The 41,213-nt window shown below is 35.3% G+C and carries 31 protein-coding genes, 1 rRNA gene and 1 pseudogene; 13 read left to right on the top strand and 20 right to left on the bottom strand.

The annotated features are described in order from the left end of the window. From L3049_RS21365 to L3049_RS21355, 3 genes and pseudogenes are all read right to left on the bottom strand, one after another. A pseudogene (locus L3049_RS21365) lies at positions 1-912 on the bottom strand (hypothetical protein); the annotation flags it as partial. Positions 913-1,234: 322 nt separating this feature from the next. Then, positions 1,235-5,215 carry a choice-of-anchor L domain-containing protein gene (locus L3049_RS21360; RefSeq protein ID WP_275111875.1) on the bottom strand — a complete coding sequence of 1,327 codons (3,981 nt, stop codon included), beginning with the start codon at positions 5,213-5,215 and terminating at the stop codon, positions 1,235-1,237. 567 nt (positions 5,216-5,782) lie between these two features. Beyond that, a complete protein-coding gene (locus tag L3049_RS21355) occupies positions 5,783-8,860 on the bottom strand; it encodes a choice-of-anchor L domain-containing protein (RefSeq protein WP_275111874.1) in 3,078 nt (1,025 codons plus the stop codon). A gap of 245 nt (positions 8,861-9,105) precedes the next feature. Here L3049_RS21355 and L3049_RS21350 point away from each other — a divergent pair, with 245 nt between their 5' ends. Then, entirely contained in the window at positions 9,106-9,801 is a 696-nt protein-coding gene (locus L3049_RS21350; protein WP_275111873.1) for a YjjG family noncanonical pyrimidine nucleotidase, read from the top strand. Between the two features lie 388 nt (positions 9,802-10,189). Here the strand turns inward: L3049_RS21350 and L3049_RS21345 are convergent, their stop codons facing one another. After that, on the bottom strand, positions 10,190-11,479 hold the full coding sequence (locus L3049_RS21345; protein WP_275111872.1) for a hypothetical protein: 1,290 nt from the start codon (positions 11,477-11,479) through the stop codon (positions 10,190-10,192). A gap of 48 nt (positions 11,480-11,527) precedes the next feature. Beyond that, a complete protein-coding gene (gene dnaB, locus L3049_RS21340; RefSeq protein ID WP_275111871.1) occupies positions 11,528-13,069 on the bottom strand; it encodes a replicative DNA helicase in 1,542 nt (513 codons plus the stop codon). A gap of 150 nt (positions 13,070-13,219) precedes the next feature. Between dnaB and ispE the strand changes: the two genes are divergently transcribed. Continuing rightward, the gene (gene ispE, locus L3049_RS21335) at positions 13,220-14,029 is read left to right on the top strand and encodes a 4-(cytidine 5'-diphospho)-2-C-methyl-D-erythritol kinase (RefSeq protein WP_275111870.1); all 810 of its coding nucleotides are present in this window, start codon (positions 13,220-13,222) and stop codon (positions 14,027-14,029) included. 72 nt (positions 14,030-14,101) lie between these two features. Here the strand turns inward: ispE and L3049_RS21330 are convergent, their stop codons facing one another. The 4 genes from L3049_RS21330 to tgt form a co-directional block, all read right to left on the bottom strand. Beyond that, a complete protein-coding gene (locus tag L3049_RS21330; protein WP_275111869.1) occupies positions 14,102-14,410 on the bottom strand; it encodes a biotin/lipoyl-containing protein in 309 nt (102 codons plus the stop codon). Positions 14,411-14,422: 12 nt separating this feature from the next. Further along, complete coding sequence (locus L3049_RS21325; RefSeq protein WP_275111867.1) at positions 14,423-15,967, bottom strand: acyl-CoA carboxylase subunit beta; 1,545 nt, start codon at positions 15,965-15,967, stop codon at positions 14,423-14,425. A 201-nt stretch (positions 15,968-16,168) separates the two neighbouring features. Continuing rightward, on the bottom strand, positions 16,169-17,248 hold the full coding sequence (locus L3049_RS21320; RefSeq protein ID WP_275111866.1) for an LptF/LptG family permease: 1,080 nt from the start codon (positions 17,246-17,248) through the stop codon (positions 16,169-16,171). A gap of 119 nt (positions 17,249-17,367) precedes the next feature. Beyond that, complete coding sequence (gene tgt / locus L3049_RS21315) at positions 17,368-18,498, bottom strand: tRNA guanosine(34) transglycosylase Tgt (protein WP_275111865.1); 1,131 nt, start codon at positions 18,496-18,498, stop codon at positions 17,368-17,370. Positions 18,499-18,742: 244 nt separating this feature from the next. Between tgt and L3049_RS21310 the strand changes: the two genes are divergently transcribed. The 7 genes from L3049_RS21310 to L3049_RS21280 all read left to right on the top strand — a co-directional run bounded on the left by L3049_RS21310 (position 18,743) and on the right by L3049_RS21280 (position 24,634). Then, positions 18,743-19,876, top strand: a complete 1,134-nt coding sequence (locus tag L3049_RS21310) for a glycosyltransferase (protein WP_275111864.1) — start codon at positions 18,743-18,745, stop codon at positions 19,874-19,876. Then, the gene (locus tag L3049_RS21305; RefSeq protein ID WP_275111863.1) at positions 19,867-20,481 is read left to right on the top strand and encodes an RNA polymerase sigma factor; all 615 of its coding nucleotides are present in this window, start codon (positions 19,867-19,869) and stop codon (positions 20,479-20,481) included. The genes L3049_RS21310 and L3049_RS21305 overlap by 10 nt, the downstream gene beginning before the upstream one ends. An 80-nt stretch (positions 20,482-20,561) precedes the next feature. Continuing rightward, positions 20,562-21,182: a 16S rRNA (guanine(527)-N(7))-methyltransferase RsmG gene (gene rsmG / locus L3049_RS21300; protein WP_275111862.1), complete on the top strand. Its 621-nt coding sequence runs from the start codon at positions 20,562-20,564 to the stop codon at positions 21,180-21,182. 103 nt (positions 21,183-21,285) lie between these two features. Beyond that, positions 21,286-21,444 carry a 50S ribosomal protein L34 gene (rpmH, locus tag L3049_RS21295; protein ID WP_125029576.1) on the top strand — a complete coding sequence of 53 codons (159 nt, stop codon included), beginning with the start codon at positions 21,286-21,288 and terminating at the stop codon, positions 21,442-21,444. Between the two features lie 278 nt (positions 21,445-21,722). Continuing rightward, entirely contained in the window at positions 21,723-22,550 is an 828-nt protein-coding gene (locus tag L3049_RS21290) for a PASTA domain-containing protein (RefSeq protein ID WP_275111861.1), read from the top strand. A gap of 13 nt (positions 22,551-22,563) precedes the next feature. Next, the gene (locus L3049_RS21285; protein WP_275111860.1) at positions 22,564-23,646 is read left to right on the top strand and encodes an RluA family pseudouridine synthase; all 1,083 of its coding nucleotides are present in this window, start codon (positions 22,564-22,566) and stop codon (positions 23,644-23,646) included. A gap of 16 nt (positions 23,647-23,662) precedes the next feature. Next, positions 23,663-24,634, top strand: coding sequence for a D-alanine--D-alanine ligase (locus tag L3049_RS21280; RefSeq protein ID WP_275111859.1), 972 nt, complete (start codon positions 23,663-23,665; stop codon positions 24,632-24,634). A 416-nt stretch (positions 24,635-25,050) separates the two neighbouring features. On the opposite strand, the gene gcvP is transcribed toward L3049_RS21280, so the two are convergent. The 3 genes from gcvP to thpR all read right to left on the bottom strand — a co-directional run bounded on the left by gcvP (position 25,051) and on the right by thpR (position 29,543). After that, positions 25,051-27,939 (bottom strand): aminomethyl-transferring glycine dehydrogenase, encoded by a 2,889-nt coding sequence (gene gcvP / locus L3049_RS21275; RefSeq protein WP_275111858.1) that lies wholly within the window; start codon positions 27,937-27,939, stop codon positions 25,051-25,053. Between the two features lie 259 nt (positions 27,940-28,198). Beyond that, the gene (locus tag L3049_RS21270) at positions 28,199-28,849 is read right to left on the bottom strand and encodes an MBL fold metallo-hydrolase (protein ID WP_275111857.1); all 651 of its coding nucleotides are present in this window, start codon (positions 28,847-28,849) and stop codon (positions 28,199-28,201) included. A 127-nt stretch (positions 28,850-28,976) separates the two neighbouring features. Beyond that, positions 28,977-29,543 (bottom strand): RNA 2',3'-cyclic phosphodiesterase, encoded by a 567-nt coding sequence (thpR, locus tag L3049_RS21265; protein ID WP_275111856.1) that lies wholly within the window; start codon positions 29,541-29,543, stop codon positions 28,977-28,979. Between the two features lie 84 nt (positions 29,544-29,627). Between thpR and elbB the strand changes: the two genes are divergently transcribed. Together elbB and L3049_RS21255 are read left to right on the top strand one after the other, a co-directional pair. After that, entirely contained in the window at positions 29,628-30,287 is a 660-nt protein-coding gene (gene elbB / locus L3049_RS21260; protein ID WP_275111855.1) for an isoprenoid biosynthesis glyoxalase ElbB, read from the top strand. Between the two features lie 59 nt (positions 30,288-30,346). Beyond that, positions 30,347-30,910 (top strand): hypothetical protein, encoded by a 564-nt coding sequence (locus L3049_RS21255; RefSeq protein ID WP_275111854.1) that lies wholly within the window; start codon positions 30,347-30,349, stop codon positions 30,908-30,910. Here L3049_RS21255 and L3049_RS21250 read toward each other — a convergent pair. Beyond that, positions 30,903-31,547, bottom strand: coding sequence for a DUF4294 domain-containing protein (locus tag L3049_RS21250; RefSeq protein WP_275111853.1), 645 nt, complete (start codon positions 31,545-31,547; stop codon positions 30,903-30,905). The two genes, L3049_RS21255 and L3049_RS21250, sit on opposite strands and share 8 nt — an antisense overlap. Positions 31,548-32,012: 465 nt before the next feature. On the opposite strand from L3049_RS21250, the gene L3049_RS21245 reads away from it, so the two are divergent. Beyond that, positions 32,013-33,299 (top strand): arginine deiminase, encoded by a 1,287-nt coding sequence (locus L3049_RS21245; protein ID WP_275111852.1) that lies wholly within the window; start codon positions 32,013-32,015, stop codon positions 33,297-33,299. Positions 33,300-33,396: 97 nt separating this feature from the next. Then, entirely contained in the window at positions 33,397-33,936 is a 540-nt protein-coding gene (locus L3049_RS21240) for an RNA methyltransferase (protein ID WP_275111851.1), read from the top strand. A gap of 9 nt (positions 33,937-33,945) precedes the next feature. Here the strand turns inward: L3049_RS21240 and L3049_RS21235 are convergent, their stop codons facing one another. The 7 genes from L3049_RS21235 to rrf all read right to left on the bottom strand — a co-directional run bounded on the left by L3049_RS21235 (position 33,946) and on the right by rrf (position 41,126). Then, a complete protein-coding gene (locus tag L3049_RS21235) occupies positions 33,946-34,752 on the bottom strand; it encodes an ATP-binding protein (RefSeq protein WP_275111850.1) in 807 nt (268 codons plus the stop codon). A gap of 137 nt (positions 34,753-34,889) precedes the next feature. After that, positions 34,890-36,614 (bottom strand): tetratricopeptide repeat protein, encoded by a 1,725-nt coding sequence (locus tag L3049_RS21230; RefSeq protein ID WP_275111849.1) that lies wholly within the window; start codon positions 36,612-36,614, stop codon positions 34,890-34,892. A gap of 115 nt (positions 36,615-36,729) precedes the next feature. Continuing rightward, positions 36,730-37,365, bottom strand: a complete 636-nt coding sequence (locus tag L3049_RS21225; RefSeq protein WP_275111848.1) for a deoxynucleoside kinase — start codon at positions 37,363-37,365, stop codon at positions 36,730-36,732. Positions 37,366-37,545: 180 nt separating this feature from the next. Then, on the bottom strand, positions 37,546-38,034 hold the full coding sequence (locus tag L3049_RS21220; protein ID WP_275111847.1) for a hypothetical protein: 489 nt from the start codon (positions 38,032-38,034) through the stop codon (positions 37,546-37,548). Positions 38,035-38,135: 101 nt separating this feature from the next. After that, entirely contained in the window at positions 38,136-40,268 is a 2,133-nt protein-coding gene (locus tag L3049_RS21215) for a polyribonucleotide nucleotidyltransferase (protein ID WP_275111846.1), read from the bottom strand. A gap of 105 nt (positions 40,269-40,373) precedes the next feature. Continuing rightward, positions 40,374-40,643 (bottom strand): 30S ribosomal protein S15, encoded by a 270-nt coding sequence (gene rpsO / locus L3049_RS21210; protein ID WP_275111845.1) that lies wholly within the window; start codon positions 40,641-40,643, stop codon positions 40,374-40,376. Positions 40,644-41,015: 372 nt separating this feature from the next. Then, a 5S ribosomal RNA gene (gene rrf, locus L3049_RS21205) occupies positions 41,016-41,126 on the bottom strand. Between the last annotated feature and the right edge of the window lie 87 nt (positions 41,127-41,213).

Below are 41,213 nucleotides of genomic sequence, written 5' to 3'. Positions count from 1 at the left end.
AATTAAATCCTCAACAGTTACAGTAGCATTACAAGTACTAACATTAGCTGAAGCATCAGCAACAGTTAACACAACCGTATTTGCACCAAGATCAGCACAAGTAAAATTAGTTTTATCAAGGGATAAAGTAAGAGATGCAGCAGATGTACAATTATCAGAACTACCATTATCAATTTGATTGGCAGCTATACTCACATTTCCTGTTGCATCTAACTGAATCGTGATATTTTGACAAACAGCTATTGGGTCGGTTATATCCTCAACCGTAACATTACTCTTATCTGTTAATTCAATACCACAAGTTGTTGATGAATTTACAGCATAAACATTATAGATTGTATTTACCGCAGGCGTAACATCAAAAGTTATATTTCCGCCAGTACCCGAAACTGCAGAGCCAACTGAACTATCATTACTATCTAAACGCAATTGATAATCTATTCCAGAAACACTATTTTGTAAAGTTATTGTAGCTGTACCACTTGGACAAATTGTAGGATCTGAAACGGCAAGAGAATGATCAGGCAAAGAACTAACCGTTACAGTTAAATTCATATCAGCAGAAAGACAGGCACTTGCCGTTTCTTCGTATGCATTTACCACATAATCTCCCGCTACTACATTCCAAACAATCTCAATTACACTTTCACCACTGACAATAGCCTCACTATATTGTATGCCTGCAGCAATACCGTCTTCGTCTGCTACGGCAGATCCACCATTATAAATTGTACCGCCTTGTACGGACCAAAAAATAGTCGAACCAGCAAATCCTTCAACCTTATATAATCTTGTCTCTCCAGAGCATACGTCCTCGGTAGCGGACAACACTGTTTGAGCATTAAGATCAACTTTAGTCAAAGTAATCAGAATAACCAGTATGAAAATTTTTATGTGTAAAAGTTTCGTCAAGCGATCTGTTTTAATGTAAATTCAATTATAATTTGTAAAAATATACTATTAATTTATAATAACTATAACATCTATACGGCGATTGTTAAAAAGTGTTTAGTTTTTTTATAATTAAATAGATTTTTTATTTGTTTAATATTCATAAAACCGCTACAAACCCGTCCATTTTCCATAAGAAATCATAACGATAAATATCACTAATCTAATATAAAAGTACTTTCATCCAGTAAAGTTGTTATTTCATGGAATATATGCAACAACTCCAAATTATTCGATATACCAACAAACACTTACATGTCAAATCTAATAGAATTCTTTTTATTTATTCATGATAAATACCCTTTGGACTTGGCTCTGCTACAACTGAGAAAGTTTCCGCTTTAGAGCAAGACTTAGCATCCGTTACCGTTACAGTATATCCACCAACTCCTAAACCTGTAGCATCAGGTGAATTCAAACCACCATCATGACTCCAAGAGTAATTATAAAACGGGCTACTTCCAAATGGCGTTCCTGTAGAAACATCCACATTTAACGTCCCATTACTTCCATCTGAACACACATTACTTGAAGAATTCAATGAAACTACCGGATGGGGATTAATAAAAATCCCTGAAATATTTTCGGTATTACTACATCCATTTGATTTAGTTACAGTCAAAGAAAAATCTTTTGCAACCAAAACAGATGTCGAATAAATCACACTTGTATTAGCCGAAATTGAATTTGCAACATCAGCAGCTGGCGTCCATAAATAAGAATCATCCCCATTACTATTTTGAATTGTTGATTTTAAATTGATAACTTCTCCACTACAATACTCTAATTTGTCCGTACTAATTGTAAAATGTGAATTCTCATTCACTGTTAAAACCATATTATCAGTATCAATACAAGATGCAGATGCCGAGGAAGATTCTTTCACAGTTAGTGTATAAGTATATGAACCATATGGAATATCTGCAGCGACAGTAGGATTTGGAGCATTAACATTATTCAAATAACCAAGCCCCGCATTAGGAGAACAAGACCACTCATAATAAATACCTCCACCTCCTTCTAACTGCACTGTTTCACCTTCACAAATCGTTTTTGCCGGTCCAGCTTCTGCTGCAATGGGTGTCACTGCAGGCATTACAATATCAAAACTTGCCGATCGACATGCAAATCGATCTTGCACAGATATGGTGTGCGTTGCTCCAACCGTAGGATCACTTAATGTAAAAACATTATTATCTTGAAAAGCTCCTCCATCTAAACTGTACTGATAATCCGCTGGATCTAAGCCAAACTTTAAATCAACAGTAATCGTAGCAACTGGTGTAGCACCTAAACAAGACACCAAACTTGTTGGAGAGGCCTCAATTTCAGGGACATCTATTATCGTTACAACTTTTTCATAATAATCAGGAGCAGAACAAGGACAATTCTTTAAAAAAGATAATCGCAATTCTTCATCTCCCTCAATATCATCATCTGATAATGCCTTATAATAATAAACCAATTCATCCATTCCGGCAGGCAATGTCACCGTAGTTGGTATTTTACCATCTCCTATCTGGTTTCCAGCTGCATCCACATATAAATAATCAACCCCATTTTCTGCAGAACCTGAAATATTCAAATCAAACGTCATTTCATCTTCAAAATCCTCTTTTCGAACAAATTTGATATAACTACCACCGCAACCTTCGTACATGAAATCAACATCGTCTTCAACACCAATTCCATTTTGAATTTCAACTTCATTTGATTTAAAACTCTCTGCTTCCAGAAAAACAGCTGAATCGTAGGTCCTATCGGATACATCAGCAATTATCAATCGAATATGATAAGTTTGACAAGGCACCACATCTGCACTTGCAGTCAGCACGATTGTTCTACCATCAAATTGAGTCGCAAAACCTCCTGTCCCATCTACGTAAAATGAAGCATTTCCACACCCTTGGTCATTTACATTATTAATTGTAACAAAATTTGTACTAGAAGGCAAAAGAGCTATATTCTCTCCTCCATTTAAAAATGGTCCGGAGATCCCTGGCCCACTTAAAATAAAACCAAATACATCATTATACGCTCCACAAGCATACTCGGGATATTCCTCAGAAGCAAACAAATACCTAAATTCTAATTTATCTCCAGCAGGCACAAAATCAAATTCTAAAATCTGAACATCTCTCGCATTAGTATTTAATCTCGTAACATCAGAATCAGCAGTTGCACCATCAATATTTGAACTTTCATTTGTTTTATCATTTCGCCCCTCTGCATCTCGTACCTTACCCGTCGATATAATCACCCCAGATGATAAAGGAAAATCTGAGGTGCCAGCATTAAAATAGCCAACGCCATCTTTTTCATCTCCTGAATAACTTATATTATCTGCAGTCAAACAACCAGTCACTAAAACATTTCGAACCAAACCTTCAGAATCATATTTGTCCTCAGGGCTTTGGCGATTAACCTCTATTGAATCTTCTGACGGAAAATCATCATCAACAATTGTTACCATAACCATTTGGGTTCCATTTTCAGTGCCACCCACAACACTAGACACACTAACATTCAAGCTTTCGTCTCCTTCAATATCTGTATCATTAACAGCACTAACTGTGATACTTGCACTTAAACTCCCTTGAGGAACAACTATTTGCAATTTGGATATTGCGTAATCTGAAGTCGAAGCCGTCCCAGACATTGCGAGATTAACAAGGACATCGGTTGAAGCAATTCCAGTTAAAGTAGCTGTTAGAAAAGCGTTTCCCCCATTCTCGTCAATTGAACTTGGCGAAACAGACAAGCTAACTTCAGGAATAAAAGCAAGTACAGTAACAACAGCATTACAAGTAGATAAATTTCCACTAGCATCAGAAACAGTAAGAATAACAGTGTTTGTTCCAACGTCGGCATTGGAAAAATTGGACTTATTCACCGACATAGAGCTGATTGCGCAATTATCTGTACTTCCATTATCGACATCAGCACCTGTTATGCTCGCATTCCCAGACGCATTCAACTGAACAGTTATATTTTTGCATTGAGCCGTAGGGTTTAAATCATCAACAACTGTTACCGTTGATGAACAAGTTGATTTATTTCCAGCCTCATCTTCGACAGTAAGAGTTACCGTATTAGCACCTAAATTTGAGCAATCAAAAGAGTTTTTATCCAAGCTCAATAATAAATTGGCATTCACCGTCTCAACATCACTACTTCCATTGTTTATATTTACTGGAGTTATGATTGCATTTCCAGATGCATCAAGATAAACCGTATGATCTTTACATTTAGCTACCGGAGTTGCACCACTAGCAATTACATTTAAAGTATAATCTTCGACTTCCCCATAATAAATATCAGCACATGCATTCCCTCCTCCAAACCAATCAATTCTAACTCTCATTGTAATTTCGCCAATAACTCCTGATGGTGGAGTTATCGTTGCAGTATACTTCCCACTTCCAGCCGAAGTTGAAATAGTTTCATTTGCACCATCAAAATTCCCATCATTATTCCAATCTACCCAAAGTTCACACTCATAACCATTATTATAATAACTTGGCGTGACTGTTAGAGTGTAATTCTGTGCAGGATTCAAATCTGTAGATAAATTTGTATAATCCATAAATCCACTAGAGTTACTATTATTATCTATATCACCAATATTTACATTAGAAATATAAGCATAAGAATAGCTATTGGTATACCTTCCAGTAGGTATACAATACGTCACACTCTCACCAGTAACCTCAACATCATCAATTCTATAATACTCATAATTACCTGTCCCGTTTTTAAATTGCACACGAACTTGTAAAGTTGATCCACTTAAACCTGTGATAGAAGCATTTCGATCCGTGTTATTACTTGAAAAATCATCGTACCACGGACTACTAGAAAAATCCTGCCAACTACCACCATCAATTCTGTATTGGAAAAGAATATAATCCTCATCTATATTATCTTTAGGCTCCAGCCCACCAGCTTCCTGAGCATTAATCGAGACTGACACATTAGAATAACCTGCAATATTTATTGAACTAGTAAGCCATTCTGCAACTTGCCTATTATTATCACGGATCTCCAACTTTTGATTCTCCACTCGAAACCAATTTGCTCCAACATACCCGGAAGTGCTCCAACGACCACTCTCTGAAGAATTACCATTATCACCAGAAAAGTCCTCACTCCAAATTATTGTTTGAGCTTGAATAGCGTCAATGAAACTAAAACTAAATATGAAAAGAAGAATAATCTTAAAAGAGAAAAACGAAAGAAGTTTTTTGTGAGCTGAATCTTGCATAGGGAAATACTTTCAGAGTTTTACAGGGACGAACAAATTAGGGTCAAAAATAATTATTTTTACCTCAATTCGTACACTACGCAGAAAAAGAATATTTGTTTAATTATTTTTTAACAAAAACATTCACAGACCCTTAATAATATTCAGTATAAATTATTAAAGGTAAATAGCAAGGAACGTTGGACTTACCCTAATTACAGTACTTCCAAAATGAGTCATATTTGCTTCACTAGAACTACTCCCTGTATTATAATTGATTGCAGTTTTCCAGAAATATAATATATCCCATACTAAAGCACGTTGACGACAATGAGACTTATTTATGAAGTCAACAAAATTAAACATTAGGATAAAAACTATTAATTCTATGCCAAGTAGAAGAAGAGACAATGCCTTTTTTACATGAAATAAATACAGTATTGGCTAGAAAACATGATAATTTAGATTGGAATAACCCATGACTTTATATCATCCATACAAAAACATGTAAATAACCACCGACTCAAAAGGTCAAATATTTGAAGAAATAATTAGAAGATGAAAAGTTTAATGCAAAAATCTTGATTTCTACTCATGATAAATGCCTTTAGGACTTGGTTCAGCACCTACATCATAAGTCTCAGCTTTAGAACAAGACTTAGCATCCGTTACCGTAAGAGTATATGTTCCAACTCCTAAACCTGTAGCATTAGGTAAATTCAAACCTCCATCATGACTCCAAGAGTAATTATAGAATGGACTTGCACCCAATGGAGTTCCTCCAGACACATCTACATTCAGAGTACCGTTACTCCCATCTGAACAGATAATACTTGATCCATTAAGAGAAATAACTGGATGCGGATTAACCAATACACCAGAAATATACTCAGTATTACTACAACCATTCGATTTTGTCACAGTTAAAGAAAAATCTTTAGCACTCAAAGTAATGACACTATAAGTCGCAGTAGTATTAGCCGAAGTTGAATTCGCAACATCTGCCGCTGGTGTCCATAAATAAGAGTCACCTCCATTACTATTCAAAATTGTAGAATTCAAACTAATTACTTCTCCACTGCAATACTCTGTCTTATCAGAAGCTATCGTGAAATGGGAGTTTTCTTTGACAGTTAAAACCATAAAATCTGTATCAACACATGAGGCCGTTGCAGAATTAGACTCTTTTACCGTTAGGGTATACGTGTAAATACCAAATGGAATATCATCCGCTACTGTAGGACTAGAAGAATTTACATTATTCAAATATGTTAATCCAGATGCAGGAGAACAAGACCATTCGTAATAGATACCTCCACTTCCGTTTAACTGAACTGTTTCACCTTCACAAATCTCTTTTGAAGGCCCAGCTTCCGCTGCAATAGGAGTTACAGCCGGAATCGTAACATCAAAATCTTCTGAGCTACATGCAAATTTATCCTGAACTGTTATTGTATAAACAGATCCAACTGGAGGATTGGTTAAGGTAAACACATTATCATCTTGAAAGGCGCCACCCTCCAAACTATACTGATAATCTGCGGGATCAAGACCCGATTTAAGATCAATAGTTATTGTAGCAACTGGAGTAGCTCCCAAACAAGACACCAAACTTGTTGGAGATGCCTCAATTTCTGGAACATCAATAATCGTAACTACCTTCTCATAATAATCGGGCGCAGAACAAGGACAACTTTTCAAGAAAGACAATCTCATCTCTTCATTACCCTCAATACCTGTATCTGAAAGAGCTTTATAATAATACGACAACTCAGCTACACCAGCTGGAAGTGTAACTGTTTCAGGTAATTTCCCATCTCCTATTTGCGCACCAAACTGATCGACATAAATATAATCAACACCGTTCTCTGCCGACCCAGATATATTTAAATCAAAAGTTAATTCAGTTCCAATATCTTCAGTACGTAAAAATTTAATATAACTACCTGTACATCCTTCATACATATTCTCTATATCATCATTAATACCGATTCCATTCTGTATTAAAACCTCATTAGATTTAAAACTTTCCGCCTCCAAAAATACAGCAGAATTATATGCATCATCCCAAACATCAGCAATTATCAATCTAATATGATAAGTTTGACAAGCAACAACATCCGCATTTGCAGTAAGAACTATCGTTCGTCCGTCAAATTGAGTTGCAAAACCACCTGCTCCATCAACATAATAGGAAGAATTACCACATCCCTGATCATTTACATTATTGATCGTAACAAAATCTGTGCTTGATGGCAACAGAGCTATATTCTCTCCACCATTTAAAAATGGACCAGAAATTCCTGGACCGCTCAAAATAAAACCAAAGACATCATTGTAAGCACCACAAGCATACTCTGGATATTCTTCAGAAGCAAACAAATACCTGAATTCAAGCTTATCTCCGGCAGGAACAAAATCAAACTCTAAAATCTGAACATCCCTTGCGTTTCCATTCAATCTAGTAACATCCGCATCAGCGGTTGCACCACCAATATTATCCGTGGCGTTACCACTATTAGGTCCCTCAGCCTTTCTTACCTGTCCTGTTGACATAATAAGTCCTGAGGATAATGGAAAATCAGAAGATCCAGCATTAAAATAACCCACACCAAGAGTTTGATCACCGCTGTATTGAACACCACTAGCTGTCAAACAACCCGTTACAAGAACATTCTGAACTAATTCATTAGGTGAATAACCATTTTCGGGACTTTGTCGATCTACTTGTATTGGATCAGTTGATGGCATATCATCATCTACTATCGTAACGATAACCATTTGCGTACCATCTTCCGTTCCATTTACTACATTAATAACACTTATATTCAAGTTCTCATCCCCTTCAATATCCGTATCATTTACAGTTGTCAAATTAATACTTGCAGAAAGATTACCTGCAGGTATTACGATACTATTGTTTAAACTATAATCTGCACTTGTTGCAGTTCCTGAAAAACCTAATGTCACAGTTACATCTGAAGTTTGAACACCATTTAAAGAAGCAATGATATTCGTACCGCCGCCTTCTTCAGCAATAGAATTAGCTCCAACTGATAATGAAACTAAATCCGTTCTGTCCCCATACACAACAACATTATCAAAAAAGTAATATTCATTACCGTTATCATTATTCACAACGACTCTAATTTCCAAACTACTTCCACTTAAACCACTTACTGAAGCTGTAACTGACCCAAAATCATTATACCTTTCCTCAAAACTAACCCATGCACCACTTCCATCAAGCCGATATTGACACCTTATAAAATCATCATTTTCCATTGTCCCATTTTCACTTAGATCTAATGAAACTCGAACATTTGCATATCCAACTATTGAAATACTCTCAGAATTCCATCTCGCATCACCATCAACATCGCGAAAATACAATCTCCTTGCTCCACCCAGAATCCTTATGTAATCTTGATTATTCGACAAGGTACAATCGGAATAATCCAAGCTCCACTTGGAAACTCCTCCGGGATAGCTTCCTAAATTTCCTGATCCATTAACACCAGACCCATTGGCATATCCAGAAAAATCTTCACTCCAAATTGTAATTTGGGCAGTAAGTTCAGCAGTAAAACCAAAACATAATATTATTACAAATAATAATTTGGAAAGTATACGAGAAAGATATTTTTTTTGAGTAGAGTTTTGCATAAGCTAACATTTCAGAATTATCTGGAATATAAATGATCAATACCAAAAATTAATTATTCTTAATTCATAGGGCATACGAAGAAAAAGTCAATTTGTTTAAAAATTATTGAATTAATTAACTGTAAAACAAAGCATACGAATATAAATATAGTCAAAACAAAATCATTTTTAACAAACACAAACACTAAACAGAATCTGCTACCTTTGACACAAACAACACAATGACAATCGAAGCTTGAAATATTATGACGGAATACAAATACATCTTTTTCGACCTAGATCGTACCCTTTGGGATTTTAATAAAAACTCAGAAGCGAGCTTAATGCAACTTTTTAGAGACTACCAGTTACAAGCAAGCTTTGGAAGTTTTTTATTCTTTAAATCGCGATACACATACCATAATGGGAAACTTTGGAATGCTTACTACCAAAAAAGAATCTCAAAAGAAGAATTAATGTACAGGAGGTTTTACCTTACATTAAAAGAATCGGGAATTGATGATCTTGTCTTGGCCAAAGAAATTGCTCAAGATTTTATTGACATTAGCCCTTTGCAGACAATCACTTTTCCAAACACTCACAAAACACTCGACTACTTAATCGAGAAGGGATATATTTTATCGATCATCACAAATGGTTTTAACGAAGTTCAATATCGCAAATTAAAAAACGCGAAACTAGATACTTACTTCACGAATATCATAACTTCTGAAGATGCGGAAGCAAATAAGCCTCACCCAAAAATTTTTGAATACGCCTTTGACGTAAGTGGAGCCAAGGCAGATAACTCTATCATGGTTGGTGATGATTTAAAAACAGATATTGCAGGAGCAAAAAAAGTCGAAATGGATCAAATCTATTTCAATCCTAATAAATCAAAGCACTCTGAAAATCCAAGCTTTGAAATTTCAGACTTATTAAGCATTACCCAGATCCTATAATATGCTAAACAACACATTTACCTTTCAATCCGAAACCTGATTTTAATGTTCTTTAACAATTTATAACACAAATCTTAAAAACAGGTGTGATTAATAAGAAAAGAACATTTATATTTGTAGCGGTAATCAACGTAGTTTGATATGCAAACAAACTTACGTTGCCAACATCTGGTTGTACCGTGACTTTCATAAACAATTCTAAAGGATAGTTAAGTAACTAAGGTCGATAAATTTGCAAATGGTTAATAATATATTGAGTCTATTTTGGGAATCACACAGGTGTAAAAAGGCTAGGCTTAGGGGGCTTAGCCTTTTGTTTTGCTCTTTTTTCAAAAAAAAACTCTTCAGATACAATATCGGAAGAGCTACATGTTTCATTATAAAACGATTAGGTTTTTCTTTTTTTCTTTTTAGCCGCAGGAAATAGTACATTATTCAAAATTAGACGGTAGCCCGAAGAATTTTTCTTAAGATTTAAGTCAGTAGGGGGATCACCAACCAAATGTTGATAATCTTCAGGATCGTGCCCTCCAAAAAAGCTCCAGGTACCCTTACCAAAGGTACCATGTATGTACCGAGCTTCTTCAGCCTGTTTATTCTCCCCCATTATAAGAACATTAGGTTTAATTAAATTAATATTGAAAGCTGTTGTTTGTCCCATAAAACCTTTAATTAGGTTATTGTGATTCTGACATAACATGCTTGGAACAGGGTCCCATTTTGCTGAAAAATCGAATAAAGTAAAATAATCTTCATCTTTTCTAACTTTTCTATCCAAGGTTACATCTATATTAGAAAACTCATAAACATGCGGATTCGTTTCCAATTTAAAATCCTGAAAAGCAAAGGTCTTGGAATAATCCAAATGAGTGTGAACATCTGCCTCCATCGGATCTCCATCAAAAGCAGCATCGCAAATATCATGACCATCGGCAGAAAGAGCAATATCGAACGTATCAGTAGCCGAACACATGGCAAACAAAAATCCACCTGCCTCTACAAAAGCTCTAATTCTATTGGAAACGGCTCTTTTTAAATCCGACACTTTCGAGAACCCAAAACGATTTGCACGCTCGGTATTTGTCCGCACTTCATCCTTATACCATTTCATATTACGATACGAAGTGTAGAACTTACCATGTTGTCCCGTAAAATCTTCATGATGCAGGTGCAACCAATCATATTTCGACAATTCTCCTTTCATCACTTCATCGTCATAAATAAGGTCGTAAGGAATTTCGGCATAGCTTAGAGCAAGAGTAACCGCGTCATCCCAGGGCTTTTTGCCTTTGGGAGAGTAAACAGCCATTAAAGGTATCTTTTCTAATTTCATGGCCTCCATATTGCGCTCATCACTTGCAATATCTTCTAAAACTTGTTGTGCCGAAATATCACTTAATACCGAAAAAGAAACTCCGCGTACTTGACATTCATCTTGAATCTCTTTGTGGAAGGGTAGCAGAAAAGATCCTCCTTTATAATTCAACAACCAATGAATTTGATAATCTTTTTCGAGGGTCCAAAAAGCAATGCCATAGGCTTTCAGATGGTTCTTTTGACTATCATCCATTTGTATTAACAAACTAGCAGAATAAGAGGTATAAGAAATCATACCAACAAATAGTAAAAGCACTAATCGGCGACAGTATTTTTTCAAGAACGCATTATCTTCAATCATAAAAGCAAGATAAGAAATTCTATTTGTAAATAAGTTTTTTGAATTGATCTAAAATGGAGGTGCGTCCTCAAAATCATTTGCTCCTCCAAAACCAGCACTCATATCATCAAACCCATTCGATTCTTTAGGTTCCTGATTCATACTAGAACTAAACGTTTTCACATCGTCTAAACCTGGTGTTGCAAATGGATTTGCCGATTCTCCCTCTAAATCCATAAATCGAGCTAATTGATTACGGAAACGCAACTGAATTTCTCCTACGGCACCATTACGATGCTTTGCAATAATAATATCGGCAATACCAATCAATGAATTTCCTTCTGCATCCTCAGTAATTCCATAACGCTCGGGACGGTGAATAAACAATACCATATCGGCATCCTGCTCAATCGCTCCAGATTCACGAAGGTCAGACAACATTGGTTTTTTAGCATCACCTGTACGCTGCTCAACACCACGATTCAGCTGCGACAGCGCAATAACCGGAATATTCAGCTCCTTGGCAATAATTTTAAGCTGACGAGAAATTAAAGATACCTCCTGCTCACGATTACCTCTCATATCAGAACCTGCTGTCATCAGCTGCAAGTAGTCGATAATCACACAACCAATATCGTGCTTCGCTTTCAGTCTTCTGCATTTCGAACGCAATTCGTATATCGACAAACCAGGCGTATCATCTACATAAATAGGAGCATCAATCAAGCCTTTAATCTTTGAGTGCAATTGCTCCCATTCATGATCAGCCAATCGACCATTACGAAGTTTTTCCGATCCCAATTCGGTTTCAGAAGAAATCATACGCTTAACCAACTGGTCACCTCCCATCTCAAGAGAGAAGATTGCAATTGGGGCTTTATGCTCAACGGCCATATTCCTGGTCATAGACAGCACAAAAGCTGTCTTACCCATAGATGGTCGGGCAGCAATAATAACAAGGTCAGATTTTTGCCAACCTGATGTAATACGATCCAATGCTGTAAAACCTGATGGCACACCCGACAATCCATCTTCACGCTTACTAGCTGCAATAATCTGGTCGATTACTTCGTCGGCAAGTGGACGAATATGTGCAGATTCTTTTTTAATATTCCCTTCTGCAATATCAAAAACATCCTGCTGTGCCTGATCAAGCAAATCGGCAACATCGATACTTTCATCGAATGCAGAGCTTTGAATTTCAGATGAAACACGGATTAATTCGCGCTGAATGTATTTTTGTGCAATAATACGAGCATGATGCTCAATATGCGCTGCATTTGCGACTCTGGATGTTAATTGTGAAACGTAAAAAGGACCACCGCAACTCTCCAGATCATCCTGACGCTTCAACTCTTCGGTAACTGTAAGAATATCAATCGGTTCTTCCTTAGAAGAAAGGCTCATAATAGCCTTATATATTTTCTGATGGGCAGGTTTATAAAAACTATCGGCTTTCAACAAATCACCAACAGAAATAATAGCATCTTTCTCCAACATGATAGCACCCAAAACTGCCTCTTCCAGCTCTACTGCCTGAGGTGGTACTTGTCCGTAATCAAGATCAACTTTATTTTTCGATTGATTGTTATAATTATTTGCCCCAGCCATACAATATTAAATTCTTTTTATTCAAGTTTAGCATTCTAAAAAAAATACAGAATGCAAGGACAAAGATAGAAAATAAAAATGCTTCTAATTGATTTTTTTTACGACTATAAATCCAGTATTTTTACCATTCAATCATAAAACTTATTACCTGTGCTTTCTTTCCCAAATGCTAAAATCAACATTGGTCTTAATATCGTAGAAAAACGAGCTGATGGATTCCATAATATTGAAACTATTTTTTATCCTATCCCCCTAACGGATGGACTGGAAATTGCAAATTCCGATGTGGTAAATTATCAGTTCAGCTCTTCGGGTATTCCTATTAACATCGAAGATAAAGACAATATTGTTTGTAAAGCATTTGAATTGATTCGCTCCAAATACAACATTCCATCAACAGCAATTCACTTGCACAAAAACATACCATTTGGAGCAGGCTTAGGAGGAGGGTCAGCAGATGCTGCTTTCATGATAAAAATGCTAAACACACAATACAAGCTAAACATCCCCGTTAAAGAAATGGAAAATTTAGCTGGTCAAATCGGTAGCGATTGCCCATTTTTCATTCAAAATAAGCCTGTTTTTGCAAAAGAAAAAGGAGATGTATTCTCTAAATGCAGCATTAATCTTGCTGGATATCATATTTTACTGATCAAACCTGATATCCATATTGGCACTCCAGAAGCATATGCCAATACAAAACCAGCCATTCCAAAACAAGCTCTGGAATTGTTAATCAAAGAACCAATTGAGACCTGGAAAAATCATATTGTGAATGATTTTGAGGACAGCATATTCCCTAATCATCCTGAGTTAGCGAAAATCAAATCTGATCTCTATGAACAGGGCGCTGTTTATGCATCCATGTCGGGAAGTGGATCGAGTATTTTTGGTTTATTTAAAGAAAAACCAACTTACACTAGCCCAAAACATTTTACATGGATAGGAATACTAGATTAACCAATTCTACAATATAAAAAAGAGCCTGATTATTACAATCAGGCTCTTTTAATTTATCTCTGTTCAGAGGGCTTACTCAATTTCCACCATTAATAATCTGTTGGGAACCTTTATTCCTTCTGTTACATGAATCTTGGCAATTTTACCATCGAAAGGCATCAAAATTTTATTTTTCATCTTCATAGCCTGAAGAATCATAAGGCATTCGCCTTCTTTAATTTCCTGTCCTTCCTTCACAAAAATCTCAACAATCGTTCCTGGAATAAAAGATTTAATGTGGTTCGGATTTGGTCTTTCCCACTTCTTTCTATTCGCAACACTTTCAGGAATCTCAGTCTTGTAGATCGTTCCATCAATGTTGAACTCTTTTAAATTACTCATAGTAAGTTCGATTTAAAATGGAGGAATACCGTGTTTTTTACTTGGTCTTCTATCAACTTTGTTCATAGATACCTCAAGAGAGTGCAATAACATTTTACGAGTCTCTTCCGGCTCAATTACAGTATCGATATAACCTTTAGCTGCAGCTACATATGGATTAGCAAACTTCTCCTTATATTCAGCAACTTTCTCTTTACGCATTGCATCCGGATCTTCAGCACCCATAATCTCCTTACGGAAAATAATGTTAGCGGCTCCTTCTGGCCCCATTACTGCAATTTCAGCAGTAGGCCAAGCAAACATGAAGTCAGCTTTCATATGACGAGAGTTCATAGCAATATAACCTCCACCATACGCCTTACGTACAATTACAGTAATCTTAGGTACAGTAGCTTCACTGTATGCATAAAGAATCTTAGCACCATGACGAATCACACCTGCATGCTCCTGGTCAACACCTGGCAAGTATCCCGGCATATCTTCAAGAGTTACAATAGGAATATTAAATGCATCACAGTAACGAATGAATCGAGCAGCCTTATCTGAAGAATCACAATCAAGTACACCAGCAAGTACTAGTGGCTGATTTGCAACAAAACCGATCGTTTCACCATTCATTCTACCAAAACCAATAACGATGTTACGAGCAAAGCCTTCCATCACTTCAAAGAAGTCAGAATCATCACTAATTGCTCTAATTACGTTACGAATATCATAAGGTTGAGTTGGGTCATGAGGAACAATTTCTTCAATCTTGTATTCAGCCTTAGGTGGTTTTGGAGGGAAAGGACGTGCTTTCTTCTCGTTGTGCCAAGGGATGTAAGTAAGTAGTTTCTTGATTTGCTCGAAGCACTCAAGCTCGTTTTGAGCATAGAAATGAGCATTACCGGTGATCTCGCTGTGTACTTTCGCACCACCAAGTTCTTCCATACTTATTTCTTCACCTAAAACAGTTTTTATTACCTCAGGACCGGTAATAAACATTTTGGAAATGTTTTCTACTACAAACACAAAGTCGGTAAGGGCAGGAGAATAAACGGCTCCACCAGCACAAGGACCTAGAATAACTGACAATTGAGGAATAACTCCCGATGCCAAGGTATTACGGAAAAAGATTTCACCATAACCAGCAAGTGAGTTAACACCTTCCTGAATACGAGCTCCACCCGAATCATTAATACCAATCAAAGGTACACGCATTTTCAAAGCGTGATCCATTATTTTTGTAATCTTACGAGCATGCATAAGACCAAGAGAACCACCTGCTACAGTAAAATCCTGTGCAAAAAGACATACAGGCTGACCATAAATTGTTCCGGTTCCAATGATAACTCCATCACCATGAAGTTGTTTCTTCTCCATGCCAAAGTCGCGGGCTTCGTGTTCTACGAACATATCGTACTCATGAAAAGAATCTTCATCAACGATTGATGTGATTCTCTCACGCGCAGTCAATTTACCCATTGCAACTTGCTTCTGGATAGCTTTTTCACCACCACCTTGAAGCACTTTTTCTTTTCTCTTTCTAAGATCAAGAATGTTTCGTTTCAATGACATATTACGTACATTTAGTTAAAAAATATATATTGTCATATATATATTGAATTTCAATAGCTCATGAAATTCCAAGATACAACATTACTAATTTTTGGGATAGAAAAAAACTCTTTACAACTCCATCCCATATTCATAGACATATAAAATAAGCCCTTTTGCCTGATTATCAAACTTTTTTGCAAAAAACTATTTAGAATCTTTCTACTTAGGAGCGATTCGATAAAGGTAAACTGCAATGATTGAGAATACAATATTAGGCAACCAAACGGCAAGCAGTGGATTCATACTTCCATTTGTGGCAAACACAATTGAAATTTGCATGAATAATATGAAGGAAAAACTTAACAGAAGTCCTATTCCAAGATGTAAGCCCATTCCTCCTCTAATTTTTCTGGAGGCCAAACTCACACCAATAAGTGTAAGAATAAAAGTTGAAAATGGATTTGCCATTCTCTTATATTTCTCAATCTTATACGCTTCAATATTACTATCCCCTCTCATTGCCTGTTGCTCTATATAGGCATTCAATTGAGGCAAGTTCATCGCCTCAACGATATATTTTTTTGATCCAAACTCTTCCGGACCAAAACTAAAGGTTGTATCCTTAGTTCTTCCATGTTCAAAAGATTCCTTTTCTCCATCAATATTACGGATAAAATAATCTTTTATTGTCCATTTCTCCTTCTCCTTATTCCATTTTATAGAACGAGATGTCAGTTTTGAAACCAACTGCTTGCCTTCAAATTTTTCCAGAGAGAACTTATAACCTGTTTTACTCGAAGTTTCGAAGTTTGTCATATAGATAAAAAGACCTGGCTCTATCTGACGATGAATATTTCGTTCCTTGTTTACAAATCGTTTTTTCAGATAAGTATCAGTAAATTCAAGTCGTTTCGCATTGGCTGGCGGTATAACAAAATTGCTGAGAAAGAATGAAAACACCCCAATAATCAAAGCTGATATAAAGTAAGGAAACATCATTCTTCTAAAACTCACTCCGGAACTAAGAATAGCAATTATCTCGGTATCGTAAGCCATTTTTGATGTAAAATAGATAACCGAAATAAAAGTAAATAGTGCACTAAATAGATTAGCAAAGTATGGAATAAAGTTGACGTAGTAATCTAAAATTACAGCCTTGAAAGGTGCCTCCTTATCAATAAAATTATCAATCTTTTCGGAAAAATCGAAAATGATTGTAATACTGATAATCAGGATTATTGCAAAAAAGAAAGTTCCTAAAAACTTTCGAATGATATATAAGTCTAACTTTCCAAACATTTGAATTTTAAATTCTTATTTCCCGAAAATTGCAGCATTACAAATTTCGGGATAAAAGTATAACTTATTCTTCAATTAGCAATGTAGGTAGGCTTATTGTAAGCTTTTTTAACATTATTCTATAAACGTCTACCTAACTTCTCAACCATAATCTTCTTCCATTCATAGAAAGTTCCTTCATTAATTTTTTCTCTAGCTTCACGCACCAACCACAAGTAAAACGCAAGATTGTGAATACTACATATTTGACCACCCAACAATTCGTTCGAACGAATTAGATGTCTAACATAGGCTCTCGAATAAAAACTATCCACATATGATGTTCCGTTTGGATCAAGTGGAGTAAAATCATTAGCCCATTTCTGGTTTCTCATATTTAGAGTTCCCTCACTGGTAAAAATCATACCATTTCGTCCGTTACGAGTTGGCATAACACAATCGAACATATCAACACCACGAGAAATAGCTTCCAATATATTAATAGGAGTTCCAACACCCATCAAGTAACGTGGTTTTTCTTCTGGCAGCACCTGATTTACAACCTCAATCATGTCATACATATCTTGAGTTGGTTCACCAACAGCTAAGCCTCCAATAGCATATCCCTCACGGTTCAATGAAGCTGCATGTTCAGCTGCCTTGATGCGTAAATCCTTATATACACAGCCTTGAACAATTGGGAAAAGTGTTTGTGAATAACCATATTTCCCTTTCGTACTATCAAAACGATCGACACATCGCTCTAACCAACGTTGAGTTAATCCTAAAGATTTTTCTGCATATTCGTAACTTGAAGTTCCCGGAGGACATTCATCAAATGCCATAATAATATCAGCACCAATAGTGCGTTGAGTATCCATCACATTTTCCGGGGTAAACATATGCTTTGACCCATCAATATGTGATCTAAATATGGCACCTTCCTCAGTTAGCTTACGATTCTCAGCTAAAGAAAAAACCTGAAATCCACCACTATCTGTCAAAATCGGACGATCCCAGCCATTAAATTTATGCAAACCTCCTGCTTGCTCAAGTACATCCAAACCTGGACGTAGGTATAAATGATAGGTGTTACCTAAAATTATTTCTGCATTAATATCCTCTTTCAATTCGTGTTGATGCACTCCTTTAACAGAGCCAAGAGTCCCAACAGGCATGAAAATTGGTGTTTTAATCTTCCCGTGATCAGTAGTAATTTCACCAGTTCTGGCGCCTGATCTATCATCAGTATTGTGTAATTTAAAATCCATATCAACTATTTTTGTTTACTTACAGACTTTCCCATTCGATCAATCTGTAAAAAATCAGGCAGCAAAGATACTAATTAATCTTACTCATAAGTCATTTCAATGTTTTCAAAGCAAATAATTGATAATCAGAAAAACTAAACTTCACCTTTACCATTGCCAAACTCAAACAACAATTAATCCAAGCTTCAAAATTGTTATATCAGTAAGTTTCTCCTATTTTTGAAAAACATAAACAAGATTAAATTTGGAAACATTACTAACACTACCTACTTCCCCTTTACAATGGGCAATTCTTTCAATTTTGTTCACTTCTTTAGGCATGGAGATTTTTTACCACATCTTCTATATTCGATCCTTACGAAAGGAAAAAAATAAAAAACCAATTCAAAACACCGAGCCTTTATCAATTGTTATTTGCTCTAAAAATGAAAGTTCCTATTTGGAAGAAAATTTACCTTTATTCTTAGAACAGGATTATAAAAATTATGAAGTAATTGTGGTAAATGATGGTAGTTTTGATGATACAGAAACAATACTGGCACAATACCAATTAAAATACCCTCATTTAAGAACAACAAAAATTCCCGTTGATGAGAAATTTCATCACAATAAGAAATTAGCCATTACCATTGGAATAAAAGCAGCAAAAAACGAACATCTTATTTTTAGTAGCATACGCAACAAACCATCTGGCAACAATTGGTTAAAGACACTTATGAGATCGTGGGATAAAGGTGTTATAATGGGTTATGCAAATTTCGAAAACAAAAAAGGTTTTCTTCACAACTTCTTAAAATTCGATTTACTATTAAAGAGCATTAAAAGTTCCAGCTTTGCTTTATCGGGTAATCCACATTCTGGAAATGGAAACAACCTAGGCTATAAAAAAGCTGATTTTTTCAGAAACAAAGGATTTGCAAAACAAGCTCATTTTGAAGCTGGCTATGATCATTTAATGGTTCAACAATTGGGGAAGTTATCTGGAAACTCTGTCTGTAATCATCCTAATGCTAAAGTAAACCTATGTTCTGAAAACAAATTAGAACAATGGACAGAAATTAATCAACAATATTACAAGTGCAGAAAATACTTCTCAAGAAAAACCAAGCTAATTATTGATACAGAAACATTAAGTAAAGTCATTTTTTATTCCTTTTTCATTTACGCCCTATTCTTCACAGACTTATACATATTTCTGGCATTTGCTTTTTTTCTACGAACAATATCTATAATAAGCTTCACTAAAATATGCACAAGCCATTTGAAGGAAGAAAATTTATTTTTATCTTCGTGTATATATGACATTTTTGTACTATTTTCAAGATTATATTTTTTGTGTACAAATTTCATTTTCAGTAAACGCAACCAATGGAAATAAATCCTAATCTCTCAGAGAAAGCTCAACACGATTACAGGCTTGTTTTATCTGCCATTAGTGGTACACAAAAAGCATATGAAGAGCTTTTTAAAAGATACAAAGACGCCATCTTCTTTATGCTATTAAAGATGGTGAACAACAAAAATGATGCAGAGGATTTAACTTTTGAAGCATTTGGGAAAGCATTCAGAAATATCAAACAATATTCACCTAAATATGCTTTTAGCACTTGGCTTTTTAAGATTGCCTCTAACAATTGCATTGACTTTCTTAGAAAGAAAAGGGGAAATACAATTTCTATTGATGGAAAAGATAACGCTGAAAACGAAAGAGCGATTACCCTAGAATCAAATACACTTAATCCAGAGCAAGAGTTTATCAAAGGCCAAAAAGCCAAAATAATGCGTAATGAAGTAGGCCGCTTAAAAGAGCGTTACCGCCGATTAATAGAACTACGTTATTTTGAAGAGTTTTCTTATGATGAAATTGCCAAAGAATTAAACCTTCCAATTGGAACCGTGAAAGCTCAATTATTTAGAGCCCGAGAATTACTTTTCAACAATCTTAAAGATTCGGAAGTGAAAATCGATAAGAAAAAGGACTAAGAACTTTGTCCAATTGATCTTTATCGTCAGTCATCTGCAAAATTTAGCTTATCTTTGCCGGGTTAAAATTTACATTTGGCATGGAAATCCTTGAAAAATACTTTCCCGATTTATCGGAAGAACAAAGAGAAAAATTCTCTAAACTAAAAGATCTATACACTTTTTGGAATGATCAAATTAATGTGATTTCTCGAAAAGATATGGAATCTTTGTACGAACATCATGTACTTCACTCTTTAGCAATTGCTAAAGTGATCAATTTTACTCCTGGCACAAAAATAATGGATGTTGGAACTGGAGGTGGATTTCCTGGAATTCCTCTTGCAATTCTTTATCCTGAAACTAATTTTTATTTGATCGATTCGATCGGAAAAAAGATAAAAGTAGTAAATGAAGTGGCCGCAGCGTTAAAACTGAGCAATGTAAAAGCTGAACAAATTAGAGTTCAGCAAGTTAAAGATAAATTTGACTTTATTGTTAGCCGCGCTGTTACTGCATTTCCAAAATTTGTGAATATGGTTCGCAAAAATAGTAAGGCCAAAGATCAAAATAGTTTACCCAATGGAATCCTTTATTTAAAGGGTGGTGATTTTCAAGATGAAATCTCTGGATACGGAAGCAGAATCAGCCTTTACGAGTGTTCAGATTATTTCACAGAGGAGTTTTTTGAGACAAAAAAAGTGGTACACCTTGATCTTTAGTGAAAATAAAGTGGCCGATCTTTTTGCCAGATAAAAAAAATACTTATTTTTGCAGTCCAAAATCAACGCATATAATCACTTTATTCGATAAAAATATTTCGCGATGAAAAGAACATTTCAACCATCAAATAGAAAAAGAAGAAACAAGCACGGTTTCAGAGACAAAATGGCTTCTGCTAACGGAAGAGCAGTATTATCTCGTAGAAGAGCAAAAGGCAGAAAAAAATTATCTGTTTCTAGCGAGCGCAGACACAAAGCTTAATTTTTAAAATAAGCTTTATCTAAGATATAAAAAGTAAAGAACACGAAGTTCTTTACTTTTTTGTGTTTATAGAATTAGCAATATTCTATATTGATAAGATGGAGTTCCTAAGGAGCTCTTTTTTTATGGACATTACTCAAATCAAGAATTTAGTAATGCTTTAGCTATTTTTTTTCTGTAATCTAAAAATCTCTGCTATTTTTGTATAATGCAAAAGCAAAGCAGTAATAACTTTTGCAGATAGTTACCTATAAAAAAAACAAAAGCCCACTTAGAAGATGAAATCAGCAAATTTCTTCAGAAGCAAACTATTTCTAATACAAGTAGGAATTGCACTCGTTACAACCATAGCCTTGGTATGGATTACTTTATTAAGCCTTGGCTGGTATACTCATCATGGAGAAGAGTTAAAAGTACCGGATCTCTACGGCATGAGTCTTGAGGAAGCGGACGTAAAAATTAATACTGATCATCTTCGTTATACGATTTATGATTCAATCTACAATTCAGATTTTGCACCTGGTACAGTTTTAGATCAGAGACCTTTTGCTGGGGCAATCGTAAAAAGAAAAAGAAATATTTTCTTAACGATCAACTCAATGAAACCTGAGCAGGTTCGTTTTCCGAATTTGGTTGACAATTCTTTTAGACAAGCTTACGAACTATTAATTACCAATGGTTTTAAGATTGGCAAATTAGAGTATGCTGAAAATCAATTTTTTAATTTGGTTTTATTTCCAAAATACATGGGAGATACAATTCATGCTGGAAGTATGATTGACAAAGGAGCAACAGTAGATTTAGTATTAGGAAAAGGAGCAAACCGAGGAATTATTGCACCCAACTTACTAGGCAAATCTACTGCACAGGCAAAAGAAAAAATTATTCTTTCCAATATGAACTTAGGAAAGATTACATTCGATCAAACAATAACCAATCATCTTGATTCTATTCAAGCAAAAGTCTGGAAGCAAACTCCAGCTTTTAACGAGAATCGAAGAATTAAAGTTGGCTCAAACATCAACATCTGGCTAACCCGTGATTCTGTAAAGCTTCACCAAGCCGATTCGATAATGCAAAGACGTTTAAGCAATTTGCTTTACTAAACAATTTTAGAAAATGACTGATAAAGAACCAATAGATAATTTCAATTCGGAAGAGGATTTTGATGCAACTAAAGAACAATTCGAACATTTTCGCTTCGATGTTGATCCTGGTCAAACACCTTTACGAATAGATAAATACTTAGTCGATCGCATGCTAAACTCATCAAGAAACAAAATTCAGGATTCTGCAGATAATGGTAACATTCGTGTTAACGATGTTGTTGTTAAAAGAAATTATAAGGTTAAACCAGGCGATGTTGTAACAATTGTACTGAGTTATCCTCCTCGGGAAATCGAAATTATTGCTGAAGACATCCCATTAAATATTGTTTATGAAGATGATGATTTCATAATTGTAAATAAAAACCCAGGAATGGTTGTCCACCCATCATATGGACATTATTCAGGAACTTTAGTAAATGCTCTTGCTTTTCATCTAAAGAATTTACCTCTTTTTAATTCTAAAGATCCACGTCCAGGCCTTGTCCATCGTATCGATAAGGACACTTCCGGAATTTTGGTTATTGCAAAAAATGAAATCGCAAAAACCAAATTAGCTCTACAATTTTTCAATAAAACCAGTGATAGAAAATATCGCGCACTAGTTTGGGGTAATTTAGAAGAAGATGAAGGAACAATTACCGGACATGTTGGTCGTAACTTGAAGAATCGAAAAGTTATGGATGTTTTCCCTGACGGAGAATATGGTAAACATGCCGTAACACACTATCGCGTACTAGAAAGACTGGGATATGTTAATTTAGTAGAATGCGTGCTTGAAACAGGTCGTACACACCAAATTCGTGCCCATTTCAAACATATAGGTCATCCTCTTTTTAATGATGCTGATTACGGTGGAAATCAAATTTTAAAAGGCACAACATTCACAAAATACAAACAGTTTGTTCAAAATTGTTTTAAGATATGTCCACGCCAAGCTCTTCATGCTAAAACATTAGGATTCATCCATCCAAGCACTAACGAATACATTTCATTTAATTCGGAAATACCTGATGACATGGCAACATTAATCAAAAAATGGAGAGATTATACAGCTAACAGACCCATTGAAGTAGAAGACGAAGATGAAGATTAAAAATATATAATGCACAATGAAAAGAACAATTGCTGTAATTGCTGGTGGTGATTCTGCCGAATTTGAAATTTCACTACAAACTGCAAATCATATATTCGCAAGTTTAGATCCAAAAAAGTACATTCCCTACTTAATAACATTTAAGGGAATGGACTGGAATGTAAAAATTGAAGATCAGAACTATCCTGTAGATAAAAATGATTTTAGCTTCACAAGAAATGGAGAAAAAGTCAAGTTTGATTTTGCATACATAGGAATTCATGGAACTCCTGGCGAAAATGGCATTCTACAAGGATATCTTCAACTACTTAATATTCCTCATTCTACTTGCGGTGTATTAAGCAGTTCGCTTAGTTTTAACAAGCATGCATGCAATTCTTTTCTCAAGTCATACAATTTCAATATTGCCAAATCGGTATTGTTGAAAAAAGGACAGAAATTCTCATCGCCTGAAATTGAATCTTCTCTTGGAATGCCATGCTTTGTGAAACCAAATGCAGATGGATCGAGCTTTGGAATTTCAAAGGTAAAACGCGTTGAAGATTTAGAGGAAGCAATTTACAAAGCTTTTAACGAAGGAAACGAAGTTATAATAGAAGAGTTTATAGATGGCTTAGAATTTACCTGTGGATTGGTTAAAACCAAAAAGGAATCCATTATTTTTCCCGTAACAGAGGTTTTACCAAAAAAGGAATTCTTTGATTACGAAGCCAAGTACGATCCAAATATGGCAGAAGAAATTACTCCTGCTAGAATATCTGATGAACTAACACTTCGAATTCAAAACCTATCTTCTGATGTCTATGATGCATTAAAATGCAAGGGAATTGTTCGTGTGGATTACATGATTCGACAAGATGAAATTTTCATACTGGAAGCAAACACAATTCCCGGAATGACAGCTAACAGTTTTATACCAAAACAAGTTGCTGCAATGAACAAAGAATTGAAAGATATTTTAAGCCTTGTAATTGAAAATGAATTTTAAGGAAGCTTAAACACCTGTAGGTGTGTTTTTTATACAGAATCAGAAAAAAGAGACTATTTTATCTTTTTTCTGATTTTTTTTTATTTTTTTTCATCCTCACGAAAGCATTATAAAAAAAGGAAAGCTTATTATTTTATGAAAACAAGTCACTATTAATCAGACCTAAAATCACTTTTCATACAGAACTTTTTTGCAACTCCCGCGTAATAGAATATAGATTTAATGAATTACTTATTTCGATTCATTAATTTCATAGTTAAATTTTAGGGTTAGTAATAGAACATTAAAAGGAGGCCGGGGCAGCCTCCTTTTTTGTGCCTTCTATTTTGTAAAATCGATCAATTTTTTCTCTTTAAATAAAAAAATCCGATGAGTAATAACTCACCGGATTCCATATTCGTATTTGATTAGACTATTTAGTCAACATCAATATATTCTTCATTGTACGCCTCTAATGGTGCACATGTACACATTAAGTTACGATCACCGTAAGCATCGTCTACACGTCCAACAGTAGGCCAGAATTTGTTGTCTGCAACCCACTCTAATGGATAAGCTGCTTTTTTACGAGAGTATGAATGGTTCCACTCATCGGCAGTTAATACCATATGCGTATGTGGAGCATGCTTAAGAACGTTGTCTTGAGCATCGGCAACACCATCTTCAATTTCCTTCATCTCTTCGTTAATCTTAGCAAGTGCTTCAACAAAACGATCTAGTTCTTCTAGTGGCTCACTTTCAGTAGGCTCTACCATAAGTGTTCCGTGAACAGGGAAAGAAAGAGTCGGTGCATGGAAGCCGTAGTCCATTAAACGCTTCGCAATATCACCATCAGTAATACCAACAGTTTTATTAAACTCTCTACAGTCGAAAATCATCTCGTGACCTACACGACCATTATCTCCTTTGTAAAGAATCTTGAAACCAAGTTTTTCGAACGAAGAAGCAAGGTAGTTGGCATTTAAGATAGCCATCTTGGTTACTTCCTCTAAACCAGCAGTACCTAACATTGCGATATAACCGTAAGTAATAGGTAATACGCTAGCCGATCCGAAAGGAGCAGCAGCTACTGCCGTGATTCCATTTTTACCACCTGTCTCAACAACTTTGTGTGAAGGTAAGAATTGAACCAAGTGTTCAGCAACACCAATAGGACCAACTCCAGGACCACCACCACCGTGAGGAATGGCAAATGTTTTATGTAGATTCAAGTGACAAACGTCAGCGCCAATAGCACCTGGGTTTGTTAATCCAACTTGAGCATTCATATTAGCACCATCCATATAAACCTGTCCACCATTCTCGTGAATCAAGTTCATCATTTCTTTGATGCCAGTTTCAAATACACCGTGAGTAGAAGGGTATGTGATCATGTAGGCACATAAATCTTCTTTGTGCTTCTCAACTTTAGCTTTAAAGTCTTCTGAATCTACGTTACCATTTTCATCACACTTAACAACCACGACTTTCATTCCAGCCATTGTTACTGTAGCTGGGTTAGTTCCGTGTGCAGATGCAGGAATCAATACAACATTTCTGTGACCTTCGCCACGAGATTTTTGGTATTCACGAATAACTAATAAACCTGTGTACTCACCAGCAGCACCGGAATTTGGTTGTAGTGTACATCCGGCAAAGCCCGTAATTGTAGATAACCACTGCTCAAGTTCAGTTATGATTTGAGTATAACCGTCAGCTTGATTAGTTGGGATGAATGGGTGAAGTCCACCAAATTCAGGCCAGCTAATAGGAAACATTTCTGCAGCAGCATTCAATTTCATAGTACAAGAACCTAAAGAAATCATCGAAGTGTTTAGCCCGATATCTTTTTTCTCAAGGTTTTTGATGTAACGCATCATTGCAGTTTCTGAATGATAACGATTGAATACATCTAATGTTAGGTATTCGCTTTTACGAGCTAATTTCTCATCGAAATATAACTTTTCTTCTACCTCTTTTATAGCTATTTCCTTATCCGCAGCTTTAGCGAAAATATTTAAGATGGTATTAATCTCTTCTTTACTGATTTTTTCATCAGTAGAAATACCAATCGTAGTTTCATTAACATAGCGAAAGTTCAATTCTGCATTTACAGCAGCTTCCCGAATTCCTTCAACAGAAACTACTGAAGGAACAACAACTTCCAAAGTATCAAAGTAGTTTTCAACAGTTTGTTGATAACCCAATGATTTTAATCCTTCTGATAATTCACCAGCAGCAGAATGGATATGAGTAGCAATTCTCTTCAAGCCTTCAGCACCATGAAAAACTCCATAAAAACCTGCCATTGTAGCTAATAAGGCCTGAGCTGTACAGATGTTTGAAGTCGCTTTTTCACGTTTGATATGCTGCTCACGAGTTTGAAGAGCCATACGGATTGCCTGGTTACCTTGAGCATCTTTGGTTACACCAATGATACGTCCGGGAACGTTACGCTTATAAGCTTCACGACAAGCTAAGAAAGCTGCGTGTGGTCCACCGTATCCCATTGGAACACCAAAACGTTGAGACGAACCGACAACAATATCAGCACCCCACTCGCCAGGAGCAGTAAGTAACGCTAAACTCATAAGATCAGCTGCAACAGCAACTAAAGCTTCAGCTCCGTGTGCCTTCTCTACGAACTCTGTGTAGTCTTCAACACTACCATTAGCAGCAGGGTATTGGATGATAGATCCGAATACTGCATCAGTAAATTCGAATGTTTTATAATCTCCAACAACAAGCTCAATACCTAGTGGCTGAGCACGAGTCACAAGTACATCTAGTGTTTGAGCAAAAATGTTTTCGTCAACAAAAAGTGTATTGGCCTTAGCCTTTTTCTTTGCTCTTGAACGTAAACTATGCATCATATACATGGTTTCACCCACAGCAGTTGCTTCATCAAGAAGTGAGCTGTTAGCTAATTCCATTTTAGTTAGATCTAAAACAACTGTTTGAAAGTTCAAAAGTGCTTCTAGTCTACCTTGAGAAACTTCAGCTTGGTATGGTGTATATGGCGTATACCATCCTGGATTTTCGAGTACGTTTCGAAGGATAACAGGAGGGGTAATTGTGTCATAATATCCTTGACCAATAAAGGTTCTGAATAATTTGTTTTTAGCAGCAATACCTTTAATTTTCGCTAAATATTCATTCTCAGTTAAAGCTTCAGGAAGATCTAAAGGCTGAGTTAAACGAATATCAGAAGGGATTGTTTCTTCAATTAGGGCATCTAAAGATGATGCGCCAACAGTTTCCAACATTGTTTTAATATCGCCATTGCGAGGTCCAATGTGACGGGAAACAAACTTTTCGGTTGCCATATCCTTGTAAAAATTTAGTGTTTGTGTAAAATATTTGTGATTGTAAAAGTAGCAAAAGATTTACATTTCCTAGAAGTAAAACAGGGAATTTCGCCATTGTTTTCTAACATGATTGGACTGTTTTTTAATTCTTCTTAACAATTTGTTTTATAGACCAATACAAACATGATTTATATCATGATTCTGTTCATCTTTTGCCAATATTAAGCCCACAAAAAAACCCCTCTAATATGAGGGGTTGTAAAATATTTTTATTGAATTAGCTCAATCCTTTTAAAAACAAATTATTAGCTCGTTCATGACCAATTGTTGTTGCAGGTCCATGCCCAGGATATAAATCAACTTCATCATCTAAAACAAGTAATTTTGTTTTGATACCTTCTATTAATTGATCGAAATTTCCATAAGGCAGATCGGTACGACCGATACTTTCACGAAACACTACATCACCTACAATTGCAAATTTTTGAGCTTCGTTATAAAAAACAACATGACCTGGAGAATGACCTGGAATATGAAGCACTTTCAACTCAGAATTTCCAAATTTAATTACATCACCATCTTTAATAGCTTGTCCCATTGCTGGCGGTTCAACAACATTTTCAAGTCCTAAACGAACCCCATAATTAGGCGCTTCAGCCAATAAAAACTCATCATCTTTATGAGCATGCGTAAGCAAGCCAAACTGATCTTTCATAAATTGATTTCCCAAAACATGATCGATATGCAAATGCGTATTCAGCTGTTTAACGAGTTTAATTCCTTTTTTCTCAACAAAATCAATCAGTTTTTTCCCTTCATCATCGAAGAAAACGCCACAGTCGATTAATACTGCTTCTCCTGTTTCGTCATGTAAAATGTATGTATTTTCTTGCCAGTGATTAAACACCAATGTTTCTATCGTAATCATATCCAAATATATTTTTAGTAGCTCAAATTTACATCTAATCCGCAATTTTAAAAAATCTTGTAGAGATGAAAAAGAAAAAATGACAAAACACAAGCTACAAAATCCGAATTCTTGTGACAAGAATCTTTTATTCGTTTAAATGAAAAGTATCTAAAACCTCATACTTTGGTCCAACATCACTTAGAACACTCTCCATCAAAACAAATTCCTTAACAAACAACTCCTCTCCTTCCCATTCATTCCATTTCGCAAGTGCTAAAGCTACATTTTTAGGTTCTTTAACCCCTCCTTTTATTCTTCCAATAGTTACGTGAGGTTTATATTTATACGTATCCAATTCACTAATTTCTTCAAGCTTAAAATGAATCTCTTTTTGCAAGTCAAATAAATTTTGATGAGAATCTATTCCTATCCACAATATCCGAGGAGAATCTAATGATGGAAAAGCCCCAAGTCCCTTTAAACTCAAATAGAAACCGCTAAATTGCTTAGCCACAATTTTTAAGGTGTGAATTAAATTAGGAATCGCATCAACACTTTTATTCCCAATAAAAAAAAGAGTAACATGAAGCCCCTTATCATTTACCCATTTAATTCTTTCTTTGCTTAAATCAAGCCCAACTTGTCGAAAAATTTCTTGAATTTGATTCGTATTGGCTATCTTTATTGCTATGAATAATCGTTTTGACTTCATATCTTATTTTAAATCAATAAATGGAGTTCTTTTCGATGATTAATTTACCGCAAAATTCTAAACAAAAAAATAAAGTATTTTAAAATGAATTCAAAGAAAAAATTTGCAGTTATCCTTGCTGGTTCGGGTGTATACGATGGATCTGAAATTCATGAAGCCACACTTGCCTTATATGCGATTTCTAAAAATGGGGGAGAGTATCAAATTTTTGCTCCTAATATCGATCAGCACCATGTGGTGAACCATTTAACGGGAGAAGAAATGGCCGAAACAAGAAATGTTTTGGTAGAAGCTGCCCGAATTGCCCGTGGTAATATCAAAGATTTAAAAGAATTTAAAGCAGGTGATTTTGATGCGATTCTTTTCCCGGGAGGATTTGGAGTGGCTAAAAATCTTTGTTCCTTGGCATTCGATGGAGCAGATTGTAATGTAGATTCCGGAATTGAGAACGTGTTAAGAGAAATGCACAAAGCAGCTAAGCCAATTGCAGCTCTTTGTATTGCTCCTGCACTGATTGCAAAAGTAATAAGTAATGTGGAAGTTACCATCGGTCAAGATGCTGGTACTGCTGAAGCAATTACGCAAATGGGAGCAATACATGTGAACACAAATCATGGCGAAATTGTTTTCGACAAAGAAAACAAAATTGTTACAACACCTTGTTATATGCTCGATGCGACTATTGCTCAAATTGGAGAAGGAGCAGAAAAAGTAGTTAAAACAATTATGGCACTGAGTATTTAAAATTATTAGCAATTGGCAAGTACAACTGGTCAATTGCTTTTTCCACTACAAACAATTCTATGAAAAACCGCAATACAAAAGATGTAGGTGAAAACCATATTTACCCATTTATTTTCTCGAACCTAGCACTTTTTATTGGTATTTTTTTAAGCTTAAACGCTGCAAACGAAGCTGCGCTGCCGTTATTCTCTATCTCGGTGAACTTATTCTTCAATTGGTCATTTTTCTATTTATGGAAAAAGAAAAAACTGACACACTTCTCTCAACATTACAATAACTTAGTTATTTCTATATTTTGTATCGCAGCACTTAGTCCAATCATTTTTCTCTTAATTCCGCTACTGTTCTTTCCTGAAATCACGAACGGTGCCTTACTTTTGTTTAGTTGGCTATTTAGCTTTATTGCATATTTTGTTATTGCAAAATCATATGCATGGGAAAGCAAAGTTGAAAAGACACTTAATACATATCGAATGAACATCGAAGAGGAAAAGGAAGATGCCTTTTTAGAAGTTCAAAAATTAATTGATGAATCTGATCTACAAGAATTTGAAGAATACATAGAAAAGTCGCAGCTCTATGATGAAAGGATGGAAAAATATTTATCAAGCAAGGCTAGTTAATCCTCTTTATTGGTAACTTACTTGGTGGGCCTAATTCATTTTTTTTCATGCGATCTAATATTTCCTCTACCATCCAATCATCCCCTAAGGGATCGTATTCTGCTTTTAAAGATGACCCAAACATGGTTGCAACCGATTGCCAAAATACCGCTGTAAAGGAACCCTTCAATTCTTTTAGATGATCGTAACTTGTTCCTCCTGTTTCCCGATCTATTAATTTTAAGAGTAGCTTTCCTTGCGAAATTTTTAGTTTCATTATAGGCTTTTTATACTCCTTCATTAAGCCTTTGTATTCTTTTCGAATCAATTTTCTTCGTTGCTTGTTGCTATCAATTGAATCTAACTCATTGGTTAATTTTACAATGGTTTCATTTGCTGCTTGTGCATATGGGTATACAATCCGGATATTTCGAACAGTACGCCAATATTTACGTGTACTTCGATAATGTCTTCGTTTCCTTTTTTTATATCTCTTAATTTTTACTTCATCAAGATTAACGTGCAAATTAGAATCTAAAAACACAATTGTATCCTGAAGCACATTCACACGACAAATTATGCTACTATTCGCAGTTTTTACATTAGCCAAAGCAAAAACAAACAATCCCAAAATCCATATTTTAATACTCTCCTTCATTCCTAATTCAAAGATAAACTTTCTTATCTTTAAGTGAATGAAACTTATGTATAAATTTAGTTGAGCTATGATCAATAAAAAGCACGTAGTACATATGCGTTAAGGATTGTAGCGGATACCCCACAGCGAAGAATGAGCGAGGAGTAATAGCGAAAAGCTTGACCAAAATATACTTTTGTGGTAAAAAAAGTAATAATTTGGTAACGCCCTATTAAAATAGCTTATGGAACAAATTGATATTCATTCCTTGAAAATGATTCTTATTTACATAATTACAAAAGTTAATCGTAAAGATTAAAAGGTTCTATTTATCATGATTTGAATCGTTTCAGCAGCATTTTAGCAAAAGTGAAATTTACTTAACGCAATCCTTTTCTATACACTAAATTTTTACTTCATTTGCAAATCGAAAAATCTTTTTTTTGATACAAACAACAAAGACTAACGACACTTTATTAGATCGGTATGACTAAGTACGTAGAATTAGATGTTCGCTCAGAAATTGGAGAACTGGAAGGTGTTATTCTTCATACTCCAGGATCGGAAGTTGAGAACATGACTCCTGAGAATGCTGAAAGAGCTCTTTATAGCGATATTCTAAACCTTGCAGTAGCGCAAAAAGAGTACAAGCAGCTAAGCGGATCTTTGGGAGAAATTACTCAAACTTATCAGGTAAAAGATTTGTTGGCCAATATCCTTAAGGATGATAAGGTTAAGGAAATCGTGATTGATAAGATTTGTAAGATTGAACCTGAACTTGCTGTTAAAGGAAATACGTATTGTATTAAGGATACTTTATTAGATCAAAATGCTGAAGATTTAGCTTCATTATTGATCGAAGGAGTAGCTTTAACACGCGACAACCTAACGAAATTTTTAAGTAAAGAGCGCTATGCTATGCGCCCGCTTCATAATTTCTTCTTTACGCGTGACGCATCTATGTCGCTGGGAGATGAGGTTTTGATTGGGAAAATGGCAAATGCTGTTCGTGATCGTGAGTCATTAATCATGCAGGCTATTTTCGATTATACACCAGGTTTCAAAGCAAAAACGGTGAACCCTATCGATAATCCAAACATGGACCCTAATTGTATGATTGAGGGTGGTGATGTTTTGGTTGCTCGTGAAGATATTCTGGTTATTGGTAACGGAACACGTACTACAACTCAGGGGATCGACTTTATTTTGGCTCAACTGCTTTCTCAAAAAGAAGAGAAGCCTCGTCATATCTTAGTTCAGGAATTACCATCACATCCGGAGTCATTTATTCACCTGGATATGGTGTTTACACTACTTGATAAGGACAAGTGTATGGTTTATGAACCATTAATTATTCGTCCTAACAAATACCAAACAGTTCATATCACAATTCAGGCAGGCAAGGTTGTTAATATCAAAAGAGAGAACAACTTATTACAAGCACTTAAGAAATTAGGTATGGAGCTTAAGCCAATTCACTGTGGTGACACCAAAGAGCCTTGGAATCAAGAAAGAGAGCAATGGCATGGTGCTAACTTCTTTGCTGTAGGGCCAGGTAAAGCTGTTGGATATGCTCGTAATATCTACACCATGGAAGAAATGAACAAGAATGGTTTCGAAATTATTCCAGCTGATGATGTGATTAGTCATAAAGTTAACTTGACTGATTACGAAAAGTATGTGATTACACTTGAAGGATCAGAACTACCTCGTGGTGGTGGTGGTGCGCGTTGTATGACTATGCCAATTCGTCGTAAATCGGTTAATTGGTAAGAATTAAAACAAAATATAGTAAAGGAACCTCAAAAGGGTTCCTTTTTTTATATTTTTGTAGGCGATAAAAATACAGACCAAATTCTATTTTGTTACGATGAGAAAATTAAAAAACAGCGAACTAAACCGTAAAAGCATCAACGAATTTAAAGAGTCGGATAAAACGCCTATTATTATTGTATTAGATAATGTTAGAAGTCTGAACAATATTGGATCGGTATTTCGTACATCGGATGCTCTTTTGATTGAAGCTGTTTATTTATGTGGCATTACCGCCACTCCACCTCACCGTGAATTGCACAAAACAGCTTTAGGAGCAGAAGACTCTGTTGCGTGGGAATATTTTGAAAAAACAGAAGATGCTATTGCGAAACTACAAAGTAATAACTTTGGTGTTTACGCTGTAGAACAAGCTGAAAACAGTACCTCTTTAGAGTCTTTTAATATGGATTCGGAAAAGAAATACGCTTTGGTTTTTGGGAATGAAGTAAAAGGTGTTCAACAAAAAATCGTTAGCCTTTCTGATGGGTGTATTGAAATCCCTCAGTTTGGAACAAAGCACTCCTTTAATATTTCAGTAAGTTGTGGAATTGTTCTTTGGGATCTATTCTCGAAATTAAATTACGCCAACAAATAAGATATTAGCTTATAAATTAAATTCTAAAGTGACAACAGAACCTGGAAATTCATTCTCATAAATTTTTGAGAATGTACGGTGCTTTACTTGTTTCCAAACACCATCACCCGACATTATCTGAATTCGACCTTCGTTTTGTTTAATAAACTGCCTAATGGTATAAAGACCAATTCCTTTTCGGGTATTTTTTTGAGTTGTGTGCCCTTGCTCCACTGCCCATTCAATACCTCCAACTCCATTCAAACTTTTTTTAGTTGCTTTATTCACTAACAAATTAAAAGGCCTTCCCAAATCAACGATGCTAACACAAAGTTTCTTGTTGTACACCGAATAATAATGAGCTATAAATACTTCTTTACAATTACTATGTGCAAAAGCATTTCGAAATATCTCTACAATGCACAATTGCACAGCCATCTTTAATTGCTGATTTAAGCTAATTTCAGGACGTTCAGGAAAGATTCTAGAGTCTAGGTAATCGGACAAGGCTTCTTCGTCTTCTGTGGCGAATTGTTGGCATTTTACAAAACTCTTCCACAAGTATTTGCGAGCAGAACCATTTACTAATTTTTTGGTATTAAATAAATTCTGAATAGGCGATTGAATATTCTGTAAACGAATTTTATTTTTTCTTCGCTCTAAACCTGCAATCAGACCAGCTAAAATGGCAAAAAGGTTCGATTCAATCACTTTAGTGTTCGAAAAATCGAAAACAATACGATCCTCGAAACAATTTTTTGTTTGCTCATGTATTTTCGAAAAGAATACATAGCCCTGAAAATTGTTCACTAATTTATATGGGATTTCAATTACCATTTTACAATCATTTTAATTCATCAGCCTTAATAAAAGGGAATTGGCTAAGATAAAAATTCTAATGAACATTTCACTTACTAGAATAAAAAAAGCGACCCAATAATGGGTCGCTTTTTAATATTTTAATGAATAACGAATTATTCAACGATAGCTTTGAATTTAGCATCTTCGAATACTTTAGCAAATTCCATATCAGATTTTGCAGTAGCTTTCAAAGAAGCATCCTTAGCAGTAGCTGATTTCAAGTTAGAGAAAATTAAGTTTTCGTTGTTAGTTCTTGCACCAACAATAGCTTTTAGGTAATCAACCATAGCGTTATCACTTGTGTTCTTGTTCAATTTCTCAAGAGCAACAGTGTATTTTCCAGCAAGGATGTTAGCTAAAGCAGAGTTTACACAATTGCACTCGCCAAACTGCTGAGCTGCTAAGTCGTACTGAGCTTTCTTAACAGCAACGATACCTAAGTTATAGTTTACCTCGCTACCAGCACCAGTTGCAGCTCCGAATAACACTTCAGCATCAGCCGTGTTACCTTTTACTAATTCAACAGCTCCTAAGTTATTTTTAACAACCGGATTGTTAGCTGAAAGCTGATCAGCTTTGTCGAAGTTAGCTTTAGCTTCGTCAACTTTACCCATTCCGAAAAGAACCATACCAGCATCGTTATGAGATCTCCAGTCTTTAGCAAATTGCTTCTTAGCCGTTTCATAAATTGCTAATTTCTCACTAGCTACTTTTGTAAGTGTTGCAGCATAAAGCAATTCTTCAACATTCAATTCAGCAGGATTGTTCTTAGCAAGATCTTTAATTTGATCGTCTGATTTACCAATGTTATCAACGTTAACCATGAACTTAGCTCTTCTCAACTTAGGAAGAATCTCTTTCTTAACTTCAGAGAAAGCAGCAGAGATGTTCTTGATTTCTTTCTCGCGTACTTCAGGATCTGTGTACATTGAAAGAACACGTAGAATTAATTCTTTGTCTCTAATGTTAGAAGCTTGCATCAATTTCTTGAAACCATCCCAGTCTTCAGGAGTAACCTTAGATTTGAAGAAGTCTTCGCTAGCGTAGTTAGAAAGCTTAGCTTTTTTCATTGATTTCTTTACATACTTAGAAGAAGAAACCTCACGCTTACCAGCTAATTTCTCATTGAAATCTTCAGCTCCATCAGGTGATGCATAAGCAGAAACTTCAATTCCTTTGTATTCTTTATTAGCGTCAGCTTCAACAGTTTTGAAGTACTCGCCTAAAGCTTTAATATCTTCGGTTTTCATTTCTGACCAACGAACCTGAGAGCTGTTGATTAGGTAATGAAGATCAGCTTCTTTCGTTTCAGCAATAATTCTTTGGAAAGCATCCTTACCAATAATGTTAGCAGGGTTATTCTGAACAAGAGTTGCAGTTGCTTTTACACCATCAGCAATTTTTACAGGATCAAAATTCAATGATTTTTCACCTTTTGAAGCAGTCATACGAACTTCAAGCTCAGAAATACGCATTGCTTTGTCGTAGTCAATACTTCCTTTATAGGTAATCGTTTTACCTGTTTCGTAAGGTACTACCATTGCATTTCCTTGTACTTTCTCACCTTGAAGTGTTTTAGGAGCAAAAGCTTTTTCGCCACCATCGTACTTCAATACAGGAGTTGCTACTAAAGTTACATTCTTGTTGAAATAGTTAGCAGGAATGTTAACTGTAATTTTCACATCAACCATATCAGCATGAGCTTCCAATACTTCTGGAGTTACTTGATACTTGATGTTACTTGCTTCTTTCTTCATTTTACTTAAACCTGCACAGCTTGATAAAACCACAACAGATAACAGTAAAGAAGCTAGGGAAATAACCTTTGATCTTTTCATAACAACTACTTAATTATTTTAACTTTTAAAATTATAATCTAGTTCAAAAACAAATTTAAGAAAATTTTATGCAAATTAAATCGATTCAACCATTTTATTTGGCTTTTCAAGGCTTTCAGAGAATGATTCTATTAACACCTTTTTTACAATCAGCATTAAAAATTGCTTTGGAGATTTTAAGATAATCTTCTGTGTTGTTAACAAAGTCAAGTTCATTGGTATCAATTATCAGAAAACTAAGCTCTTGCTGTTGCTTAAAAAACTCAAAATAACTATCCTGAATTTTTTGCAAATAATCTGCTGAAATATCTTGTTCATACTCTCTTCCTCTACTTTTTATGTTGTCTAACAATTTATCTACACTAGAATGTAAATAAACGTATAGGTCTGGTTTTGGTAAAGAATTATGGATAATATGGAAAAACTGACGATATAGGTTATATTCGTCATCTTGTAGGGTTTGCTTCGAAAAAATCAATGATTTCATGAAGTAATAATCTGCAATCGTAAAAGATTTAAACAAATCTCTCTCACTCAATTCATTCTTTAATTGATTGTATCGATCGGCTAGAAATGACATTTCTAAAGGAAAAGAATACTTCTCTTGATCTTCATAAAACTTCGGTAAAAAGGGATTATTTGCAAACTGTTCTAAAATCAGTTTAGCATTATATTCTTCTGCAATTTTATGAGAAAGTGAGGTTTTTCCTGCACCAATATTTCCTTCTATTACGATAAACTTATAATCCATTAATAACGACTTACAGATTTAGAGACATAAAAATAAATAATGAGGCGTAAATATCAGACTTTTTTTAAGAAAAGGATTAGTCAAAAGCCTTAATTTATTAACAATATTTTTTCTTGTGAAAAAAGTGTCCTTTCTCAAAAAAAATAATCACAATTCACTCATGATATTTTAAGAAGAAAATTAGATTTGCTTCCCATTTCGCAGGTAAAATTTATCCTTTCGACTTCCCAAAACATTACCAGCAAACATTCCTACTCCTGCAGCTAAGAAAAATGTGGTTGGATGAAATGAATAGAATATTCCAAAAGAAAGCAATAAACCAAAACAAGCTCCAACTAAAGTGAAAATTGCAGAATAGGTATAAGTAAAATGATGGGCTTGATAAACGTCATGTTGTACTTTAAGATGTTTAATCAATTTCTCTACTCTCTTTTCATACTCACTTCTATTTACCCCCGACTTATTAATCAATCGATCCAGATCATTTACAATTTCCTCTAATTCCTTCCGCGAATATTTACAGTCTAGGCAATTCTTTTGATTCTGAAGTAATTTTGCAATTCGTTTCAGCTTCTCGATCTGATAAAACCGATAATCCTTTATCGATATGTACAAATCAATTTGCTCATCTATATTTTTTGATATTTCTTCGATCCAGTTCTCTTCCATAAAAGCATTTCCTAAATAATTCTACAAAGTTAATCATTCAATAAACATCAAAAAAAAATCCCGGAATAAATCCGGGATTTCTAAATCGTATAATTGATTTATTATTTCTCGTTTTTCTCAGGCTTTGGTAATAAAACTTTTCTAGAAAGTTTCAATTTACCTGTTTTAGGATCGATACCGATAAGTTTCACTTCAACTTCCTGACCTTCTTTCAATACTTCATCAACAGTGTTTAGTCTGCGATGCTCAATTTCAGAAATGTGAAGTAAACCATCTTTACCAGGAAGAACTTCGACGAAAGCACCAAAGGCAACAATCGACTTAACTTTTCCTTTATAGATCGTTCCAACTTCAGGAACTGCAGTGATACCTTTGATACGACCTAATGCAATATCAATTGCTTCTTTGTTGTCAGCTGAGATATCAACATGACCTTTTCCGTCAACTTCTTCGATTACGATAACCGCACCTGAAGTTTCTTGAATCTCTTGAATAATCTTACCACCTGGTCCGATTACAGCACCAATCATATCCTTAGGAATAACAAGTGATACAATTCTTGGAGCGTGAGGCTTAAGATCTTCTCTTGGAGTTTCAATAGTCTCAGAAATCTTATCTAGAATATGAAGACGTCCATCACGTGCTTGCATTAGAGCTTGCTCCAATACTTCGTATGGAAGTCCGTCAACTTTAATATCCATTTGAGTAGCAGTAATACCATCTCTGGTACCTGTTACTTTAAAGTCCATATCTCCCAAGTGATCTTCATCACCTAAGATATCAGAAAGAACAGCATATTTTTTAGCACCTTCAGTTGAGATTAATCCCATTGCGATACCAGTTACCGGCTTTTTGATTTGGATACCTGCATCCATTAATGCTAATGTACCTGCACAAACTGTTGCCATTGAAGACGAACCATTTGATTCAAGGATATCAGAAACAACACGGATAGCATATGGAGAATCTGCTGGAATCATACCTTTAAGAGCACGGAAAGCCAGGTTACCATGTCCTACTTCTCTACGGCTAACACCACGATTTGGACGGGCGTCACCAGTTGAGAATGATGGGAAATTATAATGAAGAACAAACTTCTCTTTTCCTCTATAAAGTACATCGTCAACGATTTTCTCATCTAACTTTGTACCTAAAGTTACTGATGTTAACGATTGAGTCTCACCACGTGTAAATACAGCTGATCCGTGAGCACCTGGAAGGTAATCAATTTCAGACCAGATAGGACGGATTTGATCTGTATCACGACCATCAAGACGTTTACGATCTTCCAATACCATTTCACGAACAGCATCTTTTTCTACATCGTGGTAATAACGTCCAATTAAAGACATGTTGATATCTGAAGCTTCTTTTCCTTCTGAATATTCCTCAACAAATTCTTTTTTAATTGAAGCGAATGCTTCAGCACGCTGGTGCTTATTTGGATTCTGCAATCTTGCAGCTGCTAATACCTTAGCGTATGTTTTATCCACGATTAACTGACGAAGCTCTTCATCACTCTCCTCATGGCAATATTCTCTTTTTACAGTTTTACCTGTTAATTCAGCCAACTCAACTTGAGCTTGACATTGAACCTTAATAGCTTCATGGCCAACTTTGATAGCCTCTAACATTTCAGCCTCAGAAACTTCGTTCATTTCGCCTTCAACCATCATGATGTTATCCATGGTAGCTGCAATAATCATATCAAGATCAGCTGTAGCTAACTCTTCACGACCAGGATTGATCACCATTTTACCATCTATTCTGGCAACACGTACTTCAGAAATTGGTTCTGCAAATGGCACATCTGAAACTGCAATTGCAGCAGATGCAGCTAAACCGGCAATTGCATCAGGCATATCATTAGCATCAACCGAAATAAGGTTAATTGTAACAAAAGTTTCTGCATGATAATCTTCTGGGAATAGTGGACGTAGAGCACGATCCACAAGACGACAAACTAGAATCTCATGATCTGAAGGACGACCTTCACGTTTCATGAAACCACCTGGAAATCTTCCTAGAGCACTAAATTTTTCTTTGTATTCTACTGATAATGGCATGAAATCCACATCAGGTTTTGCATCCTTTGCGGATACAACTGTAGCCAACAGCATGGTCTTACCCATTTTTACTACTACAGATCCATCAGCTTGTTTAGCTAATTTCCCTGTTTCAATTGTGATGGACCTTCCATCACCTAATTCAATTTTTTTTTCGATTACATTCATCATTTGTAGTTTTATTCAAACTTATATTGGGATAAGGCTAGATGTTGCCGTACTTAAATAAAAAAAGCAATCCCGATTGCTCAAGATTGCTAATATTATAAGATATTACTTACGCATGTTTAATGCTTTAATAATAGCACGGTATCTTTCAATATCTTTTGCTTTTAAGTAATCTAATAGGCTTCTTCTTTTACCTACTAGCAATTGCAGCGCACGTTGGGTACTGTAATCTTTTCTATTTTTCTTAAGGTGCTCAGTTAAGTGAGCGATACGGTAGGAAAATAAAGCGATCTGAGATTCTGCAGCCCCAGTGTCTTTATTAGACTTTCCGTATTGTTCGAAAAGCTCTTGCTTTTTTTCTGCTGATAAATACATAATTCTTTTTTTGAATTTTAAAAAATATAATAATTGACTGCTCAACACAATCAGTTCGCAAAATTAAGCAATATTTTCTACAAAGCAAGATATCAACACAAAAACATCGTCTTAATCTATTGAATTATTGCTATTTATTCCAATAAAATTTTCGCTTTGCATAAAGATTAAAATCAACCAATAAATTTTTCCCTTTCAATGAAGTTAAACAAGCTTTCGTTAACAGAATTGAATACCTAAAAAAGAGCCTTACTACTTATGAAATATCCCAATAAATCGGGACTGTAAGAAGAGAAATTCAATGATTATATTCATATTGACTTTATCAAAAAAAAAAGGATAGAAACTCCGTAGAATTTCTATCCTTTTAAAAGTTGGCGTCGACCTACTCTCCCACATTTCTGCAGTACCATCGGCGCTAACGAGCTTAACTTCTCTGTTCGGAAAGGGAAGAGGTGGAACCTCGTTGCAATAAACACCTAAAATCGTTTCACAAAATCTTGCCTTTGCAAGTTGTGATTATATTATTTGAACCGTAAATAACTCTTTATTTACGCACATTTTCTATCA

It is taken from the genome of Labilibaculum sp. DW002, from assembly GCF_029029525.1.
GTDB classification, from domain to species: Bacteria; Bacteroidota; Bacteroidia; order Bacteroidales; family Marinifilaceae; genus Paralabilibaculum; species Paralabilibaculum antarcticum.
The sequence above is the reverse complement of the archived record's forward strand: the minus strand, read 5'-3'. Positions and strand labels throughout refer to the sequence as shown.

What these genes read in the sequence shown, in the direction of transcription:
- L3049_RS21350 (WP_275111873.1), top strand. Translation starts at nt 9,106, where the DNA reads ATGACGGAATACAAATACATCTTTTTCGACCTAGATCGTACCCTTTGG.
- L3049_RS21240 (WP_275111851.1), top strand. Translation starts at nt 33,397, where the DNA reads ATGAGAAAATTAAAAAACAGCGAACTAAACCGTAAAAGCATCAACGAA.
- dnaB (WP_275111871.1), bottom strand. Translation starts at nt 13,069, where the DNA reads ATGGCTGGGGCAAATAATTATAACAATCAATCGAAAAATAAAGTTGAT.
- rpmH (WP_125029576.1), top strand. Translation starts at nt 21,286, where the DNA reads ATGAAAAGAACATTTCAACCATCAAATAGAAAAAGAAGAAACAAGCAC.
- L3049_RS21305 (WP_275111863.1), top strand. Translation starts at nt 19,867, where the DNA reads ATGGAAATAAATCCTAATCTCTCAGAGAAAGCTCAACACGATTACAGG.
- gcvP (WP_275111858.1), bottom strand. Translation starts at nt 27,939, where the DNA reads ATGGCAACCGAAAAGTTTGTTTCCCGTCACATTGGACCTCGCAATGGC.
- L3049_RS21355 (WP_275111874.1), bottom strand. Translation starts at nt 8,860, where the DNA reads ATGCAAAACTCTACTCAAAAAAAATATCTTTCTCGTATACTTTCCAAA.
- L3049_RS21290 (WP_275111861.1), top strand. Translation starts at nt 21,723, where the DNA reads ATGAAATCAGCAAATTTCTTCAGAAGCAAACTATTTCTAATACAAGTA.
- L3049_RS21220 (WP_275111847.1), bottom strand. Translation starts at nt 38,034, where the DNA reads ATGGAAGAGAACTGGATCGAAGAAATATCAAAAAATATAGATGAGCAA.
- L3049_RS21255 (WP_275111854.1), top strand. Translation starts at nt 30,347, where the DNA reads ATGAAAAACCGCAATACAAAAGATGTAGGTGAAAACCATATTTACCCA.
- L3049_RS21325 (WP_275111867.1), bottom strand. Translation starts at nt 15,967, where the DNA reads ATGTCATTGAAACGAAACATTCTTGATCTTAGAAAGAGAAAAGAAAAA.
- tgt (WP_275111865.1), bottom strand. Translation starts at nt 18,498, where the DNA reads ATGGATTTTAAATTACACAATACTGATGATAGATCAGGCGCCAGAACT.
- L3049_RS21330 (WP_275111869.1), bottom strand. Translation starts at nt 14,410, where the DNA reads ATGAGTAATTTAAAAGAGTTCAACATTGATGGAACGATCTACAAGACT.
- L3049_RS21345 (WP_275111872.1), bottom strand. Translation starts at nt 11,479, where the DNA reads ATGATTGAAGATAATGCGTTCTTGAAAAAATACTGTCGCCGATTAGTG.
- L3049_RS21225 (WP_275111848.1), bottom strand. Translation starts at nt 37,365, where the DNA reads ATGGATTATAAGTTTATCGTAATAGAAGGAAATATTGGTGCAGGAAAA.
- L3049_RS21245 (WP_275111852.1), top strand. Translation starts at nt 32,013, where the DNA reads ATGACTAAGTACGTAGAATTAGATGTTCGCTCAGAAATTGGAGAACTG.
- L3049_RS21230 (WP_275111849.1), bottom strand. Translation starts at nt 36,614, where the DNA reads ATGAAAAGATCAAAGGTTATTTCCCTAGCTTCTTTACTGTTATCTGTT.
- L3049_RS21320 (WP_275111866.1), bottom strand. Translation starts at nt 17,248, where the DNA reads ATGTTTGGAAAGTTAGACTTATATATCATTCGAAAGTTTTTAGGAACT.
- rsmG (WP_275111862.1), top strand. Translation starts at nt 20,562, where the DNA reads ATGGAAATCCTTGAAAAATACTTTCCCGATTTATCGGAAGAACAAAGA.
- L3049_RS21215 (WP_275111846.1), bottom strand. Translation starts at nt 40,268, where the DNA reads ATGAATGTAATCGAAAAAAAAATTGAATTAGGTGATGGAAGGTCCATC.
- L3049_RS21280 (WP_275111859.1), top strand. Translation starts at nt 23,663, where the DNA reads ATGAAAAGAACAATTGCTGTAATTGCTGGTGGTGATTCTGCCGAATTT.
- L3049_RS21235 (WP_275111850.1), bottom strand. Translation starts at nt 34,752, where the DNA reads ATGGTAATTGAAATCCCATATAAATTAGTGAACAATTTTCAGGGCTAT.
- L3049_RS21285 (WP_275111860.1), top strand. Translation starts at nt 22,564, where the DNA reads ATGACTGATAAAGAACCAATAGATAATTTCAATTCGGAAGAGGATTTT.
- L3049_RS21270 (WP_275111857.1), bottom strand. Translation starts at nt 28,849, where the DNA reads ATGATTACGATAGAAACATTGGTGTTTAATCACTGGCAAGAAAATACA.
- elbB (WP_275111855.1), top strand. Translation starts at nt 29,628, where the DNA reads ATGAATTCAAAGAAAAAATTTGCAGTTATCCTTGCTGGTTCGGGTGTA.
- thpR (WP_275111856.1), bottom strand. Translation starts at nt 29,543, where the DNA reads ATGAAGTCAAAACGATTATTCATAGCAATAAAGATAGCCAATACGAAT.
- L3049_RS21250 (WP_275111853.1), bottom strand. Translation starts at nt 31,547, where the DNA reads ATGAAGGAGAGTATTAAAATATGGATTTTGGGATTGTTTGTTTTTGCT.
- rpsO (WP_275111845.1), bottom strand. Translation starts at nt 40,643, where the DNA reads ATGTATTTATCAGCAGAAAAAAAGCAAGAGCTTTTCGAACAATACGGA.
- L3049_RS21360 (WP_275111875.1), bottom strand. Translation starts at nt 5,215, where the DNA reads ATGCAAGATTCAGCTCACAAAAAACTTCTTTCGTTTTTCTCTTTTAAG.